Raw genomic sequence first — 55,093 nt, 5'->3', positions numbered from 1 at the left:
CTCGCCGTAGGCGCTGGTCGAGAGGCGCTCGAACTCCGTGGACACCTCGGGGTAGGCCGACGCCATCGCGTCGCGCGAGGCGGCGAAGAGCTCGGGGAACGTCGCGGTGTCCACTCCGAGCAGGCGCATGGCGCGCACCGTGCGGCGCATCAGGCGGCGGAGGATGTAGCCGCGCCCCTCGTTGGACGGCGTCACGCCGTCCGACAGCAGCATCAGCGAGGAGCGCACGTGGTCGGCGATGACGCGCATGCGGACGTCGTCCTCGTGGACGGCTCCGTAGCGGCGGCCCGAGAGCTCGGCGGCGCGATCGAGGACCGGACGGACCTGGTCGATCTCGTACATGTTCTCGACGCCCTGCTTGAGGAAGGCGACGCGCTCGAGGCCCATGCCGGTGTCGATGTTCTTGCGCGGCAGCTCGCCGAGGATGTCGAAGTCGACCTTGCTCGTGCCCTCGCCGCGGAGGTACTGCATGAAGACGAGGTTCCAGATCTCGACGTAGCGGTCGTCGTCCGTCGCCGGGCCGCCGTCGATCCCGTAGGCGGGGCCGCGGTCGAAGAAGATCTCGGAGCAGGGGCCCGCGGGGCCGGGCTGGCCGGTCGACCAGTAGTTGGTGTCCTTGTCCAGGCGCTGGATGCGCTCGTCCGGCAGTCCCGCGATCGTCTTCCAGAGCGCGATCGCCTCGTCGTCGTCCTTGTAGACGGTGACCCAGAGGTCCTTCTCGTCGAAGCCCAGTCCCCCGTCGCTCTCGGCGCCGGTGAGCAGCTCCCAGGCGTAGCCGATCGCCCCCTCCTTGAAGTAGTCGCCGAAGGAGAAGTTGCCGTTCATCTGGAAGAAGGTGCCGTGACGAGGCGTCTTGCCGACCTCCTCGATGTCGTTGGTGCGGATGCACTTCTGCACGCTGGTGGCACGCGGGTAGGGCGCGGGGACCACTCCGGTGAGGTAGGGCACGAACGGCACCATGCCGGCGACGGTGAAGAGGAGGCTCGGGTCCTCGCTCACGAGGGAGGCGGAGGGGACCACGGTGTGGCCGCGGCTCCCGAAGAAGTCGAGCCAGCGGTTGCGGATGTCTGCGGTCTGCATGGGTTCCGTTACGGTTCGGTCGGTGACGACGCGGATGTCGGGCGGCGGGGCGTCAGCCCTCGCCGATGGCGGCCTTCAGTTCGGCCTCGCGCTGGTGGTAGCCCTCGGAGACGGCCTCGCCGAGCTCCTTCGCGGTGCGGTTGATGTCGGCGAAGAGCCGGGCGCCCGCCTCGGTGCGCGAGACCTGGTGGGCGACCGCGAATCCGAGGCCGATCCCGATGACGATCAGGAGGATGTTCTTCACGGGGTGTCCTTCCACAGCGGCGGGGCGGGCGCGACGGCGCGACGACCCGTTCGATTCTAGGGCGCGGGCGCGGCGCTACTTCGAGCGCGGGCGCTTCGTGCGCTTCGCGGCGGAGCGGCCGACCGCGGCTCCGGCCTTGTCGGCCGTCCGTCCGGCGACGAGCACGGCGCGGACTCCGGCGGTGAAGCCGGCGAGCTTGATGAGCGGACCGCCGACGGTCGCGGCCGTGAGGGCGACGAGCGCGTTGACGTTGCCGGTGACCTCGGCGACGTCCTTGGTGATCGTGTCCACCCGCGCGAGCTGGTGGTTGGCCTCGCGGAGGGTGGAGGCCGACTCGTCGAGGATCGGCGTCAGTCCGTCGCTGGCCTGCTTGATGGCCTCGCTCGTGCTGTCGAAGACGCGTCCGAGCTTCCAGAGCGGGACGGCGGTGATCGCCACCAGGATCGCGAACACCCCCGCGGCGATGAGCCCTGCGATGTCTCCACCGGTCACGGTGACCTCCGTTCGATGCCACCCAGCGCGGCACTCCAGCCTACCGACGGCCCGCGAGAGGGTCGGACGCGGGGACGGGCGCTCGGCTCGGGCGCGACGGCCGGATCGGGCGCAGCGCGGGACTCTCGGAGCGCGGCGGGCACTCCGGATCGCGACCCCGGGAACGGGAAAGGCCCCGGTGCGGACACCGGGGCCTTTCTCTGCGGGGCTGGACTCAGCGGGCCGCGTAGTACTCGACGACGAGCTGCACTTCGCAGGTCACTGGGACCTCGGCGCGCTTCGGGCGGCGCAGGAGCGTCGCCTGCAGCTTGTCGATCTCGACCTCGAGGTAGCCCGGGGTCTTGGGGAGGACGTCGACGTGTCCACCGGCGGCGGCGACCTGGAAGGGCTCGGTGCCCTCGGAGCGGGTCTTGACGTGGATGACCTGGCCCGGCTTCACGCGGAAGGAGGGGCGGTCGACCGTCTTGCCGTCCACCATGATGTGGCGGTGGGTGACGAATTGGCGGGCCTGCGCGGTGGTACGGGCGAAGCCCGAGCGCAGGACGAGGGCGTCGAGGCGCATCTCGAGGAGCTCGACCAGGTTCTCACCGGTCAGGCCCTGGGTGCGGCGCGCCTCCTGGAAGGCGATGCGGAGCTGCTTCTCGCGGATGCCGTACTGGGCGCGCAGACGCTGCTTCTCACGCAGGCGGACCGCGTAGTCGGAGTCGGCCTTGCGCTTCGAGCGGCCGTGCTCGCCGGGCGCGTAGGGACGCTTCTCGAGGTAGCGGGCGGCCTTCGGGGTCAGGGGGATGCCGAGGGCGCGCGAGAGGCGCGTCTTCGAGCGGGTACGGGACGTGGTCGACACAGTGGTCCTTCCAAGGTCTGAGAGGTTCGGTCGCAGCTCTCGACCGCCGGCTCCGGGAGGAGGGCGGACGCCGCGGTCGTGTCCTCCGCGGGTGCGGGGGAAGGGTGACCGCAGTGGCGGGCTGCGCGATTCAGAGGGATGCGCTGCTCCGCTCGGCTACAGAGCGGTGGGCAACCTCGCAAGACTATCAGGCCACGGCCTCCCGTGCGGGTCGCGCGAGCTCGCGGTCGGCGCGGTCAGCCCCGGTCGCCGCGGATGATGCGCAGGAGCTTCGCCAGTCGTGCGGAGACGTCGCGCTCGTTGCCGTGCTCGGTGGGCCGGTAGTACCGCGCGCCCTGGAGCGGGTCCGGGAGGTACTGCTGCTCGAGGACGCCGAGGTCGGCGTCGTGCGGGTACCGGTAGCCCTTCCCGTGGCCGAGCTTCTTGGCGCCGGGGTAGTGCGCGTCGCGCAGGTGCGCCGGCACCCGGCCCGCGCGGCCAGCGCGCACGTCCGCGATGGCCGCGTCGATGGCGGAGTAGGACGCGTTCGACTTCGGGGCGGTCGCCAGGTGCACGACCGCCTGGGCGAGCGGGATGCGCCCCTCCGGCATGCCGATGAACTGCACGGCGTCGGCCGCGGCGATCGCGACGACGAGCGCCTGCGGGTCGGCCATGCCGATGTCCTCGGACGCGGAGACGATGATGCGGCGGGCGATGAACCGCGGATCCTCCCCCGCCTCGATCATCCGGGCCAGGTAGTGCAGCGCCGCGTCGACGTCCGAGCCCCGGATGGACTTGATGAAGGCGCTGATGACGTCGTAGTGCTCGTCGCCGTTGCGGTCGTAGCGCAGCAGGGCGCGGTCGACGGCGCGCGCGACGACCTCGGTCGTGATCACGGGGAGCGCGGGCTCCTCGGCGGCGGCCTCGACGGGAGCGCCCTCGTCGTCCTCGTCCTCCTCGTCCGGGTCCTCCGCGGCGGCGGCGCGGGCGACCCGGTCGGCCTCGCGGGCCTCCGAGCGGGCGGAGGTGGCGGCGGCCTCGAGCGCGGTCAGCGCCCGCCGGGCGTCTCCGGAGGCGAGCCGCACGATGCTCGCCCGGGCCTCCTCCTCCAGCGTCACCGAGTCGCGCAGACCCCGCTCGTCGTGCAGGGCGCGGTCGACCAGGACGCCCAGGTCGTCGTCGCTGAGCGGCTCGAGGGTCAGCAGGAGCGAGCGCGAGAGCAGCGGCGCGATCACCGAGAACGAGGGGTTCTCGGTCGTGGCCGCGATGAGGATGACCCACCCGTTCTCGACCCCGGGCAGCAGTGCGTCCTGCTGCGCCTTGGTGAAGCGGTGGATCTCGTCGAGGAAGAGCACGGTGGACGTGCCGTAGAGGTCGCGGGTGGAGAGTGCCTCCTCCATCACCTGCCGCACGTCCTTCACGCCCGCCGTGACGGCGGAGAGCTCGACGAAGCGGCGGCCGCTGGAGTGGGCCACCGCCTGCGCGAGCGTGGTCTTGCCCGTGCCTGGAGGGCCCCAGAGGATCACGGACACCGCTCCCCGCTCCCCCGTCGTGTCGGCGGCGAGGGCGACCAGGGGCGAGCCGGGCGTCAGGAGGTGGCGCTGGCCGGCGACCTCCTCGAGGCTGCGCGGCCGCATCCGCACGGCGAGCGGAGTCGCCCCGGAGCGGAGTCCGGCCTGCTGCATGGTCATGCCCCCAGCGTAACGACGGCCTCCGACAGAGCCCCGGCCCGACTGCCCGGCGCGACGGAGCGGCGTTTGTCGCGCCTCCGGCGGTTCTCGTAGGCTCGACGCGGCCTGCGTGCGCGGGCCGCCGCGCCGAAGCCGCGCGGACGAGGACGTCGGAGGAACACGTGGCCCAGGGCAAGTCGAACGACCGCGAGGCGCGCACCCGGCTCCGGGCCTACCAGGCCCGTCAGAGCCTCCACCGCTCGAGGCAGAAGCGGCGCGTGCGCGACAACGTGATCGCGGCGATCGCCGCCGTCGTCGTGATCGGGCTCGCGGTCGTCGCCCAGATCCTCTACTTCTCCGGCGGCCCCGGCACCCCGGTCGCCGAGCCGACCTCCTCCTCCTCCGCGACCCCGACGCCCGAGGCGACGGGGTCGAACACCGGCGACGTCCCCTCCTCCGACATCGCCGAGGGCCGCGACTGGACGGGCACGCTCACGATCGGCGAGGACCCGCTGGGCATCACGCTCGCCGGCGCCGCTGCCCCGCAGGCGGTGTCCTCCTTCATCTCGCTGACGCAGTCCGGCTTCTACGACGGCGTCTCCTGCCACCGCCTCACCACGGAGGGCCTCTACGTCCTCCAGTGCGGCGACCCGGACGGCGACGGCACCGGCGGCCCCGGCTACAGCTACGGCCCCGTCGAGAACGCGCCCGAGGACGGCGTCTACCCGGCCGGGACCATCGCGATGGCCCGCCAGGGCGGCAACGGCTACAGCCAGGGAAGCCAGTTCTTCGTCGTCTACCAGGACACGACCCTGCCCGCCGACGCGGCCGGCGGGTACACCGTGCTCGGGCAGGTCACCTCGGGACTCGACGCCCTCGTCAGCGACGTCGTGTCGAAGGGCACGGCCGACGGATCGGGTGACGGCGCCCCCGCTGAGCCCGTGTCCATCACCTCCGTCTCCGTCCAGTAGCCGCACCCGCGGCGTCGTCACGGTCCGCCCGCGCGGGGAGTGCAATAGGCTTGTCGTCACTGCCCGTTCGCGGCCGAGCGCGGTCTTCGGCCCTCCGGCCGTCGAGCCCCACCGGCCGACGACGCGACGGGCACCGAGAAGCACGACATCGAACAGCAAGGTGAGGCTCCGAGCGATGAGTGACCAGCAGCCGTGGGGACGGGTCGGCGACGACGGGACGGTCTACGTCCGCGTCGGCGACGGGGAGCGAGAGGTCGGCCAGTACCCCGATGCGACTCCCGAGGAGGCGCTCGCCTACTACGAGCGCAAGTACACGGAGCTCGCCGGGCAGGTCTCCCTGCTCGAGCAGCGCGCCAAGCGGGGCGCACCCGCCGGAGACGTCGCCCGGACGGTGCAGTCGCTGTCCGCGGCCATCGCGCAGGCCAACGCGGTCGGCGACCTCGAGTCGCTGCAGACCCGGGTCGACGCGCTGAGCGGTTCCGTCGAGGATCTGACCGAGCAGCAGGCGGCCGAGTCGAAGGCCGCGCTGTCCGAGGCCCTCGCCTACCGCGAGGCGATCGTCGCCGAGGCCGAGGCCCTGGCGGCGGTCGACCCGGCGAAGACGCAGTGGAAGCAGGCCAGCGCCGCGATCGACGACCTCTTCGCCCGCTGGCAGAACCACCAGCAGCAGGGCCCGCGCCTGCCCAAGAACGACGCGAACGAGCTGTGGCGCCGGTTCCGCGGTGCGCGCACCACGATCGAGCAGAACCGCAAGGCGTTCTTCGCCGACCTCGACTCCGCGCACCGCGAGGCCAAGCAGGCCAAGCAGGCGCTCATCGATCAGGCCGAGGCGCTGGTGCCCCAGGGCGCCGACGCCATCCCGGACTACCGCGCGCTCCTCGAGCGCTGGCGGGTCGCCGGCCGTGCCGGCAAGCGGTTCGACGACGCGCTCTGGGCGCGCTTCAAGGCCGCCGGCGACGCGATCTACGGCGCCAAGGCCGAGATCGTCGCGCAGGAGAGCGTCGAGTACACCGAGAACCTCGACCTCAAGCTCGCCCTCCTCGAGGAGGCGGAGCCGCTCCTGCAGGAGCAGGACCGCGAGAAGGCCAAGCGGGTGCTGCTCTCGATCCAGGAGCGCTGGGACGCCGTCGGCCGCGTGCCGCGCGAGCAGGTGCGCACCGTCGAGGACCGTCTCCGCAAGGTCGAGGCGCACGTCCGCAAGCTCGACGAGGAGCACTGGAACCGCAGCAACCCGGAGCGCAAGGCCCGCTCCGAGGGTCTGGCCTCGCAGCTGACCGCCGCGATCCAGAAGCTCCAGGACGAGCTCGACGAGGCGAAGGCGCGCGGCGACCGCGACGCGATCGCCCAGGCTCAGGAGGCGCTCGACGCCCGCAAGGTCTGGCTCGACGCGATCGGCTAGACCCGCTCCGGCGGATCCCTCCACAGATCCGCTCGCAACCCTCCGAAGGGGAGGCGCATCGGCCAGCATGGCCGGATGCGCCTCCCCTCCGTGCTCCTCCCCGGGCACCTTCCTCTCGCGGAGCTGTGCGCCGCCCGCCTCGACGGCGAGCTGGTTGCGCTCGACGAGGGCTTCCTCGTCGCGGATCTGCCCCTGGGGGCGTCCGAGCGGGCCGCCTCCCTGCGCTCGCTGCTCCCCCGCGGCGCCGTCGCCGATCGTCTCTCCGCCGCGTGGGTGCACGGAGCGACGCACGGCCCACCGCCGGTGCACAGCGCCTCGATCGACCGGCGGAAGCGCCGGCAGGCGCCGTCGAACCCCCGCCTGCGCTGCCACGAGGTCCTGCTCGACGAGGACGACGTCGTCCTCCTCGGCGGCGCGCCGGTCACGTCGCCTGCTCGCACGCTGATCGACCTCGCCCGGACGGAGGACGCGGGCGCGATCCTCCGGGCGCTCTCTCGGAGCACCCGGACCGGCCTCGACGCCGTCCTCGCGAGGCTGGAGGAGGGCAGCGCCGTCGCCGGACGGAGGATCGTCGGACGACGGCTGCGGGCGGCGCTCGGCGAAGCGCCGCCCGTGGATCAGCCCGCGTTCACCCGGTAGACGTCGTAGACGGCGTCGATCCGGCGCACGGCGTTCAGCACGCGGTCCAGGTGGGTGGTGTCGCCCATCTCGAAGACGAACCGGCTGATCGCCAGCCGGTCGCTCGAGGTGGAGACCGTCGCCGAGAGGATGTTGACGTGGTGCTCCGAGAGCACGCGCGTCACGTCGCTCAGCAGGCCCGAGCGGTCCAGCGCCTCGACCTGGATCTGCACGAGGAAGATGCTCTTGGAGGACGGCGCCCACTCGACGTCGACGATCCGCTCCGGCTCCTTCAGCAGCTCCTGCACGTTGTGGCAGTTCGCCTGGTGCACGGAGACGCCGGCTCCCCGCGTCACGAATCCGACGATCTGATCGCCCGGAACCGGAGTGCAGCACTTCGCGAGCTTCACGAGGATGTCCGGCGCGCCCTTCACGAGGACGCCCGACTCGCTGCTCCGGCTCCGCGGCCGGGGCGAGCGAGGGAGGGTGACCTCGTTCTCGTCCGACTCCGGATCGCCCTGGATGGAGGAGACGACCTTCTCGAGCACCGACTGGGTCGAGACGTGGCCCTCGCCGACGGCCGCGTAGAGCGCCTCGACGTCGTTGTAGCGCAGCTGGCTGGCCACCTCGGTGAAGGTGTCCTGGCTCATCAGCTTCTGCAGCGGCAGGTTCTGCTTCCGCATCGCCCGGGCGATGGAGTCCTTGCCCTGCTCGATCGCCTCGTCGCGCCGCTCCTTGGTGAACCACTGCCGGATCTTGTTGCGGGCCCGCGGGCTCTGCACGAAGTGGAGCCAGTCCTGGCTCGGTCCCGAGTCGGGGTTCTTCGAGGTGAAGACCTCGACCACGTCGCCCGTCGTCAGAGCCGACTCCAGCGGCACGAGGCGCCCGTTGACCTTGGCGCCCATCGTCCGGTGCCCGACCTCGGTGTGCACCGCGTAGGCGAAGTCGACCGGGGTCGCACCGGTCGGCAGGCCGATCACGCGTCCCTTCGGGGTGAAGACGTAGACCTCCTTGGCGCCGATCTCGAAGCGGAGGGAGTCGAGGAACTCGTTCGGGTCTGTGGTCTCCGACTGCCAGTCCGAGAGGTGCGCGAGCCAGGCGAGGTCGGTGTCGTTCGATCCGGAGGTGGGCACCTTGCCGGTGGCCATCTGCTCCTTGTACTTCCAGTGCGCCGCGATGCCGAACTCCGCGTGCTGGTGCATCTCGTTGGTGCGGATCTGGATCTCGACCGCACGCCCCTTCGGCCCGACGACCGTCGTGTGCAGCGACTGGTAGAGGTTGAACTTCGGAGTGGCGATGTAGTCCTTGAACCGGCCCGGCATCGGCGTCCAGCGGGCGTGGATCGAGCCGAGCACGGCGTAGCAGTCGCGCACCGAGTTCACGAGGACGCGGATGCCGACCAGGTCGTAGATCTCGTCGAACTCGCGACCGCGGACGACCATCTTCTGGTAGATCGAGTAGTACTGCTTCGGCCGGCCGACGACACGACCGCGGATCCGCCCGGCCCGCAGGTCCTCGCTGATCAGGTCGATGACGTTCTGCACGAACTCCTCGCGCTGCGGCGTCCGCCGCTTCACCAGGCTCTCGATCTCGTTGTAGATCTTGGGGTAGAGCACCGCGAAGGACAGGTCCTCGAGCTCCCACTTGATCGCCTGGATGCCGAGGCGGTGCGCCAGCGGCGCGTAGATCTCGAGAGTCTCGGTGGCCTTGCGGGCGGCGGATTCGGCGGGGACGAAGCCCCAGGTCCGCGCGTTGTGGAGGCGGTCGGCGAGCTTGATGATCAGGACGCGGATGTCCTTCGACATCGCCACGATCATCTTGCGGACGGTCTCGGCCTGCGCGCTGTCGCCGTACTTGACCTTGTCGAGCTTGGTGACGCCGTCGACGAGCATCGCGACCTCGTCGCCGAAGTCCGCGCGGAGCTCGTCGAGCTGGTAGTCGGTGTCCTCGACGGTGTCGTGCAGCAGCGCGGCGGCGATCGTCTTCGAGCCGATGCCGAGGTCGGCGAGGATCTGCGCGACGGCCAGCGGATGAGTGATGTAGGGCTCGCCGCTGCGGCGCTTCTGGTTCGCGTGCGCCCGCTCCGCGACCGAGTACGCGCGCTCGATCAGCGCGATGTCGCTCTTCGGATGGTGCATCCGGACGGTGCGGACGAGGGTGTCGACAGCACCGGAGGGCTGCGCGCGCGAGAAGATCCGCGGGACCAGTCTGCGCAGGGCAGCGGTCGAGGACGTCGTCGTCGTTTCCGTCACGCGAGGATCTCCATCGCCCCATTATCGCCCGTGCGGACGGCGCCGATGACCGTTCCGCCCGGGGCGGACGGCGCCGGCGTCAGCCGATGCGTCCCGGGCGCCCCTCGCCGTCGACCACGTCGCCGCCCGCCGCGGCCCAGGCGGTCATGCCGGCGTCGACGTTGGCGACCTCGTAGCCGGCGCCGTCGAGGGCCTGCGTCACCATCGCGGAGCGGACTCCGGAGTGGCAGACCACCAGGATCGCCGTGTCGGCCGGGAGCTCGTCCTGCCGGGCGCCGATCTCCCCCATCGGGATGTGGTGGGCGGCCGGAGCATGCCCCGCCGCCCATTCGTGCGGCTCCCGGACGTCGAGCAGCCAGACCTCGTCGCGCTCGACGAGTCCGACGGCGTCGGCCGCCGTGACCTGTGCGTAGTCGGCCACGGCTCAGCCCTGCACGGCCGGCGCGGCCGGCGCGGTCGCCTTCGCCCGGGCCGACTCCACGCGCTTGTCGTGCTTGGAGATCTCGGGCTCCCGGCTGCGCAGCTGGGCGTACAGCGGCGCCGCGACGAAGATCGTCGAGTACGTGCCGACGATGATGCCGATCAGCAGGGCGAGGGAGATGTCGCGGAGAGTGCCCGCGCCGAGGACGAACGCGCCGATCACGAGGATCGCGGCCACCGGGAGGGCGGCGACGATCGAGGTGTTGATGGAGCGCACGAGAGTCTGGTTCTCGGCCAGGTTCACCGTCTCGGAGAAGGTGCGGGTCGTGCTGCCGAGCGCCTCCACGGTGTTCTCGCGGATCTTGTCGAAGACCACGACCGTGTCGTAGAGCGAGTAGCCGAGGATCGTCAGCAGTCCGATCACCGCCGCCGGCGACACCTCGGTGCCGGTGATGCCGTAGACGCCCGCCACGATCACGAGGTCGTGCAGGAGCGCGACGATCGCCGCGAGCGACATCTTCCAGGTGCGGAAGTACGCCCACATGGCCAGGGCCGCGAGGACCACGAAGATCACCAGGCCGCGCAGGGCCTGCTGGGTCACGTCGTTGCCCCACGCCGCTCCGATGAAGGAGGAGGCGACCTGGTCGGTGGGCACGTCGTACGCCTCCGACAGGGCGTTCCGCACCGCGGTCGACTCGTCGGTCGAGAGCTGGCCGGTCTGTACGCGGATGGAGTCGTCGCCGACGATGGACACGCGCGGCACGGTCTCCGGAGCGACCGAGGTCACCGCGTCCGTCGCCGTCGCCTGCTCGAGGCTTGACGGCGAGGACACCGTGAACTGCGAGCCGCCGGTGAACTCGATGCCGAAGTTGAAGCCGCCGCGGGCGACCGTCCCGAGCAGCGTGATCAGGATCAGGGCGAGCGAGACGAGGTACCACGTGCGGCGCCGGCCGACGAAGTCGATCGATCGCGCACCGGTGTAGAGGTCGTTTCCGAACTGCGAGAAGCTGGCCATCACGCGTCCTTCCCGTTCGAGTCGTTGGAGTCGCGCAGGCCGGCCGCCTCGGCGGCCTTCCGCTCGGCGATGGTCTGGCGCTTGGCCGCCTCGCGGGACGCGGAGGCGCGCTTGCCGGCGACCACCTGGTCCTGCGGACGGAAGGCGGCACGGCCGCGGTAGACGGCCCCGAGCGCCCGGGGATCCAGGCCCGAGGCCTTGTGCCCCTCGGCGAAGAACGGTCTCGTGGCCATCAGCTGCAGGATCGGGTGGGTGAACAGCGCCACCACGATCAGGTCGATGATCGTCGTGATCCCGAGGGTGAGCGCGAAGCCGCGGACACTGCCGACGGCGAGGAGGAAGAGGACCACCGCGGCGAGCAGGTTCACCATGTCGGACGCGAAGATGGTGCGCAGCGCGCGCCGCCAGCCGGACTCGACGGCGGACTCGAGGCCGCGTCCGTCGCGGAGCTCGTCGCGGATGCGCTCGAAGTACACGATGAACGAGTCGGCCGTGATGCCGATCGCGACGATGAGACCCGCGACTCCTGCAAGCGAGAGGCGCAGTCCCTCCCGCCAGGACAGCAGCGTGACGACGAGGTAGGTGACGATCGCCGCGACGAGCAGCGAGGCGATCGTGACGGCTCCGAGAACGCGGTACTGCGCGATGGAGTAGACGATGACGAGGATCAGGCCGATGAGGCCGGCGAGCAGGCCGCTGGCGAGCTGGGCGGAGCCGAGCGTCGCCGAGATGCTGTCCGAGCTCTGGACCTGGAAGCCGATCGGCAGCGCGCCGTACTTGAGCTGGTCGGCGAGCGTCTTCGACGACTCCTGGGTGAAGGAGCCCGAGATCTGCGCGTTGCCGTCGGTGATGGCGGCGTTCGTCGACGGGGCCGAGATGACCCGGCCGTCGAGGACGATCGCGAACTGGTTCTGCGCACCCTGCAGCGCCACGAGGCGCGAGGTCACGTCGCCGAAGGCCTGCGTGCCCTGGTCGTCGAACGAGAGGTTGACGGCCCAGGTGCCGGTGCTGGCGCCGGAGGAGGTCGTCATCAGGCCGTTCGAGGCGTCCGAGATGTCCTCGCCGGTGATCTCCACCGGGCCGAGGACGTACTTCACCGTCCCGCTGTCGTCGCAGGTGATGAGCGGCTGGTCGGCCGCGGCGAGGTTCGGGTCCTGGCCGTTGAGGAACGCGCAGTCGAACGAGGTGTACTGGGCCTCGAGCGCCGGCGTGAGGTAGGCGAGGTCGCTCGCGTTCGTCGGCGAGGCGGTCGGCTCCGTCGAGAGCGACGGGTCGACGGGCGTCGGCGTGGGCGAGGACGTCGCGTCGCCGCCGACCGAGCTGTTGGTGGCCTGGCTCGCGACGAGGACTGGGCGGAAGTCGAGCTTCGCCGAGGCCTCGATGCGCTGGAGCGTCTCGTCGTCGGGCGTGCCCGGGATCGAGACGACGATGTTGCTCGAGCCCTGGGTCGTGATCTCGGCCTCGGAGACGCCGGACGCGTCGATGCGCTGGCGGATGATCGAGACGGCCTGCGTCAGCTGCTCCGACGAGACGGTGTCGCCGTCGTTCAGCTGCGGCTGCAGGACGATCTGCGTGCCGCCCTCGAGGTCGAGGGCGAGCTTCGGCGTCCAGGAGCCGCCGCCCCAGAGGACGGCCGCCGTATTGAGTCCGACGAGAGCGAGGATCAGGACACCGAGCCAGCTCAGGGAGCGGCGGGCCTTCCGGACGGGGGTTGATGCGGCCACCCAGGGCTCAGCTTTCTCTTCGGTCGACGGTGATCGGCCCGGGGACGCCCGGGCGTGGAGAAGGGCGGGCGGGCGCCGATGCGCCCGGCCCGCCCAGGAGACTACTGCGCGTCGGGGCGGCGGTCGCGCTCGACCGGGTCCACCAGCGGGTCGCGGTGCGCGGAGTCGCGCTCGCCGAACTCGGGCGAGCCGGTCGCGGTCAGCGGGTCGGCCTCGTCCTCGGTCTCGACGACGACGGCGTTCTCGCTAGGGTCGATGAGCCGGGCGATCGCCTGACGGTGGATGGTCAGCAGCGTGCCGGGGGTCGACTCGATGACGATCTTGTTCGCCTCGTCGTCGATCGACACGACGGTGCCGAAGAGGCCGGAGCCGGTCATGAGCTCCACCCCCGGCTGGAGGTTGTTCTTCATGCTCTCCGCGTCGCGCTGGCGCTTCTTGTTGTTGCGGAACATGAAGATGATCATCACGGCGAGCAGCAGGACGAGCAGGATGATCGTCGGATCCATGGGTGGGCCTTCCGGAGTGGATGGGCGATCCGCCGCGCGGCCTCAGGTCGAGGCGGAGCGGATCGAGCGGCCCGTCGGGCCTAGAGAATCATAGATCATCGGGGAACAGGGGCGGCTGAGCCGCCGTCCCCCGGGGGTCGATGCCGAAGTGGCGGTAGGCGGCGGGGGTCGCCACGCGGCCGCGCGGCGTCCGGGTCAGCAATCCGATCCGCACGAGGAACGGCTCGACGACGGCCTCGACCGTCTCCGCCTCCTCCCCCACCGACACGGCGAGGGTGTTCAGGCCGACCGGCCCCCCGTCGAAGCGGGTCAGCACGATCTCCATCACCGCGCGGTCGAGCCGGTCGAGTCCGAGCGCGTCGACGTCGTAGAGCTCCAGCGCCGCGCGGACGGCGGTCACGTCGGCCCGTCCGCCGTGGACCAGGGCGAAGTCCCGCACCCGCCGGAGCAGGCGGTTGGCGATGCGCGGGGTGCCTCGGCAGCGGCCGGCGATCTCGGCGATCGCGTCCGCGTCGATGTCGAGCTCGAGCAGCCGTGCCGCCCGGGCGAGCACCTGCCGCAGCTCGTCCTCCGCGTAGAACTCGAGGTGCGCGGTGAAGCCGAAGCGGTCGCGGAGCGGATTGGGCAGCAGGCCGGAGCGGGTCGTGGCGCCGACGAGCGTGAACGGGGCGAGATCCAGCGGGACGGACGTCGCTCCCGCCCCCTTGCCGACCATGATGTCGATCCTGAAGTCCTCCATCGCGAGGTAGAGCATCTCCTCCGCGGAGCGCGCCATGCGGTGGATCTCGTCGATGAAGAGGATCTCGCCGGGCAGCAGCGAGGAGAGGACGGCGGCGAGGTCGCCCGCGTGCTGGATCGCGGGGCCGCTGGAGAGCCGCAGGGGCGAGGAGCTCTCCTCCGCCACGATCATCGCGAGGGTCGTCTTGCCGAGACCGGGCGGGCCCGCCAGCAGGATGTGGTCCGGGGTCCGGCCCTGCATGGCCGCGGCCTTGAGCAGCAGCTCGAGCTGGCCGCGCACCTTGCGCTGGCCGACGAACTCGCTGAGGTTCCTGGGCCGCAGGGCGCCCTCGAAGGCGACCTCGGCCTCCGATGCGACCTCGGCGCCCAGCACCTCGTCGCTCACGAGCGGGCCGCCGGACCGAGGCGGGCGAGGGCGAGCCGGAGCAGCGCCTGCACGTTCGCGGCGTCGGAGGCCTGCGCGTCGAGCAGGATCTCGTCGACCACATCGGCCGCGGTGCGCTCGGGCCAGCCCAGGCCGACGAGCGCCGCGAGCACGTTCTGCGCGGCGGTGGCGGCGGGACCGGAGCCGCGGGCGGCGCGCGGACGGACGGTCACCTTGCCGGCGAGCGACAGGATGATCAGCTTGGCCGTCTTCGGGCCGATGCCGCTGACCTTCCGGAACACCCCGTCGTCCTCGTCGGCGACCGCCTGCGCGATCCGGTCCGGCTCGACCGCGCCGAGCACGCCGAGGGCGGACTTCGGGCCGACGCCGGTCACGCCGATCAGCAGCTCGAAGATCTCGAGCTGCTCCTCGTCGGGGAAGCCGTAGAGGGTGAGCGAGTCCTCGCGGACGACGAGCACGGTACTGACCGTGGTCTCGTCGCCGACGCGCATCTCGAGCGCGTGCTGCGGGGTCACGTTCACCGCGTAGCCGACGCCGTGGACGTCGAGGACGGCGAGACTCCCGCGGGCGGAGAGGACGGTGCCGCGGAGGGAGGAGATCACCGCGTCAGTCTAGATGCTCGAACAGGCGTTCGACTCGCGGCCTCGGCGGCGCGCCACGCCCGCTGCGCTGCTGTGCCGCCCGCCGCTCCGTCGGCACCGGCTCCCGCCGACCCGGAGGACGGCGCGAGAGGGGCCCGCCAGGCGTGGCAGACGGCCAGGGCGAGGGCGTCGGCCGCGTCGGCCGGCCGCGGCGGGGCGTCGAGCCGGAGGACGCGCTGGATCATCGCGGTGACCTGGCGCTTGTCCGCGGCTCCGTAGCCGGTGACGGCGGCCTTCACCTCGCTCGGCGTGTGCATCCCGACCGGGAGCCCGCGCCGGGCCGCCGCGACGAGGGCTACGCCGCTGATCTGCGCGATGCCCATCACGGTGCTGACGTTGTTCTGCGCGAAGACCCGCTCGATCGCGACGGCGTCGGGGCGGTGCTCGTCGAGCAGCGCCTCGAGCCCGTCGCCCAGGGCCAGCAGGCGGCGCTCCAGCGCGTCGTCGGGCGGTGTCCGGAGGACCGTCACGTGCACGAGGGTCGCGCGGCGGTCGCGCGAGACGTCGACGATGCCGACGCCGCAGCGGGTGAGCCCGGGGTCGATCCCGAGGACGCGCATCAGGCCGCCCTCCAGGATCGGGCCGGGCTCACCGCGTCACTCCTCGTTCTCGAGCTCGGCGCGCACCTCGGCCGTGATGTCGAGGTTGGTGTAGACGTTCTGCACGTCGTCCGAGTCCTCGAGCGCGTCGATCAGGCGGAAGACCTTGCGGGCCGTCTCGGCGTCGGCCTCGACCTGGAGGGAGGCGACGAACTCGATGTCGGCGGAGTCGTAGTCGATGCCCGCCTCCTGCAGGGCCGAGCGGGCCGGGACGAGCTCGCTCGGCTCGACGCGGACCTCGAAGCTCTCGCCGTGGTCGAGCACGTCGTCGACACCGAAGTCGAGGACCGCGCCGAGCACGTCGTCCTCGGTGACGCTCTCTCCGTGGGGCACGGAGATGACGCCCTTGCGCGCGAAGTTGTACGCGACGCTGCCCGGGTCGGCCATGGTGCCGCCGTTGCGGGTCATCGCGGTGCGGACGTCCGCCGCGGCGCGGTTCTTGTTGTCGGTGAGGCACTCGACGAGCAGGGCGATGCCGTTGGGGCCGTAGGCCTCGTACATGATCGTCGTGTAGTCGATGACCTCGCCGGTGAGGCCGGCACCGCGCTTGATCGCGCGGTCGATGTTGTCGTTCGGCACCGAGGTCTTCTTCGCCTTCTGCACGGCGTCGACGAGCGTCGGGTTGCCGGAGAGGTCGGCGCCGCCGATCTTGGCGGCCACCTCGATGTTCTTGATCAGCTTGGCGAAGGACTTCGCGCGGCGCGAGTCCTTGATCGCCTTCTGGTGCTTGGTCGTGGCCCACTTGGAATGCCCGGACACGGTGCTCCCTCGGAAATCTCGTTGCGTGCGGCCCCCGAGGGCGCCGCTGATGGCAGGGGCCAGTCTATTCGAGAGCCGGTCCGCGCCCGTCTCGGCCCGAGCACCGAGCCTTCCGCGCCCGTCTCGCCGGCGACGAGCCGCCCTCCCCACGCGCCCCCCGCACCGCCGAACGCACGGTCCGCGTCCCAGCGGATCGCGCTAGGCGGACGCGACCCGCTCCACCCACCCAGCCACCCCCGAGAGCCGACCGCGGCGAGCCGGGCAGGGACCGGCTCGCCACAAGCACAGCCGAACCAGTGATCCGCGTACCAGCGGATCGCTGTAGGCGAACGCGACCCGCTCCACCCACCCAGCCATCTCCGGAAGCCGACCGCGGCGAGCCGGGCAGGGACCGGCTCGCCACAAGCACAGCCGAACCAGTGGTCCGCGTGCCAGCGGATCGCTGTAGGCGGACGCGACCCGCTCCACCCGCCCCGCCATCTCCGGAAGCCGACCGCGGCGAGCCGGGCAGGGACCGGCTCCCACAGGCACCGCCGAACGCACGATCCGCGTCCCAGCGGATCGCGCTAGGCGAACGCGACCCGCTCCACCCACCCAGCCACCCCCGAGAGCCGACCGCGGCGAGCCGGGCAGGGACCGGCTCGCTATCTGATCAGCCGCGACAGCAGCCGGTCGGCGAGGATCCTGCCGTCGGTCTGGCAGGTGGGGCAGTACTGGAGCGTGGAGTCGTGGAAGACCACCTGGCGGATCGTGTCGCCGCAGACGGGGCACGCCTCTCCTGTGCGGCCGTGGACGCGCATGCCGAGCTTCTTCTCGCGCTTGAGGTCGGCCGCGTGCAGGCCCTCGGCGCGGGCGAGCGCCTCCTCGAGTGTGTAGCGGAGGGCCGCGTAGAGGCGGTCCAGCTCGTCGGCGTTGAGCGCGGCGGGCTTGAAGGGCGACCTGCGCGCCACGTGGAGGATCTCGTCGGAGTAGGCGTTGCCGATGCCGGCGATGCGGGACTGGTCGCGGAGGACGCCCTTCACCTGCGCCCTGCCCGCCGTGGCGAGGATCGCGCCGAGGATCTCCTCGGTGAACTCCGGGTCCAGCGGATCGGGACCCAGCCGGGCGACGCCCGGGACGTCGAGCGGATCGGCGACGATCGAGAGCGCGAGGCTCTTCTTGGTGCCGGCCTCCGTCACGTCGAACCCCGACCCGTCGTCGAGGACCAGCCGCGCGGCGAGCGGTCCCCGGCCGGGCTTCGCCGGCGCCGTCGGCCGCTCGGGCCGCCAGCGGACCCAGCCGGCGCGGGCGAGGTGCAGGAGAACGTGGGCCTCGCCGACTGCGATGTCGAGGAACTTGCCGTGCCGCGACACTCCGTGGACGGTCTCGCCGGAGAGAGCCGACGGCGGGATGGCCACGGTCTTGAGGGCGGAGATCGCGAACACGTCGAGCCGCTCGAGGACGCGTCCGCCCAGGCGCGCGTCGAGATCTAGAGCGAGGGCCTGGACCTCGGGGAGTTCGGGCATGCGACCACCCTGGCCCGCGTGTCCCGCACCGTCCACCCCTGGCGGAGGGGACGGCAGCGGGTCAGTCGCCGAAGCGCGTCGCCGCGACCTTCCGCAGGAACAGCTCGTGGAACCGGTAGTCGCCGGTGATCTCGGGATGGAACGCCGTCCCGAGGAGGTTGCCCTGCTCGACCGCGACCACCCGCCCGTCGGCGACACTGGCGAGCGCGGTCGCCCGCTCGCCCAGCTCCTCCACGACCGGTGCGCGGATGAAGACCGCGTGCACCGGCGGATCGCCGATGGCCGGCACGTCGAGATCGGTCTCGAAGGAGTCGAGCTGGTTGCCGAACGCGTTCCTCCGGACCGACACGTCCAGGCCGCCGAAGCTGCTCTGGCCGTCGATGCGGTCGAGGACCCGGTCGGCGAGCATGATCAGCCCGGCGCAGGTCCCGTAGACGGGCATCCCCGCACTGATCGCCTCGACGACCGGCTCCGCGAGGCCGAAGAGGCGCGACAGCTTGTCCATCACCGTGGACTCGCCGCCCGGGATGACCAGCCCCGCGACGGTGGCGAGCTCCTCCGGGCGTCGCACCAGCACCACCTCGGCGCCCAGCTCGCGCAGGACGTGCGCGTGCTCGCGGAAGTCGCCCTGCAGCGCGAGGACCCCGACGCGGAGCCCCTCGAGGGACTCCCGCGCCGATCCTGCGCCGGCGAGCGGCGCGTCGGCGCTACCAGCCACGCTCGGCGAGGCGGTGCGGCGCGGGCACGTCGGCCACGTTGATGCCGACCATCGCCTCGCCCAGGCCGCGCGAGGCCTCCGCGACGACCTTCGCGTCGTCGAAGAAGGTGGTCGCCTTCACGATCGCGGCCGCGCGCTTGGCGGGCTCGCCCGACTTGAAGACGCCGGAGCCGACGAACACGCCGTCGGCGCCCAGCTGCATCATCAGCGCCGCGTCGGCCGGGGTCGCGACCCCGCCGGCGGTGAAGAGAACGACGGGGAGCTTGCCGGTCCGGGCGATCTCGACGACCAGGTCGTAGGGGGCCTGCAGCTCCTTCGCGGCGACGTAGAGCTCATCCTTGGTCATCGCCTTCAGGCGGTTGACCTCGCCGGAGATCGTGCGGATGTGCTTGGTCGCCTCGGAGACGTCGCCGGTGCCGGCCTCGCCCTTCGAGCGGATCATCGCTGCGCCCTCGGTGATGCGGCGCAGCGCCTCGCCCAGGTTGGTCGCTCCGCAGACGAAGGGGACGGTGAAGTTCCACTTGTCGATGTGGTTCACGTAGTCGGCGGGCGAGAGGACCTCGGACTCGTCGATGTAGTCGACGCCGAGCTCCTGCAGGATCTGCGCCTCGACGAAGTGGCCGATGCGCGCCTTCGCCATGACGGGGATCGACACGGCGGAGACGATGCCGTCGATCAGGTCGGGGTCGCTCATGCGTGCGACGCCGCCCTGCGAGCGGATGTCGGCGGGGACGCGCTCGAGCGCCATGACGGCGACCGCGCCGGCGTCCTCCGCGATGCGGGCCTGATCGGCGTCGACGACGTCCATGATGACGCCGCCCTTGAGCATCTCGGCGAGACCGCGCTTGACGCGGCTCGAGCCGAACTGCTCGGGAGCGGACGAGGACGGAGTGGTGGTGTCGGTCATGTTCGCGAGTCCTGTTCTGTGCGGCGACTTCCGCCGACGGCAGCTCCGAGTCTACGAGACGGCGCCCGCCGTCCGCGGCGCTGGACAGGGGGCCGGGCGGCGGTCTAGAGGCTCGGCCAGGCCGCCGCGAGGCTCGCCCGCACGTCGCCGAGCAGCTGCGGGAGCGCCTTCGTGCGGGCGATGATCGGGAAGAAGTTCGCGTCGGTCGCCCAGCGCGGAACCACGTGCTGGTGCAGGTGCGCGGCGATCCCCGCTCCCGCGACCGCGCCCTGGTTCATCCCGAGGTTGAAGCCGTCGTTGTTCGAGACCGAGCGGACGACGCGCATCGCCGTCTGCGTGAGCGCTCCGATCTCGGCCACTTCCTCGGGAGTGGCCTCGTCGTAGAGCGGGATGTGCCGGTACGGGCAGACCAGGAGGTGGCCGGAGTTGTACGGGAACAGGTTCAGCAGGACGTAGGCGTGCTCCCCGCGGGCGACGATGAGGGCCTCCTCGTCGCTCAGCGTCGGCGCCACGCAGAAGGGGCAGTCGTCGGCTCCGGGCTGCCCCTTCTGGATGTAGACCATCCGGTGCGGCGTCCACAGGCGCTGGAACTCGTCGGGAACCCCGGCGAGGTGCGCCGAGCCCTCCGCTCCCTCGGGCACGCAGCCGTCGCTCACGCTCAGACCTGCGCCTTCGAGGCGACGGCCTCGCGGATGCGCGCGACGGCGTCGGCGACCGGGATCCCGTTCTCCTGCGTGCCGTCGCGGAAGCGGAAGCTGACGGCTCCGGCGTCGCGGTCCTTCTCCCCCACGATCATCTGGAAGGGCACCTTCTGCAGCGTGGCGTTGCGGATCTTCTTCTGCATCCGGTCGCTGGAGTAGTCGATCTCGGCGCGGATGCCCGACCGCTTGAGCTCGCCGACGACCTCCTCGAGGTAGGGCAGGTACTCGTCGGCGATCGGGATGCCCACGACCTGGACCGGCGACAGCCAGACCGGGAACGCCCCGGCGTAGTGCTCGGTGAGGATCGCGAAGAAGCGCTCGATGGAGCCGAAGAGCGCGCGGTGGATCATCACGGGCCGCTTCTTCGAGCCGTCCGAGGCCGTGTACTCGAGCTCGAAGCGCTCGGGCTGGTTGAAGTCGAGCTGGATGGTCGACATCTGCCAGGTGCGGCCGATGGCGTCGCGCGCCTGCACCGAGATCTTCGGACCGTAGAACGCCGCTCCTCCCGGATCCGGCACCAGCTCGAGACCGGAGGCGACGGCGACCGCGCGCAGCGACTCGATCGCCTCCTCCCACTGCTCGGGCGCACCGACGAACTTCGGGTTGCCCTCCTCGTTCGTGGACAGCTCGAGGTAGAAGTCGTCGAGGCCGTAGTCGCGCAGCACCTGCAGCACGAACTCGAGGTTGCGGGTCAGCTCGGCCGACACGTCCTCCTGCGCGACGTAGATGTGGGCGTCGTCCTGGGTCAGGCCGCGCACGCGGGTGAGGCCCTGCAGGGTGCCGCTCTTCTCGTAGCGGTACACGGTGCCGAACTCGGCCAGGCGCAACGGGAGCTCGCGGTAGCTGCGGCCGCGCGAGCGGAAGATCAGGTTGTGGAACGGGCAGTTCATGGGCTTGAGGTAGTAGTCCTGGCCCTGGCGGGTGACGTTGCCGTCCTCGTCCTGCAGCTCGTCGAGGTGCATCGGGGGGAACATCCCCTCGGAGTACCACTGCAGGTGCCCGCTCGTGAGGAACAGGTCGCCCTTGGTGATGTGCGGCGTGTAGACGAGCTCGTAGTCGTGGGCGAGCAGCTGCTCGCGCATGTACTGCTCGATCTCGTAGCGGATGATCCCGCCCTTGGGGTGGAAGACCGCGAGGCCGGAGCCGATCTCGTCCGGGAAGGAGAACAGGTCGAGCTCGTGGCCGAGCTTGCGGTGGTCGCGGCGCGCCGCCTCCTCGAGGCGGACCTGGTGCTCGCGAAGCTCGTCCTTCGTGGGCCACGCGGTGCCGTAGACGCGCTGCAGCTGCGGGTTCTTCTCCGAGCCGCGCCAGTAGGCGGCAGCGTTGCGGGTCAGGGCGTAGCCGTTGCCGATCATGCGGGTGTTGGGCAGATGCGGGCCGCGGCAGAGGTCCTTCCAGACCGTCTCGCCGGAACGCGGGTCGACGTTGTCGTAGATGGTGAGCTCGGCGCCGCCGACCTCGACGCTCTCGTCCTCGGCTCCCCCGCCCTTGATCCCGATCAGCTCGAGCTTGTAGGGCTCGCCGGCGAGCTCGGCGCGCGCCTCCTCCTCGGAGACGACGCGGCGCACGAACCGCTGGCCCTGGCGGACGATGCGGTCCATCGCCTTCTCGAGCGCCTTCATCGCCTCGGGCGTGAAGGGCTCCTCGACGTCGAAGTCGTAGTAGAAGCCGTCGGTGACGGGCGGGCCGATGCCCAGCTTCGCCTCCGGGTTGATCTGCTGCACCGCCTGCGCGAGCACGTGGGCCGCGGAGTGGCGGAGGATGTTCAGCCCGTCCGGCGAGGAGATGAGCACCGGCTCGATGCGGTCGCCCGGCACGACGTCGGCGGCGAGGTCCTTGAGCTCCCCGTTGACGCGGATCGCGACCACGGCCCGGTCGGTGAAGTGCGTGAATCCCGTGCCCGCCTCGGTGACGACCGAGTGGGACTCGTTCTCTGCGGGATTCGACGGTTCGTTCGACACGTGCGGGCACTCCTCGGGCTCGGTTGACCCCTCGACTGTAGTCGGCGGCGGCCTCTACCCGAGCGCGTCGCGCACGCGGACGCCGAGCGCGCGCAGAGCGGAGGCGAGCTCGTCCCGGTCGGCGCCGGGGAGCACGAGCGAGCTGCGCTCGAGCTGGTGCAGGAGGACCTCCTCCAGGCCGGGCGGCAGGGAGTCCACGGCGAGCGCCCCCTCGAGTGCGGCGAGCACGGCGACGACGGCCACCGCGTCGCGTGCCGCGAGTCTGCGTGCGCTGATCTCCATGCGTCTCCGTCCGTGTCGTCCGACCCCGTCACCCTGCCGACAGGACGTGCCCCGGAGAGGGGCGCGGGGGCGACCGGTGCGCAATCCGTCCAGGTGGCATCCTGGTCCGATGGGTGCCGGTCCTGCGCTGCAGCGCTTCACGCGCTCCGGGGCCGATCTGGAGGAGGCGCGGCGCTTCTACTCGGACGGCTACGGCGGGTCGGGATTCCGGACGGAACCGGTCGAGCGGCCCTTCTCCTTCCGCTACGACGTCTCCGGGAGCGAGGGCGTGAGCCTGCGGACGTCTGTTTTCCGGGGCTCCGTGTCCGGGGGGCTGCGTCCGGCGGGCGAGTACGTCGTCTCGTGGTTCCTCTCCGGCACGAGCGTGGTGGACCCGGAGGGCGATCGGATCGTCCACCTGCCGGGGCGGCCGGTCGTGTTCCCCAGCGCGCGTCCGTTCGAGTTCGTCAGCCGCGACTTCCAGCAGCGGCTCGTGCACGTGGCCGCCGGCCTCCTCGAGCAGGTCGCGTCCGAGGCCGGCGACGGCGTGCCGCTGCCGCTCGTCTTCGACCACCGCTCGATCGCCTCCGCGTCGGCACTCCCGGGCTGGTGGCGGGCGGTCGACGACTTCGCGGGCGTCCTCCGGTCGGGCCGCGAGGCGACAGCGCTGCAGCTCGTGGCGGCCGAGCGCGGCGTCGCTCTGCACCTGCTCGCGACCTTCGCGCACCGGCCGGTCGTCGTTCCGGCGCAGGTGCTGCGGCCGGGGCTCGAGCACCTGCTGCGTGCCGCCGAGTTCCTGCACGCGTTCGCCGCGTCGCCCGTCACCGTGTCCGACATCGCGACAGCGGCGGGGCTCACTCCGCGGGCGCTGCAGGCCGCGTTCCGGAGGCACTTCGGCGACACTCCGCTCGGCTACCTGCGCGGCGTGCGTCTCGACCGGGCGCGCGTCGAGCTGCGCGAGGGCGCTCCGGGCGAGGAGACCGTGCGCGCCGTCTCCGCGCGCTGGGGCTTCCTCAACCAGGGCCGCTTCTCGGGGGCGTACCACCGCCGCTTCGGCGAGTACCCGGTGGAGACCCTGCGCCGCTGACGCTCAGGCGCCGGGAGCGAGATCGCGGGCGTAGCAGACCGAGTGCTCGGACCCGATGTAGGCGCCGAACGGCGGGATGGCGTGGTAGCCCTCCCGGAGGTAGAACCGCATCGCGTCGGGCTGGAGCGTCCCGGTCTCCAGCACCAGGCGCGTCGTGCCCAGAGCGGCCGCCCGCGCCTCGAGCGCGCGCAGGACGGCCGTGGCCGCTCCGGTGCCGCGGGCGGCGCGGTCGGCGAACATCCGCTTCACCTCGATCGCCCCCGGTCCGAGGACGTCGTCGTCGAGAGGCCGCAGTCCGCCGCAGGCCACCGCCGTGCCGCTCGCGTCGCGGGCGACGAGGAAGACGGGCACGTCGTCGGCCGAGGGCGGCGTGCCGGGCTCGTGGTCGTCGTTGCCGTAGCGCTCGTCGAGCTCGCACCGCTGCGCGTCGCGCAGACGCTCGGCGTCCGGGTGGGTCCACGCCACCTCGTCGATGGTCCAGCTCATGAGGGCTCCTCCCGGCCGCGCGGCGGGCACGGCCGAGGCCATTCGGCCGCGCCAGCTCCCTCCGGCCGGCCCGGTGGCAACCCCTTCCGCGCCGGGCCGCAGCGGGCGTCGACTGGAGGCCCACCGACGAAAGGACTCACCGTGCTCTCCGACTCCCCCATCGGCCCCGTTCTGCTCTCCCGCGACCTCGCCGCCTCCCGCGCCTTCTACGCCGGCTCCCTGGGACTGGAGGTCCTCGAGGAGAGCGAGTCGGCGATCGCCTACTCCTGCGGCGGCACGCGGCTCACCGTCACCGCCAGCACCACGGGCTCGAAGGACGAGCAGACCAAGGCCGCCTGGCGGGTGGCCGACCTGCGCGCCGAGCTGGACGCGCTGGCAGCTCGGGGCGTGGCTCCGGAGGACTACGACAGCGACGAGCTGCGCACCGAGAACGGCGTGGCCGACCGCGGCAGCGTCTGGGCGTCCTGGATCCTCGATCCCGACGGGAACGCGCTCGGCATCGAGCAGCCCAAGAGCTGATCGGCGCCGCTCTAGACTCGCCCCATGCCCGACGACTCCGCTCCGCTGCCCGCGCCCGGGTGGTACCCGCATCCGGCCGACCTCGGCTCGGAGCTCTACTGGGACGGCGCGGCGTGGACGGACCGGTCCCGCCCGTCCTCCTCGGCGCCCGCTCCCGCCTACGGCACGCCCCCGGGCGCTCCGGAGCAGGAGCTGTACGCCTATCCGTCCGCCCCGTCCTCCGCGGCGGGCCGCAACCCCATGGCGATCGCGAGCCTCGTGCTCGGCGTCCTGAGCCTGCTGATCAATCCGCTGCTGATCCCCTCGATCCTCGCCATCGTCTTCTCGGCGAAGGGCCGGGCGGCCGCACCGCTCGTCGGAGGCGGTCGCGGGCTCGCGACGGCCGGACTCGTCACCGGGATCCTCGGTCTGGTGTCGGGCGTCTTCACCATCGTCGGCAACCTCTCGGCCGGGGTCCCCGGCCTGGCCGGCTGACCGGGGTGCCGCGGCCCTCGACGCCCCGATGACCGCGCGCCGGAGCGCTCCCTGGCTCCTCGTCGTGGCGGTCGCCCTGGTCGCGCTGGTCCTGCGCGGTCCGATCGTCGCCGTCGCGCCCATCATCGACGCGGTGCGCGAGGACCTCGCGCTGTCCGCGGGCCAGGCGGGGATCCTCACCAGCATCCCCGTGCTCTGCTTCGCCCTGGCGACTCCGCTCGCCCTCCTGGTGATCCGCCGCGCGGGACCCGACGCCGCCGTGACCGTCACGGTGATCGGCGTCGCGCTCGGCACGATCATCCGATCGATCGGCGACGTGGGACCGGCCGTGGCGGGCACCATCCTGATCGGCGTCTCCATCACGATCGGCAACGTCGTCCTCCCCGTCGTGATCCGGCGGGACGTCGCTCCCGAGCGCGTCGACCTCACGACGGGCGTCTACACCGCGGCCCTCAACATCGGCTCGACGATCACCTCGCTCGGCACCGCTCCGCTCGCTCTAACCCTCGGCTGGCGAGGCGCCCTGCTCGTCTGGCTCGCCCTCAACGCCCTCGCTCTGGCCGGCTGGCTCGTGGCCGTGGGGCCTCGGGCGGCCCTGCGTCCGACTCCCCGCCCGTCCCGCGCCGACCGCGCACCGGCCGCACCGGCTCCGCGGATCTTCCGCAGCGCGACCGTGCTGGCGCTCGCGCTCTGCTTCTCGAGCCAGGCGTTCTCGTACTACGGAGTGACGGCGTGGCTCCCCTCGCTGCTCGTCGACCGCAACGGCTTCTCGATCGCGACCGCGGGCGCGAGCGCCTCGGTGTTCCAGCTCGCCGCGGTCGCCGGCGCCCTCGGCGTCCCGCTCCTGGTCCGGAGGCTCGGACCCCTGGGGAGCATCGTGCTCGTCGGCCTCCTCTGGTGCACAGTGCCGGCGGGGCTGCTGCTCGCCCCGCAGCTCTGGGCGCTCTGGTGCGTGCTGGGCGGCGCGGCCCAGGGCGGAGGATTCACGGTGGTCTTCGTGCTCGTCGTGCGGCTCTCCCGCTCCGACGCCCACGCGTCGCGGCTCTCGGCCACGGTGCAGGGGATCGGCTACGCCGTGGCCGCCACCGCCCCGACCGTCATCGGGTTCGCGCACGACGCGAGCGGCGGCTGGGAGGCTCCGCTGCTGACCGTCCTCGCCGCGACCTGCTCCTTCCTCCTCTTCGGCACCCTCGCCGCTGCGCGCCAGCGCCGGGCCTGACCCGCGACACGACCGGCCGCGCCGTCAAGGGGGCCGTCCGACGACTGTCGGCCCCGTAGCGTGTCCGCATGGCCGAGCAGAGCACGACCCGCGAGAAGACAGCGCCCGATCCCGACGATTCCCGGAAGCCCGACGACGTCACCGACATCACCAAGCGCTCCTGGTTCTACGTCCTCAAGAAGACGGCCCGCGAGTTCGGCGCGGACCAGTGCACCGACCTCGCCGCCGCGCTCACCTACTACGCCGTGCTCGCGCTCTTCCCCGCCCTGCTCGCGATCGTGTCGGTGCTGGGGCTCTTCGGCCAGGCGCAGGCCACCACCGATCTGGTGCTCGACCTGATCGGGAACCTCGCGTCGAGCGAGGTCGTCGACCTGCTGCGCGACCCGATCCAGGCGCTGACCAGCTCCTCCGCCGCGGGTCTCGCCTTCGTGACCGGTGTCGTCGGAGCGATCTGGTCCGCCTCCGGCTACGTCGGCGCCTTCGGCCGCGCGATGAACCGCGTCTACCAGATCGACGAGGGGCGCCCCTTCTGGAAGCTCCGCCCGACGATGCTCGGCGTGACCGTGGTGACGGTCGTCCTGATCGTGATCGCTGCGCTCATCCTCGTGCTCAGCGGACCGGTCGCGACAGCCGTCGGCGACGTCGTGGGCCTCGGCCCCGCCGCCCTCACCGTGTGGAACATCGCGAAATGGCCGGTGCTCGTGGTCATCGCGATCGTGATCGTCGCGATCCTGTACTACTGGGCGCCCAACATCCGCCAGCCGAAGTTCCGCTGGATCAGCATCGGATCGATCGTCGCCCTGGCGATCTGGCTGATCGCCTCGACCGGCTTCGCGTTCTACGTGGCCAACTTCTCCAACTACAACAAGACCTACGGCTCGCTCGGCGCGGTGATCGTCTTCCTCCTCTGGATCTGGATCACCAACATCGCCCTGCTCTTCGGCGCGGAGTTCGACGCCGAGCTCGAGCGCGGACGCGAGCTGCAGGCGGGCATCGAGGCGGAGGAGACCATCCAGCTCCCCCCGCGCGACACCGCCGCGAGCGACAAGAAGGCGGCCGTACACGAGAAGGACGTCCGCGACGGACGCTGGCTGCGCCTGGCGAGCGAGAACCGCAGCGACGAGGGCGCGGCCCAGGACGACGAGGCCGCGAAGAAGAAGTGACTCAGGACTCGGACGACCAGAGCGCGCGGTAGTAGGCCGCTCGCTCGTCGTCCGGATCCGCTCCGAACTCCGCGAGGAGCAGCGGGGTGTGGCCGGGGCCGTAGTTCCAGCCGAGGCTGACCGCGGCGACCGCCAGATCCGCCCAGCGGTCGCCCACGCCCAGGTCGCCGACGTCGACCGTGCCGCTCCAGCGTCCGTCGTCGTCGACCAGCGTGTTCGGAGCGCACGCGTCGCCGTGCACCACGACGGGGTCCACGAGCTCCGGAGCCGCGCCGAGCGCCGACGGCCGGCGCGCGAACCAGGAGTCGCCGCGCAGCTCCTTGGGCACCGCGTCGACGGGGAGCGCGTGGACCGCCCGCAGGCCGGCCGCGATCGCGCGGACGGCCTCCTCCGGCCGGGCTGTCCACTTCGGATCGACGGCGCTCCGCCCGGGCAGCGGTGCGGTGAGGAGCCACTGCCCCTCCTCGTCCTCGCCCGCCTCCAGGATCCGGGGCGCGTCGATCCGCCCCTCCAGCCAGCGCAGACGCGCGATCTCGCGACGGAGGTCGACGCCCGTGGACCGGGGATTCCACTTCAGATACCCGGCGTCCACGCGGAAGGTCAGCCCGTCGAGCTCGTTGCGCCAGACGAGCGCCGGATCGGTGCCGCCGTTCAGGCGCCTCGCCGGCGACGGGATCCGGACGCCCTCGAGCGAGGACTGCCGTGCGAGGTCGGGACCGCTCATGCCTCCAGGGTAGGCGCCCCGATCCTGAGAGGATCCGCATGCCGCGGACCGCGCCACCCGCCTCCTCCGAGCAGCGCGCCCTTACCCTGACGGGCGTGCCGGAGCAGCCGCCCGGCGCGATCCGGTGACGAGGGAGCCCCCGTGACGCAGAGCGACGACGACCGCGGGCCCGTGCAGCCCGACTTCTCGAAGGAGCAGGAGGGCTACCGTCCCGGCCTCAAGCCCCGGCAGCTGCAGATGATCGCCATCGGCGGCGCGATCGGCACCGGCCTCTTCCTCGGCGCCGGCGGCCGACTCGCCACCGCCGGTCCCTCGCTCGTCGTCGTGTACGCGGTCTGCGGCGTCTTCGCCTACCTGATCCTTCGCGCGCTCGGCGAGCTGGTCCTGCACCGGCCGAGCTCGGGCTCCTTCATCTCCTACGCCCGCGAGTTCCTGGGCGAGAAGGCCGCCTTCGTCGCCGGCTGGATGTACTTCCTGAACTGGGCGATGACCGCGATCGCCGACGTCACCGCGGTGGCCCTCTACGTGAAGTACTGGTCGCTCTTCTCCTCCGTGCCCCAGTGGCTCCTCGCACTCATCGCCCTGGTCGTCGTGCTCTCGCTGAACCTCGTCTCGGTCAAGGTCTTCGGGGAGCTGGAGTTCTGGTTCGCGCTGATCAAGGTCACGGCGCTGGTGGTCTTCCTGGTGATCGGCGTCGTCGTGCTCGCCGCGGGCTGGCCGCTGCAGTCCGGCGGCGTCGCCGTGGACCCCGGGATCAGCCTCTGGAACGACAACGGCGGCATCCTGCCCGGTGGCCTGATCGCCAGCGTCCTGGTCGTCCAGGGCGTGGTGTTCGCCTACTCCGGAGTCGAGCTTGTCGGCACGGCGGCGGGCGAGACCGCGGAGCCGGCGAAGGTCATCCCGCGCGCGATCAACTCGGTCATCCTGCGCATCGCCGTCTTCTACGTCGGCTCGGTGCTGCTGCTGACGCTGCTGCTGCCCTACACGGCCTACTCGAAGGGCGAGAGCCCGTTCGTCACGTTCTTCAGCTCGCTGGGCGACGGCTCCTCGGGCGAGATCGCCGGATCGATCATGAACTTCGTCGTGCTGACGGCCGCGCTCTCCAGCATCAACGCCGGGCTCTACTCGACCGGCCGCATCCTCCGCTCCATGGCGCTCAACGGCTCCGCCCCCGCCTTCACCGGCCGGATGAACAAGCAGGGCGTCCCCTACGGCGGCATCCTGCTCACGGCGAGCATCACCCTGATCGGGATCATGCTGAACCTCTTCGTGCCGTCCGAGGCCTTCGAGATCGTCCTCAACGTCTCGGCGCTGGGCATCGTCACGGGCTGGGGCATGATCGTCCTCTGCCAGATGCAGCTGCAGCGCTGGGCGGCCCAGGGGCGCCTGGAGCGCCCGTCCTTCCGGATGCCCGGCGCCCCAGTGACCTCGTGGCTCACCCTGGCGTTCCTGGTGATCGTGGTGGTCCTCATCGCCGTCGACTTCCCGACCGGCACCTGGACCGTGGGGATCGTCGCGGTGGTCGGCGTGCCCGCCCTGATCGTGGGCTGGCACGTCGCGAAGCCGCGCATCCTGGCGATCGCGTCCGCCCGTGACGGCTTCACCGGCGCCCACCCCGTGATCGCCGCCCGTCCGGCCTCCGAGGCCAAGCGCGACGGGAACGAGCGGCGCCGCGAGTAGGGCGGGTCAGCGCCGGCGGAGGTAGCGCAGGAGCAGCGTGTCGCCGGCGCTGAGCACGTGCGCCAGGTGCTGCGGGCGCGGTCCGGGGACGTCGCCGCGGGCGAGCCTCCCGGAGTCCCCCGCCTCGAGCGTCGGAGCGACGGTCAGGCAGAGCTCGTCGACGGCGTCCGCGGCGAGGAGGGTCCCGAGCAGCGACGGACCGCCCTCGCAGTGGATCCTGCCGAGCCCCCGCTCCGCGAGCTGCGCCCGCATCCGCGTCGCGTCGAGCTCTGCGTCGCCGCAGACGAGCACGTCGGCGACCTCGGCGAGCTCCGCGCGGCGGCGGGCCGGCGAGGAGCCGGTGGTCACGACGATCGGGCGCACCGGCGCCTCGGTGAAGATCCGCGAGGCGGGATCGAGGTCGAGCGACCCCGAGACGATCGCGAAGACGGGCTGCGGGGCGAGCCCGGTGCCGAGCCGGGCTCGCACGGACTCGTCGCTCAGCACCATCGGACCGTAGCCCTCGGTCCGCACCGTGCCGGCCGCGACGAGCACGACGTCGGCGAGCCGGCGGAGCAGGTCGAACACGCGCAGGTCCGCCGCGCCCCCGAGATCGCCCGAGACGCCGTCGCGGGTGACCGCTCCGTCGACGCTCGTGACGAAGTTGACCCGGAGCCACTGCTCGCCCGCCCCGTCCGCGTAGAGGGCCAGCAGAGCCTCGTCGGACAGGTTCTGCCCGGCCGGCGACAGGCCGTCGATGCGGGCGCTCACGCCGCCGGCTCCACGTTGTGGCGGAGGAAGACGGGCGCTCGCCAGCCCAGCACCGCCTCCGTCATCCGCACGGCGTCCACCGCCTGGCGCACGTCGTGCATGCGCACGATCCGCGCACCGTTCAGGATGCAGATCACCGCGGCGGCGAGGGAGCCCTCGAGGCGCTCCCCCTGCGGCCGGTCCAGCGCCTCGCCGATGAAGTCCTTGTTGGAGACCGCGGCGAGCACCGGGAAGCCGAGCGCGGCCACCTCGCCCAGCCGGCGGGTGAGCTCGAGCGTGTGCAGGGTGTTCTTGTTCAGGTCGTGACCCGGATCGACGATGATCCTCCCGGCAGGCACTCCACCCGAGAGCGCGCGATCGACGCGGCTCCGCAGGTGGTCGACCACGGTCGCCACGACGTCGTCGTACTCGGGTCTCTCCGGCTCGCTGCGGGGGGCGCCCACGCTGTGGGTGATGACGAGCTGGGCGGAGGAGGAGGCGACGACCTCGAGCATCCGGGGGTCGTGCAGCCCGCTCGTGTCGTTGACGACGGAGGCGCCCGCGGCGATGCTCGCGCGCGCCACCTCGGCGCTCGTCGTGTCCACCGAGACGACCACGTCGCTCCGCTCCGCGATGCCCGCCACGACGGGGACCACCCGGTCGAGCTCCTCCTGGAGCGTGACGGCGGGGCCGCGGCCGAACGGCACTCCGCCGATGTCGACCCAGTCGGCGCCGAGCTCCGCGGCGCGCACGGCGGCCGCGATGGCGCTGTCCAGGGCGAAGGTGGAGCCCTTGTCGTAGAAGGAGTCGGGTGTGCGGTTCACGACCGCCATCACGGCCACCTGCCGCTCGAAGTCGAACTCTCGTCCGCCGATGTGCCGCGTGGTCATGGGCGCGTCCCTCCCGCTCGGAGCGCCGGGAGAAGGCCGGCGCCGCTCACCCTAGACGAGCGGAGTCGGCGGAGGCTGGAGCGGGCCGCCCTCGAGCAGCGCCTGGAAGAGGACGTGGTCCTGCCACTCCCCGGCGATCCGCAGGTAGCGCCGCGCGACGCCGATCCGCTCGAAGCCGTTGCGCTGCAGCACGGTCTGCGATCCGACGTTGTGGAGGAGCGTCCCGGCCTGCACGCGGTGCAGCCCCAGATCCTCACGCGCGGTGCGCAGGACGGCTCCGACCGCGCGGGTCATCACGCCGCGGCCCTGCAGACCGCTGTCGAGCCAGTAGCCGAGATCGCCGCTGTCGAAGGCGCCGCGGACGATGTTCGCGAGAGTCAGCCGACCGACGATCACGCCGCCCGCGTCGAGGACGAGCGGGAGGACGCTGCCGGCCCGGTGCGCGGCGAGCGCGTCCGCGACGGCGTCGGTCTGGCCCCCCGCCTCGAAGAAGCGGGTCGAGCGCGTCGGCTCCCAGGGCGCGAGGTGCCGGCGGTTGCGCCGGTACGCGGCGGCGAGGGCCGGTCCGTCGTCCCGCGAGACGAGCCGCAGGAGGGTGCCCCGGTCGTCGACGGGGATCGGGGCGGGCATCCTGCGAGGGTAGCGCCGGAGCCGGGAACGACAGAACCCCCGGCCAGGGGCCGGGGGTTCTCGTGGTGGGCGATACTGGGATCGAACCAGTGACCTCTTCCGTGTCAGGGAAGCGCGCTACCGCTGCGCCAATCGCCCGTTGCTCCGTGCGGAGCGCCTCGTTCGGTGAACGATCGAGGTGGATACGGGATTCGAACCCGTGTATACGGCTTTGCAGGCCGCTGCCTCGCCTCTCGGCCAATCCACCGTGTACGGGATTCGGTGTCGGCGGCCCGAGGGCCGACCAGGTGGGAGGCACCCGAGGGTGCCGTCCCGATGACGCCGGTCCGAGGACCGGTGTTCGAGCGGATGACGAGATTCGAACTCGCGACCCTCACCTTGGCAAGGTGATGCGCTACCGCTGCGCCACATCCGCATGTAGGTCGTACTGGTGTTGCCGTTTTGCGTGCCGTGCTGTCTTGCTGTCTGTCCGGCGCTTTCGCTGCCCGGCTCGACCTAGAAGAATGTATACGACAGCGGCGCCGGAATCCAAATCGAGCGGACGCCGATCCCGCCGCTCGGAGTCCGATCCGCGTCTTTCCGCGCGAAACCGGCTCGTCGCCGTCCGTTCACCCGGGCGTGGCGGGCGTCGGCGGTGCATCCGGGCCCCGCGGATCCGCTACGATCGTCTCTCGGGTCGTCCAGCACGTCCCCCTGGGCGATTGGCGCAGTTGGTAGCGCGCTTCCTTCACACGGAAGAGGTCATCGGTTCGAGTCCGGTATCGCCCACCCTCACCCCCGGTCCGTGCTCACGCACTCGGCCGGGGGTTCTCTCGTCCCGCCGCGGTCGTCCTCCGGCCTCGCAGCGCCCAGTCGAAGGAGCCGACCCGCGATGATGGGCCGCTCGCACGCCGTCTCCGGTGCGCTCGCCTGGGCCGTCGCCGCCTCCGTGCCCGCCGTCGCCGGGCCCCTCGGCCTCGCGGGTCTCCCGCTCGACCTCCGACTGGTCGGCCTCGGAGTCGCCGCCGGCTGGGCCCTGGTGCCCGACGCGGACCACGCGAGCGCGACCGTCTCCCGCTCGGCGCCGGCCGCCTCCCTGCTCACCGCGACCGCGGGCCGGATCAGCGGAGGGCACCGGCACGGGATGCACTCGCTGCTCGCGGTCGCCGTCGTCTGGTACCTGGTGCCGGTGCTCACGGCGCTGCGCTTCCCGGTGCCTGTCGTCGGTCCCGTCGCCGTGGCCGCCGTGCTCACGCTGCCCGCCCTCGCCTTCGCCGCGAAGGCCGTCCGGGCCGCCCCCTCCTGGCGCATCGCCTGGGCCGGGGCGACGGTCGTCACGGTCCTGCTCGTCGCGCTCGCCGACGGCACCTGGGCGTGGCTCCGGGTCGCCGCGACGCTGGGGTACCTCGTGCACGTGGCCGGCGACGCCCTCACGACCGGCGGGATCAACTGGCTGTGGCCGCTGCGCGTGCGCCTGCCGCGGCGCCTGCGCCGGACACCGCTGCGCCACGTCTGGACCACCGGAGGCTACGCCGCGCTGCCCGTCCTGGGCTCCTCCGGGTCCTGGCGCGAGACGGTCCTCTACTGGCTCATGTCCGCGGCGACGATCGTGCTCACCGCCTCGATGATCACGGCCGAGCTGCGGTAGCCCGGGGCGCCCTCCTCAGAAGACCTTCCCCGGGTTCATGATCCCCAGCGGGTCGAACACGGCCTTGATCCCGCGCTGGAGCGCCAGCGAGTCCTCGCCCAGCTCCTCCGCCAGCCAGCGCTGCTTGAGCAGTCCCACGCCGTGCTCGCCCGTGAGCGTGCCGCCGAGGGCCAGGGCCGTGCGGAAGAGCTCCGCGGCGGCGTCCCAGACGTCCTCCCCCACGGGTCCGTCCCCCGCGGGCAGCACGAAGTTCGGGTGGAGGTTCCCGTCCCCCGCGTGGGCGACGGTGGGGATGCTGAGCCCCGTCCGCTCCTCGATGCCGCGGATCGCCGCGAACATCGCCGGCAGCGCGGAGCGGGGCACGCAGACGTCCTCGATCAGCACGCGGCCCTCCGCCTCGAGCGCCGGGTGGAAGGCCCGGCGGACGGCCAGCAGAGCCTCACCCTCGGCCGGGTCCTCGGTCGCCTCGGCGGCGCCCCCGGAGGCGGTCACGATCTCGAGGACGCGCTGCGACTCCTCCGCCGCTCCTCCGCCGTCCGTCTGGACGAGGAGGTAGGCGGCACCGCGGTCCAGCATCGCTCCGGTGTAGCGCGAGATCGCGGCGAGCGCCGCCTCGTCCATCAGCTCCATCACCGCGGGACGGAGCCGCGCGGCGGTGATCGCGGCGGAGGCGGCGGCCGCGGCGACGACGCTCGGGAAGTACGCGCCGACCGTGACCACGCGCCCGGTCGGGATCGGGCGGAGCTTCACGGTGGCCTCCACGATGACGCCCAGCGTCCCCTCGGAGCCGGTCAGGAGCGCGGTGAGGTCGTACCCGGTGACTCCCTTCACGCTGCGGCGGCCGGTGCGGAGCAGTCGCCCGTCGGGGAGGACGACCGTCAACCCGAGCACCGCCTCCCGGGTCACGCCGTACTTGGCGCACAGCAGCCCCCCGGCGTTCGTCGAGATGTTGCCGCCGATGCTCGAGATCGCGCGGCTCGCGGGGTCGGGCGAGAACACGAGGCCGTGCGGAGCGACAGCGTCCGACAGCGCCTGATTGATGACCCCGGGCTCGACGACCGCGAGCTCGTCCTCGAGCGACACCTCGAGGATGCGGTCCATCGCGGCGGTCGAGAGGACGAGCGCTCCCTCGCTCGCCACTCCCCCGGCAGCGAGGCCCGTTCCCGCTCCGGGCGGCACGACCGGGAGCCGGTGCTCCGTCGCTATGCGCAGCGCCGCCTGCACGTCCTCGACCGAGCGGGCAGCGACGAGCGCGAGCGCGCGACCCGGTGCGGAGAAGCCCGACTTGTCGGTGTGCACGGCCTCGAACCCGGGGCCCTCGGTCAGGACCGCGTCTCCGAGCGCGTCGCGCAGCTGTCGGAGGATCTCGTGGTCGTGCATGGTTCACTCCGTGCGGTCGCGGGCGGGTCCTGCCGATCCTTCCACGGGCGCGGGGCAGGATGGCGGGATGACCGGAGAGACGCGATGGCCGCGGTGACGAGCGCGGGGATCCTGCTGCACCGCGAGGGCCCCTCCGGCACCGAGGTGTTCCTCGGGCGGATGGGCGGCCCCTTCTGGACCCGGCGCCCCCGCGCGTGGACGATCCCGAAGGGCGTGCACACGGGCGACGAGACGCCGTTGGACGCCGCGCGCCGCGAGTTCGAGGAGGAGACCGGCGCTCCTCCGCCCGTCGGGGAGCTGACCCTCCTCGGCGCGTTCCGGCAGAGCGCGGCCAAGACCGTCACGGTCTTCGCCGGGCACGGACACGCGGACACCGCCTTCGTCGCGAGCAACACCTTCGAGCTGGAGTGGCCGCGGGGCTCCGGCGTGCTGCGCAGCTTCCCCGAGCTGGAGGACGCCCGGTGGCACCCGCTCGACGAGGCCCGCTCGCTGGTGGTGGCCGGGCAGGTCGCCGCCCTCGACGCGCTGGCCGAACTGCTGGCGGATCCGGACGGCGGGGACCGGGCCGGCACCGCCCCCTAGTCCGCGGTCGCGTAGACCCGCAGGCCCAGCGGCACGATCCGCACCACGGCCTCGTCGAATCCGTCGCGGGAGCCGTCGAAGCGCTCGGTCTCGCCGTCGTGCGCCCACTCGGGGTCGTCCCCCGCGGGTCGGCGCGCGCCGACGGTGATCTCCGGCGTCGAGAACGACTCCACCACCGGTGCCCGCCAGCCGGGCACACGGCCGACCACCGGGGTCGCCGTACGGCCGAGCAGGAGCGAGAACGCTCCCCGGGTGCGAGGAGTCCGTCCTGAGTGCAGGATGCGCACGTCGAGGTGGCCGTCGTCGAGCCGACGCCGGGCGAGCGGGGCGGCCGTGCGCGGGTGCTCCTGGTTCACCCCGACGAAGTACGACCAGACGAGCTGCGTGCGCCCGTCGCGCCGGAGCTCGAACGGATCGGTGCGCCGCACGACCGAGAGGGCCGCGATCACGGCGGCGAGCGGCTTCCCGATCCGCTTCTCGCGCTTCTCGCGGGCCGCGACGAACTCCGGGTAGACGCCGATCGAGACCGTGTTGAGCACCGTGACCGGGTCTCCCCCGTCCGCGACGACCTCGGCCACGTCGACGTCGCGGCGCTCGCCGATCGTCGCCGCGTCGAGCGCGTCCTGGACGGTGAGCAGCCCCAGCGCCTTCGCGAAGTGGTTCATGGTCCCGCCCGGCAGCACGAGCAGCGTCATCCCCTCGGCGCGGGCGAGAGCGGCACCGACCGACATGGTCCCGTCCCCGCCGTAGATCCCGAGCACCCGGGGCGGAGAGTCCCCCGAGCGCGCCTCGCGCACCACGTCGGCGAGGTCCTCCCCCTCGGTCAGCCGGTGCACGCGCGCCTTCGGGAACCGGGCTCGGACCAGCGGCTCGGGATCGGGGCGGTGCGAGTCCCGGCCCGCGCCGGGGTTGAGGACCACGAGGAGGGCGGCGCCGTCCCCCAGCGGGCTGCGGTCGACGGGGGGCCGGGTCGCGCGCTCCGAGACGGGCACGTGGCGCGGCTCGGCCGGCAGGACGGCTCGGCCGACGACCGCGACCGCCGCGCCGAGCGCCGCGCCGCCGAGGACGTCCGAGAGCCAGTGGACGCCGACGTGCAGGCGGGAGAAGGCCACGGCGGCGGCGAGCGGGGCGACCGCCGCCCCCACTCGGGGCGACTCGAGCGCGACCCCGGCGGCGAAGGCAGCGGCGCTCGCCGCGTGCCCCGAGGGGAAGGACGCCGACGTCGGCACCGTCGCCAGGCGCCGGCCGACCGGGACGTCGACGAGGAGCGGCCGGTCGCCGCCGAACACGCGCTTGCCGACCAGGTTCGCGAGCGCGCTGGCCGCGGCGAGCGAGGCGGTCCCCCGCAGAGCCTCGCGGGGACGGCCCGCCAGGAGCAGCAGGACGCCGACGCCGGCCCAGAGGACTCCGTGGTCCGCGGCCCGGGAGAGCCCCACGAGCGCCCCGTCGACGACGGGCGACGGGCGACGGGCGTTCAGCCGCCGGGCCGCACGAGCGTCCGCCCGGCGCACGACGCGCGGGACGGTGACGAGTCGGCGGAGCAGGACGGACGGGGGTCGGGTTCCGCGGAGGGCCATGCGCTCAGCGTAGGAGGAGGCGCCTCCGCGGTCGCTGGACCGGTCGACGGCGCGCTACACCTCGCCGAAGCCCGACTCGACCAGATCGCCGAGCCGGCCGACCGCCTCGTGGGCCTGCGGCCCCGACGCCGAGAGGACGACCTCGTCCCCGCGGTCGAGCCCCAGCGACATCACGCCGAGCAGGCTCGTGGCGTCCTTGCCGTTCGCGTCGATCCGGGCGTCGAAGGTGGCGGCGAGCGTGACGAAGTCGGCCGCGGGACGGGCGTGCAGGCCGTTCGGGTTGATGAGGCGGACGCGGCGCTGCACGCGCTCGTCACCGGGCGAGGCCTCCTCGGCGGGAGCAGCGAGCGTCTCGACCCGGGCCGACTCCGCGGCGGCGAGCACCTCGTCCAGCGACGCCCCCGTGCCCGCGGCGACGGCGGCCGCGACCGCCCCCTCCACCAGCGGGGCGTCGGCGATCCGGACCCGGGCGCGCGCGTCGTCGTCGAGGAACTCGACCGCGGTCTCCGCCGTCATGATCGCCGAGCCGAGGTCGCAGAGGACGACGACCCCCTCGCCGGAGTCCGCGTCCGCCAGGGCCGCCGTGATGCGGTCGAAGCTGGTGCCGATGCCGCCGTCGTCCGTCCCGCCCGCGGCGACCAGCGCGACCGAGGCCGCCATCTGCTCCGCGAGCTCGACCAGCCCCTCCGCCAGCTGCGCGCTGTGCGAGACCAGGACCAGCCCGACGCTCACGCCGCCGCCTCGGCTGCTGCGCGGAGCAGGAGCACGGTCGACACGCTGCCGGGATCACGGTGCCCGATGGCGCGCTCGCCGAGGTAGCTGGCGCGTCCCTTGCGGGCGACCAGCGGGTCCGTCGACTCCGCTCCCCTCTGCGCCGCCTCCGCCGCCGCGGCGAGGACGTCGGCCGGAGCCGCTCCCTCCTCGGCGGCGGCCGCGGCCGCGTCGACCGCCGGCGTCCACGCGTCCACCATCGTCTTGTCGCCCACCTCGGCCTTGCCGCGGAGCACGATGCCGTCCCTCGCCGCGGCCAGGAGAGCTGCGACGTCAGCGCCCTCGAGCGCGTCCTCGCCCGCGACCGCGGCGGAGGCCTTCAGGAACGCCGTGCCGAACAGCGGGCCCGAGGCGCCGCCGACGGTGGAGATGAGCGTCGTCGCGACCAGCTTGAGCACGTCCGCCGGGAGCCCCTGCTCCGGCGCCCCGTCCAGCTTCGCGACCACGGCCTGGAAGCCGCGGTCCATGTTCTCGCCGTGGTCCCCGTCGCCGATCGCCCGGTCGAGCGTGATCAGCTCGACCCGGTGCTCCGCGATCGACTCGGCGGCGCGGCGGATCCACGCCGTCGCCCACGCCGCGTCGAGCCCGGCTCCCTGTGCGTCCTGCATGGTCGTCTCCTCCTCGTGGGCCGCTCCTGCGGCTGTCGTTCCGGTCATGGTGTGCGCGCGGGCGCTCAGCGTCCCCACCGCAGCGCCGCGGTCTGCACCGGGGAGTCCCACAGCTCGGTCAGGGCGTCGTCGAGCTTGAGGACGGTGAGCGAGAAGCCCTGCATCTCGAGCGACGTCGTGTAGTTGCCGACGAGGCTGCGTGCGACGGTGATCCCCTTCTCGGCCAGCGCCTTGGCTGCGCGGCGGTAGGCGAGGTACAGCTCGATCTGCGGCGTGCCGCCCATGCCGTTCACCAGGAGCAGCACCTCGTCCCCGGAGGAGAACGGCAGGTCCTCCAGGATCGGGCCGAGGATCCGGTCGACGATGCGGTCGGCCGGCTCCAGCGCGATCTTCTCCCGGCCGGGCTCGCCGTGGATGCCGATGCCGATCTCGATCTCGTCCTCGCCCAGCTCGAAGCTCGGCTCGCCCGCGTGCGGGACGATGCACGGCGTGAGGGCGACGCCCATCGAGCGCACGTTGGCGATCACCGTCTCGGCGATCGTCGCGACCTCGTCGAGGGAGTCGCCCCGCTCGGCCGCGGCGCCCGCGATCCGCTCGACCAGCACGGTGCCGGCCACGCCGCGGCGGCCCGCGGTGTAGAGCGAGTCCTTCACCGCGACGTCGTCGTCGACGATCACGCTGCGCACCTCGATCCCCTCGGCGCCGGCGAGGTCGGCCGCGGTCTCGAAGTTCAGGACGTCGCCCGTGTAGTTCTTCACGATGTGCAGCACACCCGCACCGCCGTCGACGGCCTGCGTGGCCGCGACGATCGGGTCGGGCGTGGGCGAGGTGAAGACGGGACCGGGGACGGCGGCGTCCAGCATCCCGAATCCGACGAAGCCCGCGTGCAGCGGCTCGTGCCCGCTGCCGCCTCCGCTGACGATGCCCACCTTGCCCGAGCGGGGCGCGTCGGCCCGCACCACGAACAGGGGATCCGACACCACCCGGACCAGGTCGGCGTGCGCCAGGCCGAAGCCGGCCACCGACTCCGTGACGACGTTCTTGGGGTCGTTGATGAGCTTCTTCATCGAGGTCTCCTCCAGGATCGGGCCACCACTCGGGCGTCCCGTGACCTGCGGGCGATCCGGCGCGTGGTGGATCGCCGCCCGCACCGTCGCGGACAGCATCCCCACGTTACGCCCTGCGCTCGCGCCTACGGCAGCGGGACGACGGCGCGCTGCGTCTCGCGGACCCACTCCTCGAGCTTGGCCGTGGCGGCCCCGGAGTCGACGGCCTCCGCCGCGCGGTCCATCGACGTCCGCAGGCGCTCCAGGACGGGCGTGCGCACCAGGTCCGGGTCGCGCGCCAGGTCGAACGCCGCGAGGCCCGCGGCCGCGTTCAGAAGGACGATGTCGCGGACGGGGCCGCCGTCTCCCGCGAGCACCGAGCGCACCACGCTCGCGTTGTAGGCGGCGTCGCGGCCGCGCAGCTCGTCGATCCGCGCGCGGGGCAGGCCCAGGTCGCGCGGGTCGAGGTCGTGCTCGACCACGGAGCCGCGCGACACCTCCCAGATGTGGCTGTGACCCGTGGTGGTGAGCTCGTCGAGGCCGTCGTCCCCGCGGAACACCAGAGCCGTCGCCCCGCGCGTCCGGAACACGCCGACGACCAGCGGCACCCGGTCGAGGTGCGCCACTCCGACCGCCGACGCCTCGGGACGCGCCGGATTGCAGAGCGGGCCGAGGAAGTTGAACACCGTCGGCACGCCCAGCTCGGCGCGCACCGGACCGGCGTGCCGGAAGCCGGGGTGGAAGAGGGACGCGAAGACGAAGGCGATCCCCGTCCGCCGGAACACCTCGGCCACCCGCTCGGGAGAGAGGGAGAGGTCGACCCCGAGTGCCGCGAGCACGTCGGAGGAGCCGGAGGAGGAGGACGCGGCCTTGTTCCCGTGCTTCACGACGGGCGTGCCGGCCGCGGCCGCGATGATCGACGCGGTGGAGGAGATGTTGACGGTCCCGAAGCGGTCCCCGCCCGTCCCGACGATGTCCAGGGCCATCGGGTCCACGTCCAGCGGCACCGCGTGGTCGAGGATCGCGTCGCGGAAGCCGACGATCTCGTCGACGGTCTCGCCCTTCGCCCGGAGGGCCACCAGCAGTCCGGCGAGCTGCGCCGGAGTCGCCGCGCCCTCCATCACCTGCTCCATGGCCCACGTCGCCTCGGAGACGCTCAGATCGGAGGACTCGAGGAGTGCGCTGAGAACGTGCGGCCAGGACAGGGTTTCCGACATGGCTCCCAGATTATGCGACGAGGATCGCCTCCCGGCTAGTGCGACTTCCCTCCCCTGCCATCGGCCATAATGGTCTGTGTGACGAGCACCTCTCTCTCCCCCACGGCCACCGCGCCCGTAGTGAACCGACCCAACCCGGTCGCGGTCGGAACGATCGTCTGGCTGGGCAGCGAGGTCATGTTCTTCGCCGGCCTCTTCGCGATCTACTTCACCCTGCGCAGCACCTCCCCCGAGCTCTGGGGCGCCGAGACCCAGATCCTCAACGTCCCCTACGCGGGCGTGAACACCGTGATCCTCGTGGCCTCGTCGTTCAGCTGCCAGTTCGGCGTGTTCGCCGCCGAGCGGCTGCAGCCGCGTGCGACGGGCCTCAGCCCGTTCAAGTGGGGCATGGTCGAGTGGTTCTTCCTCACCTACGCCCTGGGCGCGGTCTTCGTCTCCGGCCAGGTGCTCGAGTACGCGACCCTCGTCTCCGAGGGCGTCACGCTCTCCAGCAACGCCTACGGCTCCGCCTTCTACCTGACGACCGGCTTCCACGCCCTGCACGTCACCGGCGGCCTCATCGCGTTCCTCCTCGTCATCGGCCGCGGCTTCGCGGTCAAGAACTTCGGCCACAAGGAGGCGACGAGCGCCATCGTCGTCTCGTACTACTGGCACTTCGTCGACGTCGTCTGGGTCGGCCTGTTCGCCGTCATCTACTTCCTCAAGTGACGCGCCCGCCGATGCCCCACTCCACTCCCGACCCCCGCAGGAAGGACGCCTCGATGGCCTCCCGGAAGACGAAGAGCCGAGCCAAGAAGGGTCGCCGCCACCCGCTCGCCACCCTGGCCCTGATCGCCATCGGCCTCGGGCTCACCGGCGGGACCTACGCCGCGGTCGGCGTCGCGACGTCCGCCTCGGCGGAGACGTCGTCCACCAGCCAGCAGACGATCGACGAGGGCTCGAAGCTCTTCGCCGCGAACTGCGCCACCTGCCACGGCCTCGACGCCGCGGGCACCGACAACGCTCCCTCCCTCATCGGAGTGGGCGCGGCGTCGGTCGACTTCCAGGTCGGCACCGGCCGCATGCCGATGCAGATGCACGGCCCCCAGGCGCTCGAGAAGCCGGTGCAGTTCACCGACGAGCAGGTCGGCGAGCTCGCCGCCTACGTCGCGTCGCTGGCCCCCGGCCCCGCGATCCCCGAGGGCGAGGTCCTCGACGGACAGGGCGACGCGGCGAACGGCGCCGAGCTGTTCCGCATCAACTGCGCCATGTGCCACAACGTCGCCGGAGCCGGCGGCGCGCTCACCGAGGGCAAGTTCGCTCCCCCGCTGGGCGGCGTGACCGAGGCGCACATCTACGAGGCGATGGTCACCGGCCCGCAGAACATGCCGGTCTTCAACGACCTGAACATCTCGCCCGAGGACAAGCGCGACATCATCTCGTACCTCAAGTACATCGAGGCCAACCCGTCCCCGGGCGGATTCGCGCTCGGCTCCCTCGGGCCGGTCGCGGAGGGCCTGTTCCTCTGGATCTTCGGCCTCGGCGCGATCGTGGCCCTGACGGTGTGGATCACCGCCCGATCCAACTAGACGACTGCAGCGCCCTGACGGGCGCGACTGACCCACGGCACCGACTGGTGCCGACACGGCGTGAAAAGGAGAACCATGGCAGAGCACGATGAGGGTGGCACGGACCTCGCCACCTCGTCGGCCACCGGGCACGGAACGGCTCCGGCCGGCACCGCGGTCGTGACGCGGGACCGCGTCCAGGACCCGGGCCTCCCGCCGCACCGCCCCCGGATGACCGACCTCGACCCCAAGGTCGAGAAGCGTGCCGAGCGCACGGTGTACACGCTCTTCTACCTCTCCTTCGCGGGCTCGATCTTCGCGGTCGCCGCCTACATGGCGTTCCCGATCACCGAGGACGTCGCGTCGGTCCGGCTGAACACGCTGTTCATCGGCCTGGGCATGTCCCTCGCGCTCCTGGGCATCGGCATCGCCGCCGTCCACTGGGGCAAGCAGCTGATGTCGGACCACGAGGGCATCGACATCCGCCACCCCGTCCGCAGCGCGGAGCCCACCCGCGCCCGTGCGCTCGAGATCTTCGACCAGTCCGACAAGGAGTCCGGCTTCGGCCGCCGCTCCCTCGTCCGGAACAGCCTGATCGCCTCCCTCGTCGTGTTCCCCCTGCCCGCCGTGATCCTGTTCCGGGGCCTCGGCCCGCAGGACCAGAACCCCGTCGCCCTCCTCAAGACCACCCTGTGGGAAGAGGGCACGAGGCTCACCCTGGACCCGTCGGGAGCGCCGATCCTCGCATCGGACGTCACCCTCGGATCCGCCTTCCACGTCATCCCCGAGGGCCTCAACGACGCCGAGGGCAAGCTGGAGGAGAAGGCCAAGGCCGCCGTCCTCCTGATGCGCCTGAAGCCGGAGGACCTCATCGTCAGTGAGGGTCGCGAGACCTGGAACTACGACGGAATCGTCGCCTACTCCAAGATCTGCACGCACGTCGGCTGCCCTGTGGCGCTGTACGAGCAGCAGACCCACCACCTGCTGTGCCCGTGCCACCAGTCGCAATTCGACATCACGCGCGAGGCCGCCGTCATCTTCGGCCCGGCGAAGCGTCCGCTTCCGCAGCTCCCCATCACCGTCGACGCCGAGGGTTACCTGGTCGCCAGAAGCGACTTCACGGAGCCCGTCGGACCGTCCTTCTGGGAGCGATGACTCACATGTCCACCACCACCCCCTCACGCCCCTCCAGCTCCCCCGCGGAGCCCGAGGACGGCGTCATCCTCGGATCCGGCAAGTTCCAGAAGGGGTACGTCGGAGCGGCGTCGAACTACATCGACGAGCGCACGAGCATCTCCGCGGTCGTCAAGGAGTTCGGTCGCAAGATCTTCCCCGACCACTGGTCCTTCCTCCTCGGCGAGGTCGCGCTCTACAGCTTCGTCATCATCCTGCTGTCGGGCACGTTCCTCACCTTCTTCTTCCAGGCCTCGATGGTCGAGACGCACTACGAGGGCAGCTATCTGCCCCTCAAGGGCATCGAGATGTCGGCGGCGATGTCGTCCTCGCTCGACATCTCCTTCGACATCCGCGGCGGCCTGCTGATGCGGCAGATCCACCACTGGGCGGCGCTGCTGTTCGTGGCCTCGATCGGCCTGCACATGCTGCGCATCTTCTTCACCGGTGCGTTCCGCAAGCCCCGCGAGCTCAACTGGGTCATCGGCTTCGTCCTCTTCATCCTCGCGATGGCCGAGGGCTTCACCGGCTACTCGCTCCCCGACGACCTGCTCTCGGGCAACGGCCTCCGCATCATCGACGGCATGGTCAAGGGCATCCCGATCGTCGGCACCTGGATCTCGTTCCTGCTCTTCGGCGGCGAGTTCCCGGGCACCGACATCGTCGGCCGCCTCTACACGCTGCACATCCTGCTGCTGCCGGCGCTGGTGCTCGCGTTCATCGCCCTCCACCTCGTGTTCGTGGTCGTCCACAAGCACACCCAGTTCCCCGGTGCGGGCAAGACCGAGCAGAACGTCGTCGGCTACCCGGTGCTGCCGGTCTACGCCGCGAAGGCCGGTGGATTCTTCTTCATCGTCTTCGGCGTCGTCGTCCTCATCGCCTCGCTGTTCACGATCAACCCGATCTGGAACTACGGCCCGTACGACCCCTCGCCCGTCTCCGCGGGAACCCAGCCCGACTGGTACATCGGGTTCGCCGACGGCGCCCTGCGCCTCGTCCCGCCGGGACTCGAGTGGGCCATCCCGGGCATCGGAACCCTGTCGTTCAACATCCTGATCCCGCTCGTCGGTCTCGGACTGTTCATCGCCGTGGTCATGCTCTACCCGTTCCTCGAGGCGTGGATCACCGGTGACAAGCGCGAGCACCACCTGCTCGACCGCCCGCGCAACGCCGCGACCCGCACCGCGATCGGCGCCGCCGGAGTCAGCTTCTACGCCGTCCTCTGGGCCGCCGCGTCGTCCGACCTCATCGCGACGCACTTCCACCTCACGATGGAGGGCGTGATCCACAGCCTGCAGTTCCTGCTCATCGCGGGTCCGTTCATCGCGTACTTCATCACCAAGCGCATCTGCCTGGCGCTGCAGAAGAAGGACCGCGAGATCGCGCTGCACGGCTTCGAGTCCGGCCGCATCGTCCGCCTCCCCGGCGGCGAGTTCATCGAGGTGCACCAGCAGCTCGACGAGTACGAGCGCTGGAAGCTCGTCGGTCAGGACGAGTACGAGCCCCTGATGATCCGTCCGGACTCGCGTGGCCGCATCACCGCCCCGCAGCGCGTCCGCGCCGGCCTCTCCCGCTGGTTTTTCGAGGACCGGATCACCCCCGTCACCCAGAAGGAGCTCGAGAGCTCGCACAGCGAGCACTGATCCTCCCCCGAAGGGCCCGGACGTTCGTTCGTCCGGGCCCTTCGTCGTTCCTGCAGCGGGGCGGCGCCTGTCCTCCGGCGCGGTGGAGGTCGGCGGTGGACCGAGAGCCGGTGAGACCGGATCACAGCGCCTCGACGGCGACAAGCCTGCAGGAAGGTGGGGCGATCCTCCGGACCTCGAGACCTCCGCTCCTTGAATCACGAGACGCCGTCTCACGGCCGAGCTCTAGACGTCCGCCCCCGTCCGACCATGGAGTGATCCATCCCCTCTGCGTGCTCGCAGTGTGGTCGTCCGGTGAGGTCCTCGGTTCCCGTACACGTCGAGACGCTCCGGATTCGTTCGAGGGCACCCGTCCCCAGCAGGCCTATCAGGACTGCCCTCCCCCCACTCACGGTCGAACCCTCTGTGATCGGCGACGGCGACGCTCGCCGGTGCGACAGAGGAGGCGACCTCCGGACATCGACGACCGTCGCTGCAGCGGCGTCTCAGGCTCCCTGTCGTCGCGCCGACCGGCACACAACCCGTTAGCAGTACCGAGGAGCTCCACGAGCTGCAGGGGCGCGCGCGGTTCCGTCGGGGTGCAGGCTCCACTGGGTTCAGAACGGTGTGCAGAGGTCCGCAGGGCGGCGCAGGCGCCAGAACAGGCGCAGCAGCCCCAGTACAGCCGCAGGCGCAGCAGTATCCGCAATCCGTAGCGCGCCACCGCCGTCGGCACGCCCACAGCCGCACAGGAGAGCCGCCACAGGCGTAGCCCGCTTACCCGCGACCAGAGCAGGAGCCGTCGCAGCGCAGCCCCGTAGGGGTGATGACGCGGGCCGACGCTCCTGCTCGGCGCCGCCCGCTGCACTCCCCTGCGAGCTTCCACGTCGCGGGCCGTCGGGATGTGCCCAGACGAGTTCCTCCGCGCAGGACGCCTCGGTGTCCCGTCAGCAGGACACCGCGAGAGATCCAGCTCACCTCGTCATCCCTCACTGAGCGGTCCCGGCCCTCACCGGGAGGACCCGGCTCTCACCGGGAGGCTCGATCCGCCACCGATCGGCGAGTGCCGCCCCTGCACGAAGCCGAACGGCCGAGCCGACCGGGCCCCGACCGCGCGTCGCTTCCTCCTGGATAAGCGAAAGGGCCGGGTGCACGGAGCCGAAGCCCTCGTGCACCCGGCCCTCGGCCGTGCGCTGCGCCCTAGCGGGCGAAGTACCCGCGGTAGTACTCGTACACCCAGCCGGCGATGGCGACCAGGAAGAGCCCGACGGCGATGTAGGTGATCCAGAACCCCACGGCAAGGCCGAGGAATCCGAGAGCCGCGGAACCGCCCAGGATCAGCGGCCACCAGCTCCACGGGCTGAAGAAGCCCAGCTCGGGGTCTCCGTCGTCGATGTCCGCGTCGAGGCGGTCCTCGGGGAGCTCGGCACCCTGCGCCTTGTGGACGCGGCCGACGTAGAACGCGATGAACGCGCCCAGCACGGCCGAGAGGCCGATGCCGACGGTGCCGACCCACTCCACCTGGCCCGTGTCGAGCAGCGACCACACGATGTACGTGATGTCGGCGAGGAGGAAGAAGCCCGCGAGGAGCCAGAAGAGATTGACGTTGGCGCGCATGGCCCTACTTCACCGTGCCTTCGGACTTGTCGTACGTGGGGGCGTCCGGAGCGTCCTTCGCCGGACCGATTCCGACGGGGATGCCGGCCTCGGGGTGGTTGAGGTCGAACGCCGGGGCCTCGCTGCGGATGCGCGGGATCGAGGTGAAGTTGTGGCGGGGCGGCGGGCACGAGGTGGCCCACTCGAGCGACCGGGAGAAGCCCCACGGGTCGTTCACCGTCACCTTGGGCGCCTTGCGGGCCGTGATGTACACGTTCAGGAAGAACGGGATCAGCGACACCGCGAGGATCATCGCTCCGACCGTCGACACCTGGTTCATCCAGGTGAAGCCGTCCTCGGGCAGGTAGCTGGCGTAGCGGCGCGGCATGCCGACGACGCCCAGCCAGTGCTGGATGAGGAAGGTGGTGTGGAAGCCGATGAACAGCAGCCAGAAGTGCCATTTGCCCAGCGTCTCGTTCAGCATCTTGCCGGTCCACTTCGGCCACCAGAAGTAGAAGCCCGAGAACATCGCGAAGACGACGGTTCCGAACACGACGTAGTGGAAGTGCGCCACCACGAAGTACGAGTCCGAGACGTGGAAGTCGAGCGGGGGCGACGCGAGGATGACGCCGGTGAGTCCACCGAAGGTGAAGGTGATCAGGAAGCCGATCGCCCAGATCATCGGGGTCTCGAAGGTCACCGATCCGCGCCACATGGTGCCGACCCAGTTGAAGATCTTCACGCCGGTCGGAACCGCGATGAGCATCGTCATCAGCGAGAAGAACGGCAGCAGGACCGATCCGGTGACGTACATGTGGTGCGCCCACACCGTCACGGAGAGGGCGGCGATCGCGATGGTCGCGTAGATCAGCGTCTTGTAGCCGAAGATCGGCTTGCGGCTGAAGACCGGGAAGACCTCGGAAACGATGCCGAAGAACGGCAGCGCGATGATGTACACCTCGGGGTGGCCGAAGAACCAGAACAGGTGCTGCCAGAGCAGAACGCCGCCGTTGGCCGCATCGTAGATGTGGGCGTCGAACACGCGGTCGGCGCCGAGGGCGAACATCGCGGCGGCGAGCACCGGGAACGCGAGCAGCACGAGGATCGACGTCACCAGGATGTTCCAGGTGAAGATCGGCATGCGGAACATCGTCATGCCGGGAGCGCGCATCGTGATGATCGTCGTGATGAAGTTCACCGCGCCGAGGATCGTGCCGAAGCCCGAGAGTGCGAGGCCGAAGACCCAGAGATTGCCGCCGAGCCCTGGTGAGAACGTCGTACTCGACAGTGGCGCGTACGCGAACCAGCCGAAGGACGCCGCACCCTGCGGGGTGACGAATCCGGCGACCGCGATGAGCGAGCCGAAGCTGTAGAGCCAGTACGCGAAGGCGTTGAGCCGGGGGAACGCGACGTCGGGGGCGCCGATCTGCAGCGGCATCAGGACGTTGGCGAACCCGGCGAAGAGCGGCGTCGCGAACATCAGCAGCATGATCGTGCCGTGCATCGTGAACAGCTGATTGTACTGCTCGCGCGTCTCGACCACGTTCAGGCCGGGCTCGAACAGCTGGGCGCGGATCACGAGTGCCATCACGCCGGCGATGCAGAAGTAGATGAACGACGTGATCAGGTACATGTACCCGATGACCTTGTGGTCGGTCGACGTCATCCAGCGGACGAGGACGTTCGCCTTGCGCTGGACCGGCGGAGTGCCGGCGGTGCGCGTCGGGCGGGGTGCCGTAGCGGTGCTCATGCTCCCTTACTCCTCGTTCTCGCGGACCGGCGCGCCGGTTCCGGGAAGGTTCGAATTGCGGTTGTACTCGGCTCCGAGCTGACCGGTCTGGCCCGCGTCGCGCAGCGACTGGATGTAGTCGTCGTACTCGCCCTGCGAGACGACCTTGACGTTGAAGAGCATCGCGGAGTGGTACTCGCCGCAGAGCTCGGCGCACTTGCCGGCGTAGGTCCCCTCCTTGAGCGGCGTGACGTACATGTAGTTCGTCTTGCCGGGGATCATGTCCTTCTTGTAGAGGAAGTCGACGACCCAGAAGGAGTGGATCACGTCGCGCGCGTCGAGCTGGATCTTGATCTTCTGTCCGACGGGCAGGTAGAGCGTGGGGATCTCGGACTCGACGAGCGAGCCGGCGGCGTCCCCGCCCTCCTGGTACTGGCCCTGGATGCCGGCGGAGTAGACGTCCTCGTCGACGTAGTTGAAGTCCCACGCCCACTGCTTGCCGTACACCTGGATGGTCTCGTCCGGGTCGTCGTAGGGCTGCTCGATGGCGGCCTGGTCGCGCGCGGTGAAGGCGAAGAAGCCGATCACGAGGATCAGCGGCACGATCGTGTAGAAGATCTCGATCGGCATGTTGTAGCGCAGCTGGACCGGCAGGCCGGTCTGCCCCTTGCGACGGCGGTAGACGACCACCGCCCAGATGGTGAGACCCCACGTGACGACGCCGACGGCGAGCAGGACGATCCAGGAGGTGACCCAGAGTCCGATGACGCGGTCGACGTGGTTCGTCGTGCCGGGTTCGGTGGGGAGCCAGCCCTGGAGCTGCTCTTGCGTGCAGCCCGCGAGGACGAGGGCGAGGGCTCCTGCGACGGGGGCAGCGACCCATCTGCGGATTCGGCGATTGAAGCGCACCGGTGACCTTTCGGAAGACTGGGGACCAGTTCACACGAAACTGTATTAGACCGGCTCCAGCCTACCCTTCCGCTCCGGCGGCCCGGTGCACGACGACCCGCTCTTGACGTCCCGGTCGAGTGGTGCAGTCATGACGAACGGCGCCCGACGGGCCACCGGAGTGGACTGTCGGACGCCGTTCGGAGGCGCTGCGGCCCGGGGCCGCGCGGCGTCAGTGGAAGCTGTCGCCGCAGGCGCAGCTGCCGCCCGCGTTGGGGTTGTCGATGGTGAAGCCCTGCTTCTGGATGGTGTCCTCGAAGTCGATCGAGGCGCCGTCGAGGTAGGGGACGCTCATCTTGTCGACGACGAGGCCGACGCCCTCGAACTCCACCGCGGCGTCGCCGTCGAGGGTGCGCTCGTCGAAGTAGAGCTGGTAGATGAGGCCGGAGCAGCCGCCGGGCTGCACCGCGACGCGCAGGCGCAGGTCGTCGCGGCCCTCCTGCTCGAGCAGGCTCTTGACCTTGGCGGCGGCGGTCGGGGTCATCGAGACGCCGTGGGCCGCGCTGGGCGGGGTGGCGAGGGGGGTCGCCGTCTGGTCGGTCAGTGTGTCTGACATGTCACTCCTCAGGGGACGGGCGGAACGGTCGTCGTGCCTTCCGGGATTCTACGGCTGCAACCCGGGTGGTCACCCGGGTATTCCACGACCGGTGGTCAGTCGCGATGAGCGGCGGCGCGGAGCAGGAACAGCGCCTCGGTCTGCGCGGCGCGCTTGAAGACGCCCAGGTGCAGCGACTCGTTGGGGCTGTGCGCGCGCGAGTCGGGGTCCTCGACACCGGTGACGAGGATCTGCGCCTCGGGGAACTCGCGCACGAGGTCGGCGATGAACGGGATGCTCCCGCCGATCCCGGTCTCGAGAGGCTCGCGTCCCCAGGCGTCCGCCATCGCGCCCTTCACCAGGTCCACGGCCCAGCCGGTCGCGTCGACCAGGAACGGACTGCCGGTGTCGACGTCCTCGATCGCGAGGTGGGCGCCGAACGGGGAGTTCGCCCGGAGGTGGCTCTCGATGGCGGCGAAGGCCTCCTCCGCGTCCTGGCCGGGGGCGATGCGGGCGCTGATCTTCACGCGCACGGACGGGACGAGGGTGTTGGAGGCGTCGACGACGCTGGGCGCGTCGATCCCGGTGACCGTGACGGCCGGCTTCGACCACAGGCGCGAGAGGATCGCGCCGGTGCCGATCGGCGAGACCCCGTCGAGCAGCCCGGAGTCGCGGCGGAGGTCCTCCTCGGTCGTCTCGGGCACCGCTCCGTCGTGCTCGGTGAGGCCGGCGACGGCGACCGAGCCGTCCTCGTTCCAGAGCGTCGCGAGCAGGCGGACCGCCGCGAGCATCGCGTCCGGGACCGCTCCGCCGAGCATGCCCGAGTGCGAGGCGTGCGCGAGAGTGCTGACGGTGAGGGTGAAGGTGACGTTGCCGCGCAGGCCCACCGTCAGCGCGGGGGTGTCGACGTCCCAGTTGTCGCTGTCGGCGACGATGATCGCATCCGCGCGGAGGGCGTCGTGGTGCTCGCGGAGGAAGGTGGGGAACGAGCGCGACCCGAACTCCTCCTCCCCCTCGATGAAGAGGACGAGCCCGAGGTCGTGGTCCTCGCCCGCGACCTCGCGGAGTGCGCGCACCGCGGCGATGTGGGACACGACTCCCGCCTTGTCGTCGGCGGCACCGCGCCCGTACAGGCGGTCGCCGCGCACGGTCGGCTCGAACGGAGGCGTCTCCCACGCCGACTCGGCGCCCTGCGGCTGAACGTCGTGGTGGGCGTAGAGGAGGACGGTCGGCGCTCCGTTGCGGGCGGCGCGGGTGGCCAGGACGGCAGGCTGGCCGAGCACGTCGGTGCCGTCGATCGTGGCGCTGTGGATCGCGACGTCGTCGAAGACGCCCGTCTCGCGCGCGAGCTCGGCGATCGCCTCGGCGCTGGCGGCCACGCGGGTGGCGTCGAAGCCGTCCCACGAGACGGACGGGATCCGCACGAGCTGCCCGAGCTGGGCGAGCGAGCGCGGCAGATCGTCGCGGACGGCGGCGAGGACGGCCTCCTCGTCGGAGGAGAGTGCGGGCGGAGTCGGAGCGTCGTGAGCCATGGAGGTAATCTTAAGAGACCCCCGATTCCAAGGACGTTCCCCGTGGCCAAGCACCCGATCGCAACCGACACGCCCGACGACGCCGGCTCGCCCGGCTCCGGGAAGGGCCGGCCGACGCCGACCCGGCGCGAGCAGGAGCTGGCCCGCAAGCGTCCGCTGGTCGTCACCGACCGCAAGCAGGCCGCCCGCGACGCCCGCGAGAAGGCCGCCGTGTCACGCGAGCAGGCCCGCATCGGCCTGGCCGCCGGTGACCAGCGCTACCTGCCGCTGCGCGACAAGGGTCCTCAGCGCAAGTTCGTGCGCGACTGGGTCGACGCGCGCTTCAGCCTCGGCGAGTTCCTCATCCCGGTGATGGTCGTCGTCCTGCTGCTGAGCTTCTTCCCGCAGCCGGAGCTGCAGTACGCGACGCTCGTCATCCTCTGGGTGTTCTTCCTCCTCGCGGTGATCGACTGCATCCTCCTCGGCATGCGGATGCGCCGGAAGCTCGCCGAGCGCTACGGCGCCGACAAGGTCGAGAAGGGCATCCGCTGGTACGCCGCGATGCGCGCCCTCCAGCTGCGCGTCATGCGACTGCCGAAGCCCCAGGTCAAGCGCCGCGCCTTCCCCGAGTAGTCGGACGGCGGACCACGAAGGGCCCCTGCGGTCGCGCCTCGCGCGGCTCCGGGGGCCCTTCGTGGTGCACGGCGGGTCAGGAGGCGCGGGCCAGTCCCCGGTTGATGTCCCGAGCCCACAGGGGCCCGCGGTAGATGAAGGCGGTGTAGCCCTGGACGAGGGTGGCGCCCGCGTCGAGGCGCTCGCGCACGTCCTCGGCCGTCTCGACTCCTCCGACGGAGATCACGCAGAAGGCCGCGGGGACGACGCCGCGGATCACGCGGAGCACCTCGAGCGAGCGCGCGGCCAGCGGGGCACCGGAGAGGCCGCCGGCGCCGGCCGCCTCGACCACGGCGCGGTCGGTCGAGAGGCCCTCCCGGGAGAGTGTGGTGTTGGTCGCGATGATCCCGTCCAGACCCAGGCGGACGGCGAGCTCGGCGACCCGGCCGACCTCGTCGTCGGAGAGGTCCGGGGCGATCTTGACCAGCAGGGGCGTCGTGTCGGCGGCGTCCTTGACGGCCGCGAGGAGCGGCTCGAGGCGGTCGATCTCCTGCAGGCCGCGGAGCCCGGGGGTGTTCGGCGAGCTGACGTTCACGACGAGGTAGTCGGCGAGCGGCGCGAGCAGGCGCGTGCTGATCAGGTAGTCCTCGATCGCGTCGTCCACCTCGACCACCCGGCTCTTGCCGATGTTCACGCCGATCACGGGGCGGCGGCGCGCGCTGCGCAGCCGGATCAGCCGTTGCGCCGCGGCCTCGGCGCCGTGATTGTTGAAGCCCATCCTGTTGACGACGGCGCGGTCCGCGATCAGCCGGAAGAGGCGCGGCCGGTCGTTGCCCGGCTGCGCCCGAGCGGTCAGGGTCCCGACCTCGACGTGTCCGAAGCCGAGCGCGCCGAAGCCCAGGACCGCGGTGGCGTCCTTGTCGAAGCCGGCCGCGACGCCGAACGGGGTCTCGAAGCGGAGGCCGAGCGTCTCGACCGCGGGCGTTCCGCGCGGGACGGTGGTCCGGCGCAGGACCGGAGCGAGGGCTCCGAGGGCCCGGATCACCGGGAAGCTCAGGTGGTGCGCCCGCTCCGGGTCGAGGCGGCGCAGGACGGTGCGGAACAGGAGCGGGTACACCCGGGCCTCAGATCTCGTCGGCGCTGTGGGGCACGGAGGTGCGCTCGGCGCGGAGCAGGGTGATCGCAGACTCGAAGTCGTCCAGCGAGTCGAACGCCTGGTAGACGCTCGCGAAGCGGAGGTAGGCGACCTCGTCGAGCTCGCGCAGCGGCGGCAGGATGGCGAGGCCGATGTCGTTCGCGTCGATCTGCGACGCGCCCGTGGAGCGGATGCTCTCCTCCACCCGCTGCGCGAGGACGGCGAGATCGGTGTCGGTGACGGGCCGGCCCTGGCAGGCCTTCCGGACGCCGCTGACGATCTTCTCGCGGCTGAACGGCTCCACGACTCCGCTGCGCTTGATCACGACGAGGCTCGCGGTCTCGGTCGTCGAGAAGCGCCGGCCGCACGACGGGCACTGCCGGCGGCGGCGGATCGAGAGGCCGTCGTCGCTCGTGCGCGAGTCGATCACTCGGGAGTCGGGGTGCCGGCAGAAGGGGCAGAACATCGAGGGCCTCTCGGTCTCAGGCGAAGCGGGCGTCGACGGCGTCGCCGTGGGCGGGCAGCGCCTCGGCGTCGCTGAGAGCGCGGATGTGCGGGGCGACGCGCTCGAGCGCACCGCGGTCGTACGAGATCAGCTGCTGCGGCCGGAGGAAGGTGTAGGCGCCGAGCCCGGAGGAGAAGCGCGCCTGCCCGAGGGTCGGGAGCACGTGGTTGGAGCCGGCGAGGTAGTCGCCCAGGCTCACCGGGGTGGTCGGACCGAGGAAGATCGCGCCGGCGTCGTGGATCCGCTCGGCCGTCGCGACGGGGTCGGCCGTGTGCAGCTCGAGGTGCTCGGGGCCGTAGGCGTCGCTGAACGCGCAGGCGAGCTCGAGGTCGTCGACGATCACGAGCGCGGACTGCGGGCCGTCGAGTGCGATGGCCACGCGCTCCGCGTGGTGGGTGGCAGCGGCCTGGGCGGCGACCTCGCGCTCGACGGCGGCGGCGAGCTCGGCACTGTCGGTGACCAGGACCGCGGAGGCGGCCTCGTCGTGCTCGGCCTGGCTGACCAGGTCGGCGGCGACAAGGCGCGGGTCGGCGGAGTCGTCGGCGATCACGAGGATCTCGGTCGGGCCCGCCTCGGAGTCGATGCCGACCTGGCCGAGCACCTGGCGCTTCGCGGTGGTGACCCAGACGTTGCCCGGCCCGGTGATGATGCTGACGGGATCCAGCCCGATCGAGTCGACGCCGTAGGCCAGTGCGGCGACGGCTCCGGCGCCCCCGACCGCGTAGACCTCGTCGATGCCGAGCAGAGCGGCCGCCGCGAGGATCGTGGGGTGGACGGAGCCGCCGAACGCCTTCTGCGGCGGCGAGACCAGGGCGATGGAGGCGACTCCGGCGGCCTGCGCGGGCACGGCGTTCATGACGACGCTCGACGGGTAGACCGCCTTGCCGCCGGGGACGTACAGCCCGGCGCGGGCGACGGGCTGCCAGCGCTGGGTGACCGTGGCGCCGTCGTCGAGCTCGGTGGTGCGGGGCGGGGGGATCTGTGCGGCGCTGGCGCGGCGGACGCGCGCGATCGCCTCCTCGAGTGCGCTGCGGATGGCCGGGTCGAGGCGGTCGAGCGCCTCGGCGATCTGCTCGGCGGGCACGCGGAGGTGCGGGGGGCGCACGCCGTCCAGCCGCTCCGCCTGGTCGAGGAGCGCCTCCGCGCCGCGTTCTCGGACGTCGGCGATCAGCTCGGCGACGACGGGCCCGACGGAGGCGGACGTGCCCGGATTGCGGGGCACGAGGGCGAGGAGCTCGGCGGAGGAGGGACGACGGCCGCGGAGGTCGAGAGTCTGGATCATGGCCGCCCCAGTCTACGCGCCGCCCCGCACCACCGAGCTCGACGACGGCGCCACGGTCACCCAGCGCTGGCAGCCCGTCGCCCGCGCCGGGCTGTACGTC

Annotated in this window: 55 protein-coding genes and 4 tRNA genes (1 of these 59 cut by a window edge); 17 read left to right on the top strand and 42 right to left on the bottom strand. The window is 71.8% G+C overall.

The window, feature by feature from the left end:
• The 5 genes from alaS to C5C37_RS13135 all read right to left on the bottom strand — a co-directional run.
• A protein-coding gene (alaS, locus tag C5C37_RS13155; RefSeq protein ID WP_104339047.1) for an alanine--tRNA ligase crosses the window boundary here: on the bottom strand, window positions 1–1,080 show its beginning. Its footprint begins 1,578 nt before the window's first position; only the first 1,080 of its 2,658 coding nucleotides appear in the window; the start codon lies at window positions 1,078–1,080; the stop codon falls past the left edge of the window.
• 52 nt (window positions 1,081–1,132) lie between these two features.
• The gene (locus C5C37_RS13150) at window positions 1,133–1,324 is read right to left on the bottom strand and encodes a hypothetical protein (protein WP_104225329.1); all 192 of its coding nucleotides are present in this window, start codon (window positions 1,322–1,324) and stop codon (window positions 1,133–1,135) included.
• 75 nt (window positions 1,325–1,399) lie between these two features.
• Window positions 1,400–1,816 (bottom strand): DUF948 domain-containing protein, encoded by a 417-nt coding sequence (locus tag C5C37_RS13145; protein ID WP_104224759.1) that lies wholly within the window; start codon window positions 1,814–1,816, stop codon window positions 1,400–1,402.
• 214 nt (window positions 1,817–2,030) lie between these two features.
• Window positions 2,031–2,660: a 30S ribosomal protein S4 gene (gene rpsD / locus C5C37_RS13140; protein WP_068210518.1), complete on the bottom strand. Its 630-nt coding sequence runs from the start codon at window positions 2,658–2,660 to the stop codon at window positions 2,031–2,033.
• A 236-nt stretch (window positions 2,661–2,896) separates the two neighbouring features.
• The gene (locus tag C5C37_RS13135; RefSeq protein WP_104225330.1) at window positions 2,897–4,330 is read right to left on the bottom strand and encodes a replication-associated recombination protein A; all 1,434 of its coding nucleotides are present in this window, start codon (window positions 4,328–4,330) and stop codon (window positions 2,897–2,899) included.
• 161 nt (window positions 4,331–4,491) lie between these two features.
• Between C5C37_RS13135 and C5C37_RS13130 the strand changes: the two genes are divergently transcribed.
• The 3 genes from C5C37_RS13130 (at window position 4,492) to C5C37_RS13120 (ending at window position 7,318) form a co-directional block, all read left to right on the top strand.
• Window positions 4,492–5,280 (top strand): peptidylprolyl isomerase, encoded by a 789-nt coding sequence (locus tag C5C37_RS13130; RefSeq protein ID WP_104273293.1) that lies wholly within the window; start codon window positions 4,492–4,494, stop codon window positions 5,278–5,280.
• A gap of 175 nt (window positions 5,281–5,455) precedes the next feature.
• Window positions 5,456–6,679, top strand: a complete 1,224-nt coding sequence (locus tag C5C37_RS13125; RefSeq protein ID WP_104224762.1) for a DUF349 domain-containing protein — start codon at window positions 5,456–5,458, stop codon at window positions 6,677–6,679.
• Window positions 6,680–6,754: 75 nt separating this feature from the next.
• Entirely contained in the window at window positions 6,755–7,318 is a 564-nt protein-coding gene (locus tag C5C37_RS13120) for a type IV toxin-antitoxin system AbiEi family antitoxin (protein ID WP_104339046.1), read from the top strand.
• Here C5C37_RS13120 and C5C37_RS13115 read toward each other — a convergent pair.
• The 15 genes from C5C37_RS13115 to C5C37_RS13045 all read right to left on the bottom strand — a co-directional run bounded on the left by C5C37_RS13115 (window position 7,297) and on the right by C5C37_RS13045 (window position 22,410).
• Window positions 7,297–9,549, bottom strand: a complete 2,253-nt coding sequence (locus C5C37_RS13115; protein WP_104225334.1) for a bifunctional (p)ppGpp synthetase/guanosine-3',5'-bis(diphosphate) 3'-pyrophosphohydrolase — start codon at window positions 9,547–9,549, stop codon at window positions 7,297–7,299. The two genes, C5C37_RS13120 and C5C37_RS13115, sit on opposite strands and share 22 nt — an antisense overlap.
• Window positions 9,550–9,628: 79 nt before the next feature.
• Window positions 9,629–9,970 carry a rhodanese-like domain-containing protein gene (locus C5C37_RS13110; RefSeq protein ID WP_104224765.1) on the bottom strand — a complete coding sequence of 114 codons (342 nt, stop codon included), beginning with the start codon at window positions 9,968–9,970 and terminating at the stop codon, window positions 9,629–9,631.
• A gap of 3 nt (window positions 9,971–9,973) precedes the next feature.
• Window positions 9,974–10,984 carry a protein translocase subunit SecF gene (gene secF / locus C5C37_RS13105; RefSeq protein ID WP_104233316.1) on the bottom strand — a complete coding sequence of 337 codons (1,011 nt, stop codon included), beginning with the start codon at window positions 10,982–10,984 and terminating at the stop codon, window positions 9,974–9,976.
• Window positions 10,984–12,708: a protein translocase subunit SecD gene (secD, locus tag C5C37_RS13100; RefSeq protein WP_104339045.1), complete on the bottom strand. Its 1,725-nt coding sequence runs from the start codon at window positions 12,706–12,708 to the stop codon at window positions 10,984–10,986. The genes secF and secD overlap by 1 nt, the downstream gene beginning before the upstream one ends.
• A 101-nt stretch (window positions 12,709–12,809) precedes the next feature.
• On the bottom strand, window positions 12,810–13,214 hold the full coding sequence (gene yajC, locus C5C37_RS13095) for a preprotein translocase subunit YajC (RefSeq protein ID WP_104233318.1): 405 nt from the start codon (window positions 13,212–13,214) through the stop codon (window positions 12,810–12,812).
• Window positions 13,215–13,302: 88 nt separating this feature from the next.
• Entirely contained in the window at window positions 13,303–14,337 is a 1,035-nt protein-coding gene (ruvB, locus tag C5C37_RS13090) for a Holliday junction branch migration DNA helicase RuvB (RefSeq protein ID WP_104224769.1), read from the bottom strand.
• Window positions 14,334–14,939, bottom strand: a complete 606-nt coding sequence (gene ruvA / locus C5C37_RS13085) for a Holliday junction branch migration protein RuvA (RefSeq protein WP_104225337.1) — start codon at window positions 14,937–14,939, stop codon at window positions 14,334–14,336. Before ruvA ends, ruvB begins: the two co-directional genes overlap by 4 nt.
• Window positions 14,936–15,538, bottom strand: coding sequence for a crossover junction endodeoxyribonuclease RuvC (gene ruvC, locus C5C37_RS13080; RefSeq protein ID WP_104225338.1), 603 nt, complete (start codon window positions 15,536–15,538; stop codon window positions 14,936–14,938). The genes ruvA and ruvC overlap by 4 nt, the downstream gene beginning before the upstream one ends.
• Window positions 15,539–15,574: 36 nt before the next feature.
• Window positions 15,575–16,336 (bottom strand): YebC/PmpR family DNA-binding transcriptional regulator, encoded by a 762-nt coding sequence (locus C5C37_RS13075; protein WP_104224772.1) that lies wholly within the window; start codon window positions 16,334–16,336, stop codon window positions 15,575–15,577.
• 644 nt (window positions 16,337–16,980) lie between these two features.
• On the bottom strand, window positions 16,981–17,841 hold the full coding sequence (locus C5C37_RS13070; RefSeq protein WP_104339044.1) for a DNA-formamidopyrimidine glycosylase family protein: 861 nt from the start codon (window positions 17,839–17,841) through the stop codon (window positions 16,981–16,983).
• A 61-nt stretch (window positions 17,842–17,902) separates the two neighbouring features.
• Window positions 17,903–18,475: a pyridoxal 5'-phosphate synthase glutaminase subunit PdxT gene (pdxT, locus tag C5C37_RS13065; RefSeq protein WP_244229657.1), complete on the bottom strand. Its 573-nt coding sequence runs from the start codon at window positions 18,473–18,475 to the stop codon at window positions 17,903–17,905.
• A 73-nt stretch (window positions 18,476–18,548) separates the two neighbouring features.
• Window positions 18,549–19,466: a pyridoxal 5'-phosphate synthase lyase subunit PdxS gene (gene pdxS, locus C5C37_RS13060; RefSeq protein WP_104224629.1), complete on the bottom strand. Its 918-nt coding sequence runs from the start codon at window positions 19,464–19,466 to the stop codon at window positions 18,549–18,551.
• Window positions 19,467–19,570: 104 nt separating this feature from the next.
• Window positions 19,571–20,122, bottom strand: a complete 552-nt coding sequence (locus tag C5C37_RS13055) for an HIT domain-containing protein (RefSeq protein ID WP_244230646.1) — start codon at window positions 20,120–20,122, stop codon at window positions 19,571–19,573.
• Between the two features lie 2 nt (window positions 20,123–20,124).
• Window positions 20,125–22,035, bottom strand: coding sequence for a threonine--tRNA ligase (thrS, locus tag C5C37_RS13050; protein WP_258059257.1), 1,911 nt, complete (start codon window positions 22,033–22,035; stop codon window positions 20,125–20,127).
• Window positions 22,036–22,182: 147 nt separating this feature from the next.
• Window positions 22,183–22,410 carry a hypothetical protein gene (locus tag C5C37_RS13045; protein WP_104225342.1) on the bottom strand — a complete coding sequence of 76 codons (228 nt, stop codon included), beginning with the start codon at window positions 22,408–22,410 and terminating at the stop codon, window positions 22,183–22,185.
• 109 nt (window positions 22,411–22,519) lie between these two features.
• On the opposite strand from C5C37_RS13045, the gene C5C37_RS13040 reads away from it, so the two are divergent.
• Window positions 22,520–23,476: an AraC family transcriptional regulator gene (locus C5C37_RS13040; RefSeq protein ID WP_104327523.1), complete on the top strand. Its 957-nt coding sequence runs from the start codon at window positions 22,520–22,522 to the stop codon at window positions 23,474–23,476.
• 3 nt (window positions 23,477–23,479) lie between these two features.
• Here C5C37_RS13040 and C5C37_RS13035 read toward each other — a convergent pair whose 3' ends face one another.
• Window positions 23,480–23,962, bottom strand: a complete 483-nt coding sequence (locus C5C37_RS13035) for a GNAT family N-acetyltransferase (RefSeq protein ID WP_104225442.1) — start codon at window positions 23,960–23,962, stop codon at window positions 23,480–23,482.
• 141 nt (window positions 23,963–24,103) lie between these two features.
• Here C5C37_RS13035 and C5C37_RS17580 point away from each other — a divergent pair, with 141 nt between their 5' ends.
• The 4 genes from C5C37_RS17580 (at window position 24,104) to C5C37_RS13015 (ending at window position 27,337) form a co-directional block, all read left to right on the top strand.
• A complete protein-coding gene (locus C5C37_RS17580) occupies window positions 24,104–24,481 on the top strand; it encodes a VOC family protein (protein WP_104224632.1) in 378 nt (125 codons plus the stop codon).
• Window positions 24,482–24,505: 24 nt separating this feature from the next.
• On the top strand, window positions 24,506–24,955 hold the full coding sequence (locus C5C37_RS13025; RefSeq protein WP_104251081.1) for a DUF2510 domain-containing protein: 450 nt from the start codon (window positions 24,506–24,508) through the stop codon (window positions 24,953–24,955).
• Between the two features lie 28 nt (window positions 24,956–24,983).
• On the top strand, window positions 24,984–26,174 hold the full coding sequence (locus C5C37_RS13020; RefSeq protein ID WP_104334015.1) for a CynX/NimT family MFS transporter: 1,191 nt from the start codon (window positions 24,984–24,986) through the stop codon (window positions 26,172–26,174).
• A gap of 68 nt (window positions 26,175–26,242) precedes the next feature.
• Window positions 26,243–27,337, top strand: a complete 1,095-nt coding sequence (locus tag C5C37_RS13015) for a YihY/virulence factor BrkB family protein (RefSeq protein ID WP_104239455.1) — start codon at window positions 26,243–26,245, stop codon at window positions 27,335–27,337.
• A gap of 1 nt (window position 27,338) precedes the next feature.
• Here C5C37_RS13015 and C5C37_RS13010 read toward each other — a convergent pair whose 3' ends face one another.
• Window positions 27,339–28,061: an aminoglycoside 3'-phosphotransferase gene (locus tag C5C37_RS13010; RefSeq protein ID WP_104339043.1), complete on the bottom strand. Its 723-nt coding sequence runs from the start codon at window positions 28,059–28,061 to the stop codon at window positions 27,339–27,341.
• A 141-nt stretch (window positions 28,062–28,202) separates the two neighbouring features.
• Here C5C37_RS13010 and C5C37_RS13005 point away from each other — a divergent pair, with 141 nt between their 5' ends.
• Entirely contained in the window at window positions 28,203–29,741 is a 1,539-nt protein-coding gene (locus tag C5C37_RS13005) for an amino acid permease (RefSeq protein WP_258074135.1), read from the top strand.
• Between the two features lie 6 nt (window positions 29,742–29,747).
• Here C5C37_RS13005 and C5C37_RS13000 read toward each other — a convergent pair whose 3' ends face one another.
• From C5C37_RS13000 to C5C37_RS12975, 6 genes are all read right to left on the bottom strand, one after another.
• Window positions 29,748–30,491: a pyrimidine reductase family protein gene (locus C5C37_RS13000; RefSeq protein ID WP_104339042.1), complete on the bottom strand. Its 744-nt coding sequence runs from the start codon at window positions 30,489–30,491 to the stop codon at window positions 29,748–29,750.
• Window positions 30,488–31,360, bottom strand: a complete 873-nt coding sequence (gene folP / locus C5C37_RS12995) for a dihydropteroate synthase (protein ID WP_104267382.1) — start codon at window positions 31,358–31,360, stop codon at window positions 30,488–30,490. The genes C5C37_RS13000 and folP overlap by 4 nt, the downstream gene beginning before the upstream one ends.
• A 51-nt stretch (window positions 31,361–31,411) precedes the next feature.
• Window positions 31,412–31,990 carry a GNAT family N-acetyltransferase gene (locus C5C37_RS12990; RefSeq protein ID WP_104339041.1) on the bottom strand — a complete coding sequence of 193 codons (579 nt, stop codon included), beginning with the start codon at window positions 31,988–31,990 and terminating at the stop codon, window positions 31,412–31,414.
• 63 nt (window positions 31,991–32,053) lie between these two features.
• Window positions 32,054–32,128: transfer RNA gene (locus C5C37_RS12985), tRNA-Val, on the bottom strand.
• A gap of 38 nt (window positions 32,129–32,166) precedes the next feature.
• A tRNA-Cys gene (locus C5C37_RS12980) sits at window positions 32,167–32,237 on the bottom strand.
• Between the two features lie 96 nt (window positions 32,238–32,333).
• A tRNA-Gly gene (locus C5C37_RS12975) sits at window positions 32,334–32,405 on the bottom strand.
• Between the two features lie 280 nt (window positions 32,406–32,685).
• Between C5C37_RS12975 and C5C37_RS12970 the strand changes: the two genes are divergently transcribed.
• A tRNA-Val gene (locus C5C37_RS12970) sits at window positions 32,686–32,758 on the top strand.
• A 103-nt stretch (window positions 32,759–32,861) separates the two neighbouring features.
• A complete protein-coding gene (locus C5C37_RS12965) occupies window positions 32,862–33,617 on the top strand; it encodes a metal-dependent hydrolase (protein WP_104261617.1) in 756 nt (251 codons plus the stop codon).
• Window positions 33,618–33,632: 15 nt separating this feature from the next.
• On the opposite strand, the gene C5C37_RS12960 is transcribed toward C5C37_RS12965, so the two are convergent.
• Window positions 33,633–34,997: an FAD-binding oxidoreductase gene (locus C5C37_RS12960; RefSeq protein WP_104339040.1), complete on the bottom strand. Its 1,365-nt coding sequence runs from the start codon at window positions 34,995–34,997 to the stop codon at window positions 33,633–33,635.
• A gap of 84 nt (window positions 34,998–35,081) precedes the next feature.
• On the opposite strand from C5C37_RS12960, the gene C5C37_RS12955 reads away from it, so the two are divergent.
• Window positions 35,082–35,579, top strand: a complete 498-nt coding sequence (locus C5C37_RS12955; protein WP_104339039.1) for an NUDIX domain-containing protein — start codon at window positions 35,082–35,084, stop codon at window positions 35,577–35,579.
• Here C5C37_RS12955 and C5C37_RS12950 read toward each other — a convergent pair.
• The 5 genes from C5C37_RS12950 to trpD form a co-directional block, all read right to left on the bottom strand.
• Window positions 35,576–37,156 (bottom strand): bifunctional phosphatase PAP2/diacylglycerol kinase family protein, encoded by a 1,581-nt coding sequence (locus C5C37_RS12950; protein WP_104239316.1) that lies wholly within the window; start codon window positions 37,154–37,156, stop codon window positions 35,576–35,578. The genes C5C37_RS12955 and C5C37_RS12950 overlap by 4 nt on opposite strands.
• A gap of 54 nt (window positions 37,157–37,210) precedes the next feature.
• Window positions 37,211–37,888, bottom strand: a complete 678-nt coding sequence (gene dhaM, locus C5C37_RS12945; RefSeq protein ID WP_104339038.1) for a dihydroxyacetone kinase phosphoryl donor subunit DhaM — start codon at window positions 37,886–37,888, stop codon at window positions 37,211–37,213.
• Window positions 37,885–38,535, bottom strand: a complete 651-nt coding sequence (dhaL, locus tag C5C37_RS12940) for a dihydroxyacetone kinase subunit DhaL (RefSeq protein WP_104251072.1) — start codon at window positions 38,533–38,535, stop codon at window positions 37,885–37,887. The genes dhaM and dhaL overlap by 4 nt, the downstream gene beginning before the upstream one ends.
• Before the next feature lie 65 nt (window positions 38,536–38,600).
• Window positions 38,601–39,602, bottom strand: coding sequence for a dihydroxyacetone kinase subunit DhaK (dhaK, locus tag C5C37_RS12935; RefSeq protein WP_104339050.1), 1,002 nt, complete (start codon window positions 39,600–39,602; stop codon window positions 38,601–38,603).
• 125 nt (window positions 39,603–39,727) lie between these two features.
• The gene (gene trpD, locus C5C37_RS12930) at window positions 39,728–40,798 is read right to left on the bottom strand and encodes an anthranilate phosphoribosyltransferase (RefSeq protein WP_104225357.1); all 1,071 of its coding nucleotides are present in this window, start codon (window positions 40,796–40,798) and stop codon (window positions 39,728–39,730) included.
• 69 nt (window positions 40,799–40,867) lie between these two features.
• Between trpD and C5C37_RS12925 the strand changes: the two genes are divergently transcribed.
• The 4 genes from C5C37_RS12925 to C5C37_RS12910 all read left to right on the top strand — a co-directional run bounded on the left by C5C37_RS12925 (window position 40,868) and on the right by C5C37_RS12910 (window position 45,161).
• Window positions 40,868–41,506, top strand: coding sequence for a heme-copper oxidase subunit III (locus tag C5C37_RS12925; RefSeq protein WP_104224647.1), 639 nt, complete (start codon window positions 40,868–40,870; stop codon window positions 41,504–41,506).
• Between the two features lie 53 nt (window positions 41,507–41,559).
• Window positions 41,560–42,366, top strand: a complete 807-nt coding sequence (locus C5C37_RS12920) for a c-type cytochrome (protein ID WP_104315481.1) — start codon at window positions 41,560–41,562, stop codon at window positions 42,364–42,366.
• A gap of 75 nt (window positions 42,367–42,441) precedes the next feature.
• The gene (locus tag C5C37_RS12915; protein WP_104225358.1) at window positions 42,442–43,500 is read left to right on the top strand and encodes a ubiquinol-cytochrome c reductase iron-sulfur subunit; all 1,059 of its coding nucleotides are present in this window, start codon (window positions 42,442–42,444) and stop codon (window positions 43,498–43,500) included.
• A gap of 5 nt (window positions 43,501–43,505) precedes the next feature.
• The gene (locus C5C37_RS12910) at window positions 43,506–45,161 is read left to right on the top strand and encodes a ubiquinol-cytochrome c reductase cytochrome b subunit (RefSeq protein WP_104224650.1); all 1,656 of its coding nucleotides are present in this window, start codon (window positions 43,506–43,508) and stop codon (window positions 45,159–45,161) included.
• 1,179 nt (window positions 45,162–46,340) lie between these two features.
• Here the strand turns inward: C5C37_RS12910 and C5C37_RS12905 are convergent.
• The 5 genes from C5C37_RS12905 to C5C37_RS12885 form a co-directional block, all read right to left on the bottom strand.
• Window positions 46,341–46,757, bottom strand: coding sequence for a cytochrome c oxidase subunit 4 (locus tag C5C37_RS12905; RefSeq protein ID WP_104224651.1), 417 nt, complete (start codon window positions 46,755–46,757; stop codon window positions 46,341–46,343).
• A gap of 4 nt (window positions 46,758–46,761) precedes the next feature.
• Complete coding sequence (gene ctaD / locus C5C37_RS12900; protein WP_104224652.1) at window positions 46,762–48,486, bottom strand: cytochrome c oxidase subunit I; 1,725 nt, start codon at window positions 48,484–48,486, stop codon at window positions 46,762–46,764.
• A gap of 6 nt (window positions 48,487–48,492) precedes the next feature.
• Window positions 48,493–49,374, bottom strand: coding sequence for a cytochrome c oxidase subunit II (coxB, locus tag C5C37_RS12895; RefSeq protein ID WP_104339037.1), 882 nt, complete (start codon window positions 49,372–49,374; stop codon window positions 48,493–48,495).
• 211 nt (window positions 49,375–49,585) lie between these two features.
• On the bottom strand, window positions 49,586–49,969 hold the full coding sequence (gene erpA / locus C5C37_RS12890) for an iron-sulfur cluster insertion protein ErpA (protein WP_104224654.1): 384 nt from the start codon (window positions 49,967–49,969) through the stop codon (window positions 49,586–49,588).
• Between the two features lie 95 nt (window positions 49,970–50,064).
• Window positions 50,065–51,480 (bottom strand): dipeptidase, encoded by a 1,416-nt coding sequence (locus C5C37_RS12885; protein ID WP_104339036.1) that lies wholly within the window; start codon window positions 51,478–51,480, stop codon window positions 50,065–50,067.
• A 42-nt stretch (window positions 51,481–51,522) separates the two neighbouring features.
• Between C5C37_RS12885 and C5C37_RS12880 the strand changes: the two genes are divergently transcribed.
• On the top strand, window positions 51,523–52,092 hold the full coding sequence (locus tag C5C37_RS12880) for a DUF3043 domain-containing protein (RefSeq protein ID WP_181027102.1): 570 nt from the start codon (window positions 51,523–51,525) through the stop codon (window positions 52,090–52,092).
• Between the two features lie 76 nt (window positions 52,093–52,168).
• Here the strand turns inward: C5C37_RS12880 and C5C37_RS12875 are convergent, their stop codons facing one another.
• The 3 genes from C5C37_RS12875 to hisD are packed head-to-tail and all read right to left on the bottom strand — an operon-like array spanning window position 52,169 to window position 54,993.
• Window positions 52,169–53,188: a quinone-dependent dihydroorotate dehydrogenase gene (locus tag C5C37_RS12875; protein WP_104224656.1), complete on the bottom strand. Its 1,020-nt coding sequence runs from the start codon at window positions 53,186–53,188 to the stop codon at window positions 52,169–52,171.
• Between the two features lie 7 nt (window positions 53,189–53,195).
• Window positions 53,196–53,672, bottom strand: coding sequence for a transcriptional regulator NrdR (nrdR, locus tag C5C37_RS12870; RefSeq protein WP_104224657.1), 477 nt, complete (start codon window positions 53,670–53,672; stop codon window positions 53,196–53,198).
• 16 nt (window positions 53,673–53,688) lie between these two features.
• Window positions 53,689–54,993, bottom strand: a complete 1,305-nt coding sequence (hisD, locus tag C5C37_RS12865) for a histidinol dehydrogenase (RefSeq protein ID WP_104246755.1) — start codon at window positions 54,991–54,993, stop codon at window positions 53,689–53,691.
• Window positions 54,994–55,093 lie beyond the last annotated feature (100 nt).

Origin of the sequence: Rathayibacter sp. AY1F9, from assembly GCF_002932155.1 — a bacterium.
In the GTDB taxonomy this organism is placed as follows: Bacteria; Actinomycetota; Actinomycetes; order Actinomycetales; family Microbacteriaceae; genus Rathayibacter.
This window is presented reverse-complemented; position numbering and strand designations above follow the sequence as displayed.

What these genes read in the sequence shown, in the direction of transcription:
- C5C37_RS12925 (WP_104224647.1), top strand. Translation starts at nt 40,868, where the DNA reads ATGGTCTGTGTGACGAGCACCTCTCTCTCCCCCACGGCCACCGCGCCC.
- C5C37_RS13015 (WP_104239455.1), top strand. Translation starts at nt 26,243, where the DNA reads ATGGCCGAGCAGAGCACGACCCGCGAGAAGACAGCGCCCGATCCCGAC.
- ruvC (WP_104225338.1), bottom strand. Translation starts at nt 15,538, where the DNA reads ATGCGCGTCCTCGGGATCGACCCCGGGCTCACCCGCTGCGGCGTCGGC.
- C5C37_RS12955 (WP_104339039.1), top strand. Translation starts at nt 35,082, where the DNA reads ATGGCCGCGGTGACGAGCGCGGGGATCCTGCTGCACCGCGAGGGCCCC.
- C5C37_RS12910 (WP_104224650.1), top strand. Translation starts at nt 43,506, where the DNA reads ATGTCCACCACCACCCCCTCACGCCCCTCCAGCTCCCCCGCGGAGCCC.
- C5C37_RS12990 (WP_104339041.1), bottom strand. Translation starts at nt 31,990, where the DNA reads ATGCCCGCCCCGATCCCCGTCGACGACCGGGGCACCCTCCTGCGGCTC.
- trpD (WP_104225357.1), bottom strand. Translation starts at nt 40,798, where the DNA reads ATGTCGGAAACCCTGTCCTGGCCGCACGTTCTCAGCGCACTCCTCGAG.
- C5C37_RS13020 (WP_104334015.1), top strand. Translation starts at nt 24,984, where the DNA reads ATGACCGCGCGCCGGAGCGCTCCCTGGCTCCTCGTCGTGGCGGTCGCC.
- dhaL (WP_104251072.1), bottom strand. Translation starts at nt 38,535, where the DNA reads ATGCAGGACGCACAGGGAGCCGGGCTCGACGCGGCGTGGGCGACGGCG.
- secF (WP_104233316.1), bottom strand. Translation starts at nt 10,984, where the DNA reads ATGGCCAGCTTCTCGCAGTTCGGAAACGACCTCTACACCGGTGCGCGA.
- yajC (WP_104233318.1), bottom strand. Translation starts at nt 13,214, where the DNA reads ATGGATCCGACGATCATCCTGCTCGTCCTGCTGCTCGCCGTGATGATC.
- C5C37_RS12905 (WP_104224651.1), bottom strand. Translation starts at nt 46,757, where the DNA reads ATGCGCGCCAACGTCAATCTCTTCTGGCTCCTCGCGGGCTTCTTCCTC.
- nrdR (WP_104224657.1), bottom strand. Translation starts at nt 53,672, where the DNA reads ATGTTCTGCCCCTTCTGCCGGCACCCCGACTCCCGAGTGATCGACTCG.
- C5C37_RS13040 (WP_104327523.1), top strand. Translation starts at nt 22,520, where the DNA reads ATGGGTGCCGGTCCTGCGCTGCAGCGCTTCACGCGCTCCGGGGCCGAT.
- erpA (WP_104224654.1), bottom strand. Translation starts at nt 49,969, where the DNA reads ATGTCAGACACACTGACCGACCAGACGGCGACCCCCCTCGCCACCCCG.
- C5C37_RS12915 (WP_104225358.1), top strand. Translation starts at nt 42,442, where the DNA reads ATGGCAGAGCACGATGAGGGTGGCACGGACCTCGCCACCTCGTCGGCC.
- C5C37_RS12950 (WP_104239316.1), bottom strand. Translation starts at nt 37,156, where the DNA reads ATGGCCCTCCGCGGAACCCGACCCCCGTCCGTCCTGCTCCGCCGACTC.
- C5C37_RS13135 (WP_104225330.1), bottom strand. Translation starts at nt 4,330, where the DNA reads ATGACCATGCAGCAGGCCGGACTCCGCTCCGGGGCGACTCCGCTCGCC.
- C5C37_RS13125 (WP_104224762.1), top strand. Translation starts at nt 5,456, where the DNA reads ATGAGTGACCAGCAGCCGTGGGGACGGGTCGGCGACGACGGGACGGTC.
- C5C37_RS12920 (WP_104315481.1), top strand. Translation starts at nt 41,560, where the DNA reads ATGGCCTCCCGGAAGACGAAGAGCCGAGCCAAGAAGGGTCGCCGCCAC.
- C5C37_RS13070 (WP_104339044.1), bottom strand. Translation starts at nt 17,841, where the DNA reads ATGCCCGAACTCCCCGAGGTCCAGGCCCTCGCTCTAGATCTCGACGCG.
- folP (WP_104267382.1), bottom strand. Translation starts at nt 31,360, where the DNA reads ATGACCACGCGGCACATCGGCGGACGAGAGTTCGACTTCGAGCGGCAG.
- hisD (WP_104246755.1), bottom strand. Translation starts at nt 54,993, where the DNA reads ATGATCCAGACTCTCGACCTCCGCGGCCGTCGTCCCTCCTCCGCCGAG.
- ctaD (WP_104224652.1), bottom strand. Translation starts at nt 48,486, where the DNA reads ATGAGCACCGCTACGGCACCCCGCCCGACGCGCACCGCCGGCACTCCG.
- C5C37_RS13025 (WP_104251081.1), top strand. Translation starts at nt 24,506, where the DNA reads ATGCCCGACGACTCCGCTCCGCTGCCCGCGCCCGGGTGGTACCCGCAT.
- dhaK (WP_104339050.1), bottom strand. Translation starts at nt 39,602, where the DNA reads ATGAAGAAGCTCATCAACGACCCCAAGAACGTCGTCACGGAGTCGGTG.
- C5C37_RS13045 (WP_104225342.1), bottom strand. Translation starts at nt 22,410, where the DNA reads ATGGAGATCAGCGCACGCAGACTCGCGGCACGCGACGCGGTGGCCGTC.
- pdxS (WP_104224629.1), bottom strand. Translation starts at nt 19,466, where the DNA reads ATGACCGACACCACCACTCCGTCCTCGTCCGCTCCCGAGCAGTTCGGC.
- C5C37_RS12885 (WP_104339036.1), bottom strand. Translation starts at nt 51,480, where the DNA reads ATGGCTCACGACGCTCCGACTCCGCCCGCACTCTCCTCCGACGAGGAG.
- C5C37_RS13010 (WP_104339043.1), bottom strand. Translation starts at nt 28,061, where the DNA reads ATGAGCGGTCCCGACCTCGCACGGCAGTCCTCGCTCGAGGGCGTCCGG.
- C5C37_RS12965 (WP_104261617.1), top strand. Translation starts at nt 32,862, where the DNA reads ATGATGGGCCGCTCGCACGCCGTCTCCGGTGCGCTCGCCTGGGCCGTC.
- C5C37_RS13035 (WP_104225442.1), bottom strand. Translation starts at nt 23,962, where the DNA reads ATGAGCTGGACCATCGACGAGGTGGCGTGGACCCACCCGGACGCCGAG.
- C5C37_RS13120 (WP_104339046.1), top strand. Translation starts at nt 6,755, where the DNA reads ATGCGCCTCCCCTCCGTGCTCCTCCCCGGGCACCTTCCTCTCGCGGAG.
- C5C37_RS12960 (WP_104339040.1), bottom strand. Translation starts at nt 34,997, where the DNA reads ATGCACGACCACGAGATCCTCCGACAGCTGCGCGACGCGCTCGGAGAC.